Here is a 55,624-nt window from a genome sequence, read left to right as displayed (position 1 = left end):
GCAACCCGACCTGGAAATCGTTGAAGTCCGCGGTGACGAATCGTTCACCTGCTGGGCGCACGGCTACCCGTACCGCACGGTGCGCTGGCACTTCCATCCCGAGTACGAGATCCAGCTGATCGTCGAGACCCAGGGCGTGTATTTCGTGGGCGACCACGTCGGCCATTTCGAGCCGGGCAACCTCGTGCTGATGGGCCCCGACCTGCCGCACAACTGGATCAGCGACGTGCCCGCAGGCCAGAGCGTCGAGCGGCGCGGCATCGTGATCCAGTTCCCGGCCGGGCTGATGCAGAACATGGCCGGCACCTTTCCCGAGTTCGAGCGCATCACGCCGCTGCTGGCCGAATCGGGCTCGGGCCTGCTGTTCTCGGTGGAGACCGCCGCCGCGGCCAAGCCGATCATGGAATCGCTGCTGCAGGCGCGCGGCCTGCGCCGCGTGATCCTGCTGCTGTCGCTGCTCGAACTGCTGGCCGACGGCAACGACCGCCAGCGCCTGGCCAGCCCCGCGTTCAAGCCCGACCCCAAGGCTTTCATGTCGCACGCAATCAACAACGTGCTGGCGCACATCGCGGCCAACCTCGGCGACGACCTGCGCGAGCCGATGCTGGCCGAGCTGGTAGGCCAGAGCCCGAGCGCGTTTTCGCGATCCTTCCGCAAGCACACGGGCCAATCGTTCGTGCGCTACGTGAACCGGCTGCGCATCAGCCGCGCCTGCGAGCTTCTCACCAACAGCGAGAAGCCGGTGCTCGACGTCTGCATGGACGTGGGCTTCAACAACGTGTCGAACTTCAACCGGCAGTTCCTGCTGCACAAGCGCATGCCGCCGACCAAGTTCCGCAATTTCCATCGCATGCAGGCCGCGGCCTCGCGTGCCGTCAACCCGCCGTAGCCGGGCTTCCGGGTTCCCCGTGTCGTCACCGACGCGGCCCTTCGGGCACCGCGTGGGGCGAGCCTTTGTCCGCGTTTTTCGACAGTCACAAACCCAAGGAGACAGCCACCATGAAGAGCATCCTCAAAGCCACCGCCCTTACTGCCGCACTGGTCTGCGGCGCATCCGCCGCGCAGGCGCAGGCCCCGAAGCAGCCGCTGCGCATCGGCATGACCTTCCAGGAGCTCAACAACCCCTACTTCGTGACGATGAAGCAGGCACTCGAAGAGGCCGCTGCCAGCATCGGCGCGACCGTGGTCACCACGGACGCGCGGCACGACGTGGCCAAGCAGATCGGCGACGTGGAAGACATGATCCAGAAGAAGGTCGACATCCTGCTGCTGAACCCGACCGACTCCACCGGCGTGCAGTCGGCCGTGCGCTCGGCCAAGAAGGCGGGCCTCGTGGTGGTGGCGGTGGACGCCAACGCGCAGGGCCCGGTCGATTCCTTCGTCGGCTCGAAGAACACCGACGCCGGACGCCTTGCCTGCGAATACCTGGCAAAGAGCATCGGCGAGAAAGGCGACGTGGCCATCCTCGACGGCATTCCCGTGGTGCCGATTCTGGAGCGCGTGAAGGGCTGCCGCGAAGCACTCGCCAAGTACCCGGGCATCAAGGTGGTGAGCACGCAGAACGGCAAGCAGGAGCGCGCCACCGCGCTCACCGTGACCGAGAACATCCTGCAGGCCAACAAGGACCTGAAGGGCGTTTTCAGCGTGAACGACGGCGGCTCGATGGGCGCGCTCGCGGCCATCGAAGCCAGCGGCAAGGACGTGAAGCTCACCAGCGTGGACGGCGCACCCGAGGCCATCAAGGCCATGCAGAAGCCCGGCTCGAAGTTCATCGCCACCACCGCGCAGTACCCGCGCGACCAGATCCGCCTGGCCATCGGCATCGCGCTGGCCAAGAAGTGGGGTGCCAACGTGCCCGCCGCGGTGCCGGTCGACGTGAAGCTGATCGACGCCGAAGGCGCGAAGACCTTCACCTGGTAACCGACGCCTGAAGCAGCGCACGGCCATGAACGACACCGCCGAAATGCTGAGGCTCGAAGGCGTCTCGAAGAGCTTTCCGGGCGTGAAGGCGCTCGCGGGCATCGACCTCTCGATCCGCAAGGGCGAAGTGCATGCGCTGCTCGGCGAGAACGGCGCGGGCAAGTCGACGCTGATGAAGATTCTCGGCGGCATCTACCAGGCCGACGAGGGGCGCATCTTCATCGAAGGCCGCGAGCGAAAGTTCGCGGGCTACAACGATGCCATCGCAGCGGGCATCGGCATCATCTTCCAGGAGTTCAGCCTCATCCCGTACCTGAACGCGGTGGAGAACATCTTTCTCGGTCGCTACCTGAAGAACCGTTTCGGGCTGATGGACAAGGCGGCGATGAAGCGCTCTGCGCAGGCGCTGTTCGACGAACTGGGCGTGCAGATCGACCTCGGCGTGCCGATCTGCCGGCTCTCGGTGGCGCAGCAGCAGTTCGTGGAAATCGGCAAGGCGCTGTCGCTGAAGGCGCGCCTGCTGGTGCTCGATGAGCCGACCGCCACGCTCACACCGAACGAGGCCGGCCACCTGTTCAAGATCATGCGGGAGCTGCGCGCCAAGGGCGTGGCGATGATCTTCATCTCGCATCACCTCGACGAAATTTTCGAGGTATGCGACCGCATCAGCGTGCTGCGCGATGGTGCCAATGCGGGGCATGCCGAGGTGGGCGCGACCGGTGTGGATGCGCTGGTCGAAATGATGGTGGGCCGCCGCATCGAACACAACTTTCCGCCGAAGCCGGTGCCCGCGCCGCGCGGGCGCAAGGTGCTCGAAGTGCCGCACATCCAGCTAGCGAAGGGCGGCCCCATCAACGCCTTCGATCTGCATGAAGGTGAGATCCTCGGCTTTGCGGGGCTGGTCGGTTCGGGCCGCACCGAGTTGGCGCTGGGCATGATGGGCGCCGACCGCGTGCACCGCAAGACAGTGCTGCGCAACGGCAAGCCCGTGCGCCTGGACGACCCGACGCGAGCGCTGGAAAACGGCATCGGCCTGCTGCCCGAAAGCCGCAAGGTCGAAGGGCTGATCACCGACTTCACGATCCGCTTCAACATCTCGCTGAACAACCTCGGCAGGCACCGCAGCGCGGGGCTGGTGAGCCAGGCGTCGGAGAAGCAGGCGGCCGGTGAACTCTCGCGCCGCGTCGGCGTGAAGGCGCCGAACATCGAGACGCGCGTGGCCACGCTGTCAGGCGGCAACCAGCAGAAGGTGGTGATCGCGCGCTGGCTCGGCCACGACTGCGAAGTGCTGATCTTCGACGAGCCCACGCGCGGCATCGACATAGGTGCCAAGGCCGAGATCTACAGCCTGATGCGCGAGCTCACGCAGCAGGGCAAATCGATCGTGATGATTTCGAGCGAGCTGCCCGAGATTGTTGGCATGTGCGACCGTGTTGCCGTGTTCTCGGGCGGGGCCATCGTGGCCACCTTGGAGGGCGACTCCATCAACTCGGGCGACATCATGCGCTACGCCACTTCGTCGGGAGGCGCTCAATGACGGCGACAGAGATTTGTTCGAGGCGCGATCACGCCGACGGCGCCCACTGTGCACAGGGCATCGGGTGCTCCCCGCAGCGAAATAAAGAAGGAGGCCGAAGGCCGGGGGACATTCGCGCAGGGGAGTACCCGGTGTCCTGTGCACGCACCCCGAACAACCGCGCCCCGTTTTCACGCACCCCTCAGTGGAGCACCTGAAATGAACGCAACAACAGCCACCCACCCCACCCCGCCGACACCCACCGGTGGCTTCTTCACCCAACTGCGCCGCTCCACAGCCTTTCTCCCACTGGTAGGCCTGGTCGCGATCTCGGTCTTCATGATCGTAGCGACCGACAACTTTCTCTCCTGGGGCAACCTGCAGAACATCGCGCTGCAGTCGTCGATCAACGCGATCATCGCGGTGGGCATGACGGCCGCGATCCTCACCGGCGGCATCGATCTTTCGGTGGGTGCGGTGGTGGCGCTGTCGGGCACGCTGGCCTCGGGAATGATGGTGCAGTTCGGGCTGCCGCCGATGCTGGCGGTGCCGCTCGGCCTGGCCGTGGGCGTGGTGATCGGCCTGTTCAACGGCTACTGCGTAGCCTACCTGCGCATGCCGCCGATCATCGTGACGCTGGCCACCATGGGCATTGCGCGCGGCATTGCGCTGATCTACACGGGCGGCTATCCCATCGACGGGCTGCCCGATTCTTTCGCCTTTCTCGGCGGCGGCGTGCTGGCCGGCCTCAAGGTACCGATCCTCATCATGCTGGCGACCTACCTGGTGGCCTACGTGCTGCTGAACATGGCGCCGTTCGGCCGCTACGTGTATGCCATCGGCGGCAATGAGGAAGCCACTCGACTCTCGGGCGTGCGCGTGTCGCGCTACAAGCTGCTCGTGTATGCGCTGAGCGGGCTGACCGCCGCCATCGCCGGCATCGTGCAGGCAGCGCGCGTGACCAGCGGACAGCCCGGCGTGGGCGTGGGCTTCGAGCTCGACGCCATCGCAGCCGTGGTGATGGGCGGTACATCGATTGCCGGCGGGCGCGGCGCCATCGTCGGCACGCTGGTCGGTGCGCTGCTGCTGGGCGTGCTGAACAACGGCCTCAACATGATCGGCGTGTCGCCGTACCTGCAATTGATCATCAAGGGCGGGATCGTCCTGCTCGCCATCTTCATCAGCCGCGAAGCCAAGCGCTGACTTCGCAACAGACACATTCCCCCACTCCCCCAACCTCATGTCTTATCAAAAGCTCCAACCCGGTACGTCCGGTGCCATCGCACAACTCGCTTCAATGCAGGCCGTCGTCTGCCATGGCCCCAAGGACTATCGCCTCGAAACCGTCGACATGCCGGCCATCGGCCCGAACGAGTTGCTGATCTCCATCGCCGCCTGCGGCATCTGCGCCTCCGACTGCAAATGCCACTCGGGCGCGAAGATGTTCTGGGGCGGCGATGGCCAGCCCTCATGGGTCAAGGCGCCGGTCATCCCCGGCCATGAATTCTTCGGCTACGTCGAAGCCCTGGGCGAAGGCGCGGGCGAGCACTTTGGCGTGGAGAAAGGCGACCGCGTGATCGCCGAGCAGATCGTGCCCTGCGGCAAGTGCCGCTTCTGCACTTCAGGCAAGTACTGGATGTGCGAAGTGCACAACATCTTCGGCTTCCAGCGCATCGTGGCCGATGGCGGCATGGCCGACTACATGCGCCTGCCGCCGACCTCGCGCGTGCACAAGATCCCCGACGGCATTTCGCTGGAAGACGCGGCCATCATCGAGCCGCTGTCCTGCGCGATCCACACGGTGAACCGCGGCGACATACAGCTCGACGACGTGGTGGTCATCGCCGGCGCCGGCCCGCTGGGGCTGATGATGGTGCAGGTCGCGGCGCTGAAGACGCCGAAGAAACTCATCGTGATCGACCTCGTGCCGGAACGCCTGGCGCTCGCCAAGCAATACGGCGCCGACGTCGTCATCAACCCCAAGACCGAGAACGCAGATGCCATCGTCAAGGGCTTGACCGAAGGCTACGGCTGCGACGTGTACATCGAGACCACCGGCGCCCCCATCGGCGTGACGCAGGGGCTGGACATGATCCGCAAGCTCGGCCGCTTCGTCGAGTTCAGCGTGTTCGGCTCGGAAACGAGCGCCGACTGGTCGATCATCGGCGACCGCAAGGAGCTCGACGTGCGCGGTGCGCACCTGGGGCCCTACTGCTACCCCGTTGCCATCGACCTGCTGGCGCGCGGCTTGGTCACCTCGCAGGGCATCGTCACGCACGGCTTTCCGCTGACCGAATGGGAGCGCGCTTTCGCGCTGGCAAACTCGCTGGATTCCATCAAGGTGCTGCTCACGCCGCAGCCCCGATCCTGAGAGACAACACACCATGAAATACGTGATCGGCGTCGACATCGGCACGCAGAGCACCAAGTGCCTGCTGGTCGGCATCGACGGCAAGGTGCATGCGCAGGCGAGCGTGGCCTACCAGCCCGAGACGCCGAAGCCGCTGTGGGCGCAGCAGGACTGCGCCGTGTGGTTCGACGCGGTGTGCGAGAGCGTGCGCACCTGTGTGGCCGGCAGCGGCGTCGCGCCGTCGGACATCGCAGCGATGTGCGTGAGCAGCCTGTACGGCGGCGCGGGCATTCCGGTCGACGGGCAGATGCAGCCGCTGCACCCTTGCCTGATCTGGATGGACCGCCGCGCCACCGCCGAGGTCGCATGGGTGAACGCGAACGTGGAAGTGCCACGCCTCGAAGCCATCACCGGCAACGGCGTCGACAGCTACTACGGCTTCACCAAGATCCTGTGGGTGCGCGAGCACCTGCCCGATGTGTGGGCGAAGACGCGCCATTTCCTGCCACCCAACAGCTATATCAATTGGCGGCTCACGGGCGAGCTGGCCGTCGATCACAGCTGCGCCGGCAACATCGGCGGCGTGTACGACGCGGCGCGCCGGCAGTGGTCCGAAGAGGCGATGCAGATGCTCGGCATTCCATCGCGCATGATGCCGCCGCGCCTGGTCGAGTCGAGCGAGGTGGTCGGCGGCCTGAGCGCCGAATGGGCCGCGAAGCTCGGCCTTGTCGAAGGCATGCCGCTGATGGCGGGCGGCGTCGATGCAGCGGTGGCCACCTTCTGCGCGGGTGTCACCGGCAGCGGCGACCACGTGGCGATGATCGGCACCAGCATGTGCTGGGGCTTCGTGAGCCCCACGGTCGATGCACGGCACAAACTCATAACGATGCCGCACGTGTACAGCGGTGCGGACCGCAGCTATGTATTCGGCGGCGCGATCACGGCGGGTGCAGCCATCACGTGGTTCCGCGAAGCCTTCTGCCAGGCCGAAGTGGCCGAGGCGGCGCGCACCGGCGAAGATGCGCACGCACTGATCGAGCGCAAGGCCGTCGACGTGCCACCCGGTGCGGAAGGCCTCGTGTTCCTGCCCTACCTCATGGGCGAGCGCAGCCCGATCTGGGACGCGCAGGCCAAGGGCGCCTTCATTGGCCTCTCGCTCGCGCACAGCCGGGCGCACCTGTACCGCGCGGTGCTCGAAGGCGTGAGCTTCGCACTGCAGCACAACATCGAGGCGGGACGCCAGAGCGGGCAGCCGCTGGACGACCGGCTGATCGTGGTCGGTGGCGCGGCGCACTCGGACCTGTGGATGCAGATCGTGGCGGACATCACGGGCTACCCGGTGTTCACCATCGAGCAAGAGGTCGAGGCCGCGCTCGGTGCGGCAATGCTCGCGGCATTGGGTGCGGGGCTGGTCGATGCGGCGACGGCCGAGCGCGGCTGGGTCACGCTGGTGGAGCGGGCGCGGCCCGAACCCGCGGCACAGGCTGTGTATCGCGAGCGCTTCGAAATCTACAAATCGCTTTATCCAGCGTTGAGTGATGCGATGCATCGGCTGAAATGACTGCTCGATGCGATCCGGAGCGAAATAAAGGAGGAAGCCGCAGGCCGAGGGTCATTCGCGAAGAGGAGTACCCGGTGTCATTCGCACCCACCCCGAACGAACACTGAAGCCACTGACATGACAACCTCTTTCAACTTCTCCGGCCAACGCGCACTGGTGACCGGCGCGAGCAGCGGCATCGGCCGAGCAGTGGCAATGCGACTCGCGCAGTCCGGCGCAAAGGTCACAGCCGTGGGACGCAACGCCACGGCCCTGGAAACGTTGCACGCCGAGGCCAGCTGCACGCCACTCGTGCTCGACGTGGCCGACGCTCCCGCACTCGAACATGCGCTCGCTGCGTTGCAAGCATTCGACCTCGTAGTGAACTGCGCCGGCATCGCACTGCTTGAATCGGCCGTCGATCTGCAAGCCGGCAACTTCGACGCAGTGATGGCCGTCAACGCACGTGCCGCAGCACTCGTGGCCTCACGCTGCGGCAAGGCCATGATCGCAGCCGGCATACGCGGCAGCATCGTCAACGTGTCGAGCCAGGCCTCGCTGGTCGCACTCGACGCGCACCTCTGCTACTGCGCCTCGAAGGCCGCGATGGATGCCATCACGCGCTCGCTGTGCCTGGAGTTCGGGCCGCACGGCATCCGCGTGAACAGCGTGAACCCGACCGTCACGCTCACGCCCATGGCCGAACAGGCCTGGGCCGACGCGGACAAGCGCGCTGCCGCCCTCAGGAACATTCCGCTGGGCCGCTTTGCGCAAGTGGAGGAAGTGGTGGCGCCGATCCTCTTTCTGCTGAGCGATGGCGCGTCGATGGTGAACGGCGTGGCGCTGCCGGTGGACGGCGGCTACACCATCGTCTGAAGCCGAAGTCTCTCAGGCGAGACGAGTGCCGCCACCCCGGGGGGATTCGAGCAACGCGTCGAGGTTGCGCGTGATCTTCTGCTCGATCATTTCGCTGAAGCTGCTGAACAGGAAGCCCAGCGTCGCGTCGAGCGTGAAGGTGCTGGCCGTGACCTCGACGGTGCCGTCGATGCCCGCACGCGTGAAGGTTGCCACGTCGCGGTCTTCGCCCTTGGTGTAGACGCATTCGAGGCCGAACTCCTGTTCGGCCTGCTTGATCCACTGGCGTGCGGCGACGCGCGCCCCGGCAATGCCCAGCGTGTGGTTGCGTTCGATATGGATGTCAGGCACCGTGATCTCCGTTTTTTTGTTCCGGGCTGGAATGGGTTTGCATGATGCCGGTCGCCGCCTGCAAGGCATTGCGGCGTTCTTCCGTGGTCGGCAGCGCGGCGATGCGCCGGACCTCAGTGTAAAAGCGCGGCCAGTCGTGGCCTTCGCGCTCGAAGAGTTTCTCGAAGCTGGGCACGAGATCGTCGTAGGCGCCCTGCGCGCCGAAGGCCGCGTTGTTGGCGCGCGCCACCCAGGCGTCGTAGGCGTTGCGGCGGGGGCCCGTCCAGCCCTCCTTCAGCTTCGCGTAGCGCTCGCGGAAATCGGTCATGGCCGCCTGCTTCATGACCTCGACCTTGGCCCAGTCCTTGGCCTTGGCTTCGGGCGATTCGTAGACCTGCGTCAGCGCGCGGCGGGTGTTGAGCGCCAGTGCGCGGAAGTCCTGGCGCTGCCCATCGAACTGCGCGTACTCGCGGCGGGCCTGCTCGCCGGCTTCGCGCTGCAGCCACATCGCCCCGCCGATGCGCTCGACGGCCGTGGCGTACGACTCGTTGAACACCGTGTCGCCGGCCACGTAGAGCACCTGGTGCGCCAGTTCGTGGAACACGATGCGCGCGAGCTCGCCCTCGGGGTAGCCGATGAAGGTGGACAGCAGCGGATCGCCGCCGGCCCAGTTCATCCAGCCCAGCGTGGAGTACGCGGGCACGGGGTACACGGCCACTTCCAGATCCTGCTTCTTCTGCGCCTCGGCTTCGACCTTGGCCGCGTCCTCGCTGTAGTAGCCGCGGTAGCCCACGCAGCCCGCCACCGGGAAGCACCAGCTCTTGAGCGTGAGCGAGTACGGCGGCGCGGCCACCACGTTCCACACGGCGGCGGGGCGGTGCAGGTCGGCGTACGACTTGTAGCTGGCGTTGTCGGGCAGGCCGAGCTCGGCGGAAGCGAAGCGGCGGATGCGCTGCGTGAGTTCGAGCTTGGCCTTCAGCGGTGCGGACACGGCCGGATCGGCCAACCACTCGGGCACCGGCTTGGCGGCCCGCATGATGCCGATGTGGCCGCTGGCGGATTGCCAGTAGTAGCCGAGGTCGGCACAGCCGGTGAGCAACAGCGCGCCGGCCAGCGCAAGCGCGGGGAGAGGCCTCACGCCTTCTCGACCTCGACGAGGCAGTCGTAGAACGTGGGGCCGCGGCCGATGTCGGTCAGGCGCTGGCTGGTCAGCTCGTTGACGTTGGTGCCGTCCATGCCGAGCTTGCGCCACCAGATGCCCATGCCGTGCACCACGCCCTGCCGCGCACGGCGCGAGACCTCGGCGCGGCAGCGGTGCTCGCCGCGCTTGTTGAACACGCGCACCATCGCGCCGTCCTCGATGCCGCGCGCGGCGGCGTCGGCCTCGTGGATCTCGAGCAGCGGCTCGACCTCGATGGCGCGCAGGCTCGTCACGTTGACGAAGGTCGAATTGAGGAAATTGCGCGCCGGCGGCGAGATCATGGCCAGCGGGAATTCGGTCGAGCTGCCGGCCGGCTCCCAGTTGGGCACATGGTCGGGCAGGCCGCTCATGCCCATGGCTTCGAGGCGCGCGCTGAAGAATTCGCAGCGGCCCGAAGGCGTGGGAAAGCTGCCTTCGGCAAACGGCGCCTCGGGCAGCTTCACGCTGGTGAAGCCCTGCGCCAGCAGCTCGGGGAAGTCGATGGCGTTGTCGGCAAAGGCGGTGCGGCACAGCGTCTCGTCGGAATCCGAGAAGCAGGGCTCGCCAAAGCCCATGCGGCGCGCCAGCTCGCGGAACACCCAGGCGTTGCTGCGGGCCTCGCCGCGCGGCGCCACGGCCGGGCGGTTCAGCAGCACGTCGGTGTGGCCGTAACTGCAGTGGATGTCCCAGTGCTCCAGCTGCGTGGTGGCGGGCAGCAGGTAGTCGGCGTAGTCGGCTGTGTCGGTGCGGAACTGCTCCAGCACCACGGTGAACAGGTCTTCGCGCGCGAAGCCCGCCGCCACCTTGGCCGACTCGGGCGCCACCGCCACGGGGTTGCTGTTGTAGACCACGATGGCCTTCACCGGGTTGGCGGTGTCCAGCAGCGCGTCGCCGATGGTGCTCATGTTGATGGTGCGCGGCTTGCGCCCGGCCAGCAGGTCGGGGCGCTGCAGCGCGGCGCGATCGACCGGGTAATGACCCGAGCTGCTCAGCAGCAGGCCGCCCGCGCGGTTGCGCCAGGCGCCCACCAGCGCCGGCAGGCAGGCGATGGCGCGGGCGGCGTTGCCGCCGCCGCGCACGCGCTGCATGCCGTAGTTCAGGCGGATCGCAGCCGGCTTGGTGGTGCCGTAGGCCCTGGCCAGCGACACGATCTGTTCTTCGGGAATGCCGCAGACTTCGGCCGCGCGCGACGGCGGCCATTGCAACGCGCGCTCGCGCAGCTGCTCCCAGCCCAGCGTGTGGTTGGCGATGTAGTCGTGGTCGAGCCAGTCGTGCACGATCAGCTCGTGCATCAGGGCCAGCGCCAGCGCGGCGTCGGTGCCGGGCAGCAACGCGATGTGCTCGTCGCACTTGTCGGCGGTTTCTGTCTTGCGCGGGTCGATGCACACCAGCCGCGCGCCGGCGCGCTTGGCGGCCTGGGCGTGGCGCCAGAAATGCAGGTTGCTGGCGATGGAATTGCTGCCCCAGATCAGGATCAGCCTGGCTTCGGCGAAGAATTCGATGCGCATGCCGACCTTGGCGCCCAGCGTGTAGACCATGGCTTCGCCGCCGGCCATCGAGCAGATCGTGCGGTCCAGCAGGGTGGCGCCCAGCTTATGAAAAAAGCGCCGGTCCATCGACTCGCCCTGCACCAGCCCCATGGTGCCCGCATAACTGTAGGGGACAATAGCTTCGGGTTTTCCCTGTAATACTCGAAGATGCGCGGCGATGTCGTCCAATGCGGCTTCCCAAGACACCGGCTCGAACTGGCCGCTGCCCTTGGGGCCGACACGTTTCAGGGGCTGCACCAGCCGTTCGGCATGGTCGTTGCGTTCGATGTAGCGTGACACCTTGGTGCACAGCACGCCACCGGTGTGCGAATGGGCGGCATTGCCCTGCAGCTTGACGGCCACGCCGTCCTTGACGGTGGTAACGAGCGCGCAGGTGTCCGGACAGTCGTGGGGACAGGCGCCCAGCACGGTGGTCGTTACGGGCTGGGGAGGCGCTTCTTCGAGCAAGGTATCCGGTGCGTGGGCCATCGGGCGAGTCTAATTTGTGCGCGAGTCAGAGCGCGGGAGTGGGTTTTCATCATGTTGAATCGACGTCATTTTTCTTTGGCCGCAGGCGCGGCCGCCACGCTGGGGGGTTTCGGCATCGCGCGGGCACAGGGCGACACGCCGCTGGTGCTGGGCCAGTCGGCAGCGTTCACCGGTCCGGCGGCGCAGTTGGGCATCCAGTTTCACCAGGGCGCCAAGGTGTTCCTGGACCAGTACAACGCCCAGTCGGGGCACCGCGACGTGGTCATCAAGAACCTCGACGACGGCTACGAGCCCGACCGCTGCGCGGCCAACACGCAGAAGCTGATCTCGGAAGACGTGTTCGCGCTCTTCGGCTACATCGGCACGCCGACCAGCCTGGCAGCGCTGCCGCTGGCGGTGAAGGACAAGGTGCCGTTCGTGGCCCCCTTCACCGGCGCGATGTCGCTGCGCGAGCCCTTCCAGAAGAATGTGTTCCACCTGCGCGCCTCGTACAACGACGAGACGGCGCTGATGGTGAAGCAGCTCACCCACCTGGGCCTGAAGAAGATCGCGGTCTTCTATCAGAACGACGCCTACGGCAAGGCCGGGCTCGACGGGGTGACGCTGGCGCTCGGCGAGCAGCAGCTCAAGCCGGTGGCGCTGGCCACGGTGGAGCGCAATTCGTCCGACGTGGCGCAGGCGGTGAAGACCATCGTGGCGGCGCGGCCCGACGCGGTAGTGCAGGTGGGCGCATACAAGGCCTGCGCGGCCTTCATCCGCGAGGCGCGCAAGGCAGGCTACGGCGGCACTTTCTTCAACATGTCTTTCGTCGGCACGCAGGCGCTGGCGGACGAACTGGGCAAGGATGCGGCCGGCGTGATGGTGACGCAGGTGGTGCCCTCGCCCTACAACCAGGCCAATGCGCTGGCGCGCGAGTTCACCGAGGCGGTACGCAAGGCCGGCGGCGGCGCGAGTGCCAATTTTTCGAGCATGGAGGGCTACCTGGCCGCCAAGGTGCTGACCGAGGGCCTGCGCAAGGCGCCGGGCAAGCCCACGCGCGAGAGCCTGATCGCGGGGCTGGAGAGCATCGACCGCCAGCAGTTTGGTGGGTTCGAGGTGTCGTTCTCTGCCAAGAACCACGTGGCATCGAAGTTCGTCGAGCTTTCGATGCTGACTGGGGATGGGCGGGTCAGGACTTGAGAGATCAGGTCAGCCGCTGAGACCATCCACAGCCTGGAACATCGCCTGCCGCGCCTGGCTGACGATCTGCCCGCGCCAGGCATCGGTGTCCGTATAGAACGCTTCCAGCATCCGTGCCCGGATACCGTCGGCCAGGTCGGCCGGCGCCTGGGGGTGCTTGTGCAGCCAGTGGTCGGCACGCAGCGCGCCGGTCACTTCGAGGATCGGCAGCGTGCCGTATTCGAGCGCGATGCCGGTGTATTCCGCCTGCGGGCACTCCTCGTAGACGGAGTCCCACATCAGCCCACGCAGCAGCGCCGAGGTCGAGGAGCCGTCGTAGATCGAGGTGACGGGCGCGGCGGGCGTGCCCCACCATGCATTGGCGCGCGCATAGGCGACCTTGTCGTCGCGGCAGGCAAAGATGCGTTCGCCCAGACCGTTCGGGCCCAGCCCCGTGTGCAGGTCGATCCAGGCAATGCGCTTCGCGTTGCCCGCGCGGCGCTTGAGCACGCCGCGGATGGTCTTGTTGCTCCAGGTCGGCGCCTTGCCGCCGAAGAACAGGCCATCGTCGAACTGGTATTGCCCGCTGGTCACGGCCGCCTGGTAGGCAGTGGCGCCGTGCTTTGCGATCCACTTGTCCACCGCCGCCTGGTTCTCGGGCGTGGGCGGCCAGGTGGCGGGCAGCAGCAGGTCGTGCAGCTTGGCATACGGCTCGTTGACCGGCACCGGCTTGGAGAAGTCGATGAAGTTGCGGTTCAGGTCGACGTTCTCGTGTGTCACGCGCCGGCCGTAGGAAAAACCGTGCGGGTTGAGCGCATGCACGTACAGCACCGCCACGCCCTGTGCCTTGGCCTTCTCGCGCCATTCGGCATCGTGCAGCGCGAACACCTGCACGCCGCTGCCGCAGTGGCCCTCGGCGCCATGGCAGGCGCTGCTGACGATCAGCAGGTTCTGCGCATTCGCGTCGCCGTCGAGCACGACGTCCATCGACAGGTCTTCGCCGTCGCGCCCCTTGAGCGGGTGCGCATGCGGCTCGACCGTGAGGCCGGCGCTCACGCAGCCTTGCAGGAACTTCTGGCGCGCCTGGGCGTAGCGCGGCGAAAAGGCCTCTGCGATGCCGATCATGTCGCTGCGCCGCCGGGCTTGAGGAACTGCTCGGCGATCTGCACCCAGCAGGTGGCGCCCAGCGGGATGAGGTCGTCGTTGAAGTCGTAGCTGGCGTTGTGCAGCGTGCACGGGCCTTCGCCGTGGTGCACGTCGCGGTGCGTGCCGTCGCCGTTGCCGATGAAGGCATAGGCGCCGGGCTTGGCCTGCAGCATGAAGGCGAAATCTTCGGAAGTCATGGCGGCCTCCTGCTTCAGCACGTTCTCGGGGCCGACGATGCCGCCCATCACGCGGCGCGCGAAGTCGGCTTCGGCCTCGGTGTTGATGGTGGGCGGGTAGTAGCGCTCGAAGCGGAAGTCGCAGGTGGCGTCGTGCGCCGCACAGATGTGGTCGCAGACCTGCTTCATCTTCGCCTCGATCAGGTCGAGCACCTCCAGCGAGAAAGTGCGCACCGTGCCCGACAGCTCGCAGTTGTCGGGAATCACGTTGTTGGTTTCGCCGGCATGGATGGTGGTGACCGAGATCACGGCCGAATCGGTCGGCTTCATCTTGCGCGTGAGAATGGTCTGGAAGGCCTGCACGATCTCGCAGGCGACAGGCACCGGGTCGATGCCCGTATGCGGCAGCGCGGCGTGGCCGCCCTTGCCGATCACGTTGACGTGGAACTTGTTGCCCGAGGCCATCACCGGCCCGGGGCTCACGGCGAACTGGCCCGCCTTCATGCCGGGCCAGTTGTGCATGCCGAACACGGCATCCATGGGGAACTGCTCGAACAGCCCCTCCTTGATCATCTCGCGGGCGCCGCCGCCGCCCTCTTCCGCCGGCTGGAAGATCAGGTAGACGGTGCCGTCGAAGTTACGGTTCTTCGCCAGGTGCTGGGCGGCTGCGAGCAGCATGGCCGTGTGGCCGTCGTGGCCGCAGGCGTGCATCTTGCCGTGGTGCTTGCTGGCGTGGGCGAAGGTGTTGAGCTCGGTGACGGGCAGCGCGTCCATGTCGGCGCGAAGACCGACTGCGCGGCTGCTGGAGCCATTCTTGACGATACCGACCACGCCTGTGGTGCCCAGGCCGCGATGAATGGGAATGCCCCATTCGGTGAGCTTGCCTGCCACCACGTCGGCGGTGCGGACTTCCTGGAAACAGAGTTCGGGGTGGGCGTGGAGGTCACGTCGGACGGCGGCGATGCCAGCCGCCTGCGTGACGAGCGAGTCGATGAGTTTCATGGCGTGGACGTCTCAAAATGCCAGTCTATCCACTCTGGCGTTTCGAGGCACCACCCAAAATGCGCACCCCGCGTGCGCACCCGGGGTTCAGTGCCCGGCGGTCCAGAAGCCGACGTGCGGCGCGGAGGCTTCCTCTTCGAGCAGCGGCCCCACCACCTCCACGCGCCGCTGCCCGCGCGCAAAGACCTCGCGGCAGGGGAGCGAAAAGGTCGGGTTTTCGGGGTGGTCGCCGGTCAGGCCGAGCAGCGCGTGCTCGGACAGCGCGTAGACCACGCGGCCGATGTTCGTCCAGTAGATGGCGCCCGCGCACATGCAGCAGGGCTCGGCGCTGGTGAACAGCGTGCAGCGCGCGAGCTGCTCGGGCGTGAGCAGGCGCGCGGCCTGCGCAGCAGCCGCCAGCTCGGCGTGCTGCGTGGGGTCGCCCTCTGGCGGCATCGAGTTGTTGCCCGCAGTGACGACGACCTCGCCATGCTCGTTCGCCACCAGCGCGGCAAAGGGATGGCGCCCACGCGCCTTCGACTCATCCGACAGGCGGATGGCCATGCGCAGCAGTTCGAGGTCGCGCGGCGACAGGTCGGTGGTCATGCCTGGACGATGCCTCCGCTCAGCGGCCGATGCTCTTCAGGTAGTCGGCGCGTGCGGCCAATGCGGTGTCGGTGAAGTCGGTGAACACGCCATCCACGCCGAGCTTGTAGTACACGCCGTATTCGTTCTGACCGCTCTTGTTGTAGTCGGACGCCAGGCGGCGCGACTCGTTGCGGAAGGTGAAGGGGTGCACGAACAGGCCGGCCTTGTGCGCGTCGGCAATCAGCGAGGTGGGCGCTGTGGAGGTGGCGTCGGCGTCGTTGATCTTGCCGTCCTTGTTGACGTCCACCGGCTTGCCGTCGGCGCCGATGGTGCCCTTGATGCTCACGATGTAGCGCTTCCACGGGCCGATGCCGTCGGCGTAGGTCTTGATCTCGGCCAGGCCTGCGGGCGTGACCATGGCGTCGAAGTTGCGCTTGTCGCCAGCCTTGGTCCAATCGTAGGGGCGGTCGCTGGGCACGGCGAAGGTCACGGCGCCGGTCTTCAGGTCGACGCTGTCGCCGTCGATCAGCTGGATGAGCCGGGTGTTCAGGCCCTTGCTCTTCATGTACTTCAGGCTGCCTGGCTCGAAGGACTGCACGTAGATGGGCGCCGTCTTGCTGTTCCAGCCGGCTGCGTTGATGGCGGCGATGACCTTGTCTTCCATCGGCAGGCCGAGCTCGCGAAAGTAGGTCGGGTTCTTGGTCTCGGGGTAGATGGCGATGGTGCGGCCGGTTTCCTTCGACTTGGCCTTGGCGAAGTCGATGATTTCCTGGAAGGTCGGCACCTTGTACTTGCCGTTGAATTCCTGCGGACGCTCGGCGTCAGTGGAAATGGCGCCCAGGGTCTTGATCTCGGCCAGCGTGAAGTCGTTGCTGAACCAGCCGGTCTGGGTTTCGCCGTCGACCTTGATGGTCTTCTTGCGCGAGGCGAAGCGGGGATGCTTGGCCACGTCGGTGCTGATGGCGAGGTTGGGGTCGTGGCGGGCGATGAGCACGCCGTCCTTGGTGGAGATCAGGTCCATCTCGATCACGTCGGCGCCGAGCTCGATGGCGCGCGCATAGGCTTCGAGCGTTTCTTCCGGCAGGTAGCCGGATGCACCGCGGTGGGCGATGACCAGCGGCGGGTTGCCGTCGAGCGTCAGCAGCTTGTTGCGGGAAGGTCCGGTGGTGCCGCAGGCGGCCACGCAGAGGGCGGCGGTGGCGGTCAAGGCGATCTGAAGGGTGCGCATGGTCCTGGTTTCTCCGTCCAAAAGAAGAGGGGCAGCGTACCCGCTTCGCGTGAAGGCTTCGACATCCACGCACGCGCGGCGCCAACTTCCGGGAGAATGTGTTGCATGCTCCACACGCTTTCCCCCCAAAGCCTGCTGCTGGCCCAGACCCTGGTGCGCATGAACACCATCAGCGCCAACAGCAACCTCGAACTGATCGACTTCGCGCAGAGCCACCTCGCGGCCCTGGGCGTCAAAAGCCGCATCACCTACAACGCCGAACGCACCAAAGCGAACCTGTTCGCCACGCTGGGCGAAGGCAAGCCAGCCGGCGTGATCGTCTCCGGCCACACCGATACGGTGCCCTGGGACGGACAGGACTGGAGCGTCGACCCGCTCTCCGCCGTGGTGCAGAACGAGCGCCTCTACGGGCGCGGCTCGGCCGACATGAAGAGCTTCATTGCCATCGCGCTGGCCAATGCCCATCGCTTCCTCGAGAGCGACTCGCCTTTCGCGGTGCACTTCGCCTTCAGCTACGAGGAAGAGATCGGCTGTTTCGGCGTGAAGGAACTGATCGCCGACATGCGCGACGCCAACATCAAGCCTATCGCCTGCATCGTGGGCGAGCCCACCAGCATGGTGCCCGCCATCGCGCACAAGGGCGTGTACCGCTACAAGTGCTGCGTGCGCGGCAAGGAAGCGCATTCCTCGCTCACGCCGAAGTCGGTCAACGCCATCGAAATGGCGGCCCGAGTGATCGGCAAGGTGCGCGACATGGCAGAAGACTTCGAGCGCAACGAGCCCCGCTACGAGGGCTTCGACGTGCCTTTCAGCACCGCGAGCGTGGGCCAGTTCCATGGCGGCATTGCCGACAACGTGGTGCCGCGCGACGCCGAGTTCCGCTATGAATTCCGCGACCTGCCGACCGCCGACGCCAAGCGCATGCAGGCCGACGTGGTGGCCTACGCGGGCAGCATCGAACCGGCGATGAAGAAGGTCGCGCCCGACGCGGGCTTCAGCTTCGAGACCATCTGCGAGATTCCGAGCTTCCTTGGCGCGGCCGACAACCCGATCACCAAACTGGCGCAGCGCCTGGCGGGCGAAGAACGCACCACGCTGGTGGCCTTCGGCACCGAAGCGGGTCTGTTCAAGAACGCTGGCATCCCCACCGTGGTGTGCGGACCCGGCAGCATCGAGCAGGCGCACCAGCCCGACGAATTCGTGAGCCTCGAACAACTCGCGCGCTGCGAACTGTTCATGGAACGTCTCGCGTCCACGCCCGCCATTGGCTGAACCCGCAGAAAACAGCGGCGATGCGCTGGGGCGCATGAAGCGCGTCGCGCTCGGCCTGCTGTGCGGCGCGGCGTTGCTCTACGCAGTGGCGAGCGCGCTTCATGCGCAGCACCCGGCCTGGGGCTACGTAGCCGCCTTTGCCGAAGCCGCGATGGTCGGCGCCATTGCCGACTGGTTCGCGGTGGTGGCGCTGTTTCGCCATCCGCTGGGCCTGCCGATTCCGCACACCGCGATCATCCCGAGCAACAAGGATCGCATCGGCGCCAAGCTCGCGGGCTTCATCTGCGACAACTTCCTGAGCACCGAACAGGTGCTCGGCAAGCTGCGGCAGTTCGATGCGGCCGGGCGCATCGCCGACTGGCTGGCACGCCCCGCCAGCGGCGAGAAGCTCGGCGAATGGGGCGTGGCCGCCACGCGCTACGGGCTTTCGGCCTTCGACGACGAACGGGTGCGCGACTTCATGGGGCGCGCCGCCGCGGCCGGCCTCGAAAAAATAGACCTCTCGCGCCTGACCGGCCAGGCGCTCGACGCGCTCACCGCCGGCGGGCGCCACCAGGCCCTGCTCGACGACGTGCTGCAGCAGGTGGCCGGCCTGCTCGAAGGCGACGAGGTGCAGGCGCACATCACCGAGGCCATTGCGCGCGAGATCAAGACGCTGCGCTACGTGGGGCTCGACCAGGTGGCGGCCAAGCTGGCCACGCGCAAGATCGTCGCGGCCGTGGCGCGCACCATCGGCGAGCTGGCGGCCGAACCCGACCATCCGATGCGCAGGCGCTTCGATCACTTCGTCGACGACTTCGTGGTGCGCCTGAAGCTCGACCCCGAGTTCCAGCAGCGCGGCGAGCAGATCCGCGCCGAGCTCATCGCGCACCCCGCCCTCGGCGACTACCTGCACGGGCTGTGGGGCGAGCTGCTGGCGTGGCTGCACGACGACCTGGGCCGCGACAACTCGGCCATCCGCCAGCGCATCGCCTCGATGGCCGGCGCGCTGGGCACGCGGCTGCAGGGCGACGAAGCCATCCGCCGCTGGATCAACGAGCAGATCGAGGCCGCCGCGCCGCTGGCCATCGAGCGCTACCGCGAGGACATCCGCCGCTACATCGAGGAACGCGTCGGCGAGTGGAACGCGCAAGAGATGACGCTCGAGCTGGAACGCCACATCGGGCGCGACCTGCAGTTCATCCGCATCAACGGCACACTGGTGGGTGGGCTGGTCGGGTTGCTGATCCACACGGTGACGCAGCTGCTGCGCGGCTGAACGGGCTCGGGTAATCCACAGCGGACGAAAGTCCGCATCGTGTCTCCGGAGAGACTTTGCGGCCCCTTTCGCCTCCTAGACTGCTTCGCGCATCAACAAGAGGAGAAAACGCCATGCCCTGTCGAAGCAGCCTGCGCGCAGTCGCGCTGACCGCCACCCTCGCCCTGATGGGCGCCTGCAGCACGGTCGCGCCGCCATCGCCTGCCACGCGGCCCGCATCGTGGGGTGCTCCTGAGGCGCTGGTCGCCCCTTCATCCTTCTCGGGGGTGCACGGGCTGGCCATCGACGCGAAGGGCCGGCTGCTCGCGGGTTCGGTCGTCGGCAACACGCTGTGGGAGGTCGACCGAAACACCGGCGCGGCCAAGGTGCTCATCGACGCGCCCGAAGGCCAGGCCGACGACATCGCCGTGGGGCCGAAGGGCGAGCTGGCCTGGACCAACTACCTCATGGGCATGCTGCGCTACCGCGAGAGCGACACCGCCCCGCTGCGCGTGCTGGCCAAGGACCTGCCCGGCCTCAACTCGCTCGACTTCGACCGCCGCAACGGCAAGCTCTACGCCTCGCAGGTGTTCCTGGGCGACGCGCTGTGGGAAATCGACCGCGAAGGCCAGAAACCGCCGCGGCTCATCAAGAAGGACATGGGCGGCTTCAACGGCTTCGAGGCCGGCCCCGACGGCATGCTCTACGGGCCGCTGTGGTTCAAGGGACAGGTCGTGAAGATCGACCCGGCGAACGGCAACATGACCGTGATCGCCGACGGCTTCAAGATCCCGGCCGCCGCCAATCTCGACGGCAGGGGCAATCTCTGGGTGGTCGACGCGCGCAGCGGCGAGCTGGTGAAAGTAGACCTCGCCACCGGGCGCAAGACGGTCGCGAAGCAGCTGCGGGCCTCGCTCGACAACCTGGCCATCGCGCCGGACGGCACGATCTACGTGTCGAACATGGCCAACAACGAGGTGCAGGCCTTCAACCCCGCCACCGGCGAACTTCGCGCGCTCACCAGCGGCAAGGTGGCGGTGCCGGCCGGCATGAAGATCGACGGCAACGACCTGTGGGTGGCCGACGTCTTCGGCTTCCGCCAGGTCGACGTGCGCACGGGCGAGGTGCGCGACGTGTTCCGCATGCAGCGCGAGCCCGATCTCGACTACCCGTTCGCAGTGGGGCTGTCGCCAAAACTCTTTGCGCTGAGTTCGTGGTTCACGGGCACGGTGCAGCTGGTCGACCGGCAGACGCGGAAGACCGTCGAAACCATCCACGGGCTGAAGGCGCCGTTCGACGCCATCCCCATGCCCGACGGCAGCGTGATCTACGCCGAAATAGCTACCGGCAGCATCACCCGCGCCAGCGGGCCGAAGTTCACTGAAAAGTCAGTGCTTGCTAGCGGCCTGAACGGTCCGGTGCAGATGATCGTCGGCCAGGACGGCGCGCTCTACGTGACCGAGGCGGCCGGCAAGCTGCTGCGCATTCCGCTGGACGCCAGCGCGCCGCTGCGCACCGTGGCCGACGGACTGGCGCTGCCCGAGGGTGTGGGGCAAACGCCGTGGGGCAGCTTCATCGTGGCCGAGAGCGCGGCGCGGCGGCTGGTGGAAATCGCCCCCGACGGCACGCGCCGCACGGTCGCCGAGAACCTGCCGATCGGCCTCGCGCCCGGGCCCGGGCTGCCCCCGCCCTACGTGGTCACGGGCGTCGCCGTGGGACGCGACGGCACGATCTACATGTCGGCCGATCGCAACAATGCGATATATCGAATTCGCCCCGTAAGGTAGCGTAACAATAAGTGTAAATTGGAGTTTACTTTTAAAAACAAATATTACAGACTGCGCGGGACGTCTTGTGGCGTCCCGATTGCATCCGGTAGTCGGGAGGTCTGCGAGGCGCTCTTTTCCTGAACTTGAAAGGACATCGCATGACTCCGCTCGTCGTAGGCCAACTCCTGTCGCCCGAGTACTCCCTGGGCATGGTGGCGCTCTCCTTCCTGATCTCATTCGCGGGCTCGCTGGTGGCCCTCATCTGCGCCGGCCGCATGGTCGGCGCCGACGGCAAGCCCAACCTCGCCGTCGTGGCCTGCGCCGCGGTGGCGCTGGGCGGCATCGGCATCTGGTCCATGCACTTCATCGGTATGCTGGCGTACCGCCTGCCGGTGGCCATCTCGTACAACATGCCGCTCACGGTGGTGTCGCTGGTGGCGGCCATCCTGATCTCCGGCATTGCGCTGTACATGGCCGGTGGACGGCGCAAGTTCAGCAAATCGGGCTGGCTCGCCGGCAGCCTGCTGGCCGGCATCGGCGTCTGCGTGATGCACTACATGGGCATGTTCGCGATGAGCATGCGCGCCTCGATGAATTTCGACCTGGCGGTGGTCGGGCTGTCGGTGCTGATCGCCGTCACCGCCGCCGCGGCGGCCCTGTGGCTGGCGTTCAACCTGCGCAAGTTCTCGCACAAGGTCGCGGCCGCTGCCGTGATGGGCGTGGCGGTCTGCACCATGCACTACGTGGGCATGAGCGCGGCCAGCATGGTCTGCATCGCAGCCGCGCCCGCCGACGCGCTGGCCATCGGCGGCAGCTACATGGGTCTCACGGTGTTCGGCACGGCCGGCGCGGTGCTGATCTTCATCTACTGGGTGGTCACGGGCAGCAGCCTCGATGGCCCTGTTGCCGCACCACGCGCGCGCGCCAGCTGATGACCGGCTGACGACCAGCTAGTAGGCGCAAGCGGGCGCGGCGCCCGCCCCCTAGAGTCTGTGCAGAGCGAAAACAAGCGACCTGCACAGACTCTTCCCATGCCCGTCATCGAATCCCGACTGCAAGCGGCCAGCGACACCTTCCAGGCCAACCGCACCGGCATGCTCGCGCTGCTCGACCAGGTGCGCGCACACGAGGCCCGCGCCGTCGCGGCCTCCGGCGCCTCGGCCGAGCGTTTTGCCAAGCGCGGGCAGCTGCTGCCGCGCGAACGCATCGCGCTGCTGCTCGACACCGGCGCGCCCTTTCTGCCGCTGGCCTCGCTCGCGGGGCTGGGGCAGGACCACCCCGATCTGGCCAAGAGCGTGCCCGGCGGGGGCCTGATCTCCGGCATCGGCCAGGTGTCGGGCGTGCGCTGCATGGTCAGCGCCTCCGATTCGGGCATCGACGCCGGCGCGCTGCAGCCCATGGGCCTCGACAAGCAGCTGCGCGTGCAGGAGATCGCGCTCGAAAACAAGCTGCCCTACGTGCAGCTGGTGGAAAGCGCTGGCGCCAACCTCATGCACTACCGCGTGCAGGACTTCGTGCGCGGCGGCAACATCTTCCGCAACCTCGCGCGGCTGTCGGCCGCGGGGCTGCCAGTGGTGACGGTGACGCACGGCTCCTCGACCGCGGGCGGCGCCTACCAGACGGGCCTGTCCGACTACATCGTGATGGTGCGCGACCGCACGCGGGCCTTTCTCGCGGGGCCGCCGCTGCTGAAGGCCGCCACCGGCGAGATCGCGACCGAAGAAGAACTGGGCGGCGCGGTGATGCACACGCACATCTCGGGCCTCGGCGACTACCTGGCCGAAGACGACCGCGACGCCATCCGCATCGCGCGCTCGATCCTCGGCGGCATCGACTGGGCACGCAACGAAGCACCGCGCCAGTTCATCCCGCCGCGCTACGACGCCGAAGACCTGCTCGGCATCATGCCCAGCGACGGACGGCGGCCGGTGGACATGCGCGAAGTCATCGCGCGCATTGCCGACGGCTCCGAGTTCCTGGAGTTCAGCGAGCACTACGGCAGCGCCACCGTCTGCGGCCACATCCGGCTCGAAGGGCATGCCGTGGGCATCGTCACCAACAACGGCCCTATCGATTCCGACGGCGCGACCAAGGCCACGCACTTCATCCAGGCCTGCTGCCAGACGCGCACGCCCATCGTCTACCTGCAGAACATCACGGGCTACATGGTGGGCCGGGCGCACGAGGAGGCCGGCATCATCAAGCACGGAGCGAAGATGATCCAGGCCGTGACCAACGCCAGCGTGCCGCAGATCACGCTGCACTGCGGCGCCTCTTATGGCGCGGGCAACTACGGCATGTGCGGGCGGGGCTTCGCACCTCGCTTCTGCTTCTCGTGGCCCAACGCGCGCACAGCCGTCATGGGCGGCGAGCAGGCGGCGAAGACCATGGCCATCGTCATGGAGGCGGGCATGGCACGCAAGGGTGCGGTCGACCACGCGAAGATCGATGCGATGCAGCAGCAGATCGTCGAGCGCTTCGATCGGCAGATGAGCGTGTTCACCACCAGCGCGCTGCTGCTCGACGACGGCGTGATCGACCCGCGCGACACGCGTGCGGTGCTGGCGGAAGTTCTTTCCGTGTGCCGCGATGCCGATGCGCGCGTGCCGCAACCCATGCAGTTTTCGGTGGCGCGGCCATGAACAGTGCATTCCACAAGATCCTGATCGCGAACCGCGGCGAGATCGCGGTGCGCGTGATGCGCACGGCGCGCGCGATGGGCTACCGCACGGTGGCCGTGTACTCCAGCGCCGACGCGGATGCCGAGCATGTACGACAGGCCGACCAGGCCGCGTGGATCGGCGAATCTCTGCCCGCGCAGAGCTACCTGAACGTCGCCGCAATCATCGAGGCCGCGCGCACCAGCGGTGCGGATGCGGTGCATCCGGGCTATGGCTTTCTCGCAGAGAACGCAGCGTTCGCACAGGCCTGCCGAGACGCGGGGCTGGTCTTCATCGGACCGTCGCCGGAAGCCGTTCGCGCGATGGGCGACAAGGCCGGCGCCAAGCGGCTGATGCAGGCGGCGGGCGTGCCGTGCATTCCGGGCTACCAGGGCGAAGACCAGGGCACGGAGAAACTGGCGGCCGAGGCGGCGCGCATAGGCTGGCCCGTGATGATCAAGGCGACTGCGGGCGGCGGCGGGCGCGGCATGCGGCTCGTGACATCGGCCGACGACTTCACCGGACAACTGCACAGCGCGCAGTCCGAAGCGCTCAACGCGTTCGGCGATGCCACCGTGATCCTGGAGCGCGCCATCGTCGCGCCGCGCCACGTCGAAGTCCAGGTGTTCGCCGACCGGCATGGCAACGCCATCCACCTTGGCGAGCGCGACTGTTCGGTGCAGCGGCGGCACCAGAAGGTTGTCGAGGAAGCGCCCTCGCCGGCGGTGTCCGACGCACTGCGCGAACGCATGGGCGCCACCGCCGTCGCCGCGGCGAAAGCCATCGCCTACGAAGGCGCGGGCACGCTCGAATTCCTGCTCGACGCCGAAGGCCAGTACTGGTTCATGGAAATGAACACGCGCCTGCAGGTGGAGCACCCGGTGACCGAAGCGGTGACGGGCCTCGACCTCGTCGAACTGCAACTGCGCGTCGCAGCCGGCCAGCCCTTGCCGCTCGCGCAGCAGGACGTGCGCATCACAGGTCATGCGATCGAAGTGCGCCTGTGCGCCGAAGATCCGCAGCAGGGCTTCATGCCGCAGAGCGGTACGCTCGCGGCATGGCGGCCCTCTGCCGCGTTGCGCACCGAACACGCCTTGCGTGACGGCGCCGCCGTGCCACCCTTCTACGACTCGATGATCGCCAAGCTCGTGGCGCATGGCCGCACGCGCGAGGAAGCCCGGCACCGGCTGATCGCGGGCCTGCAGGACACGGTGACGCTCGGCATCTCGACCAACCAGCAATTGCTGCAGCGTGTGTTGTCGCATGACGTGTTCGCAAGCGGTGCGGCCACGACCGCCTTCATCGGCGATCACCTCGACGCTCTGCTCGCCACCGATGCGGCGAACGACGCCCGCGCCGCATTGCTCGCTGCTCTGCTGCTCCAGTTGGGCGAGCGTGGCTGGCCCTCGCCGCTCGCACACACGCTGCCCAACGCCCTTCGCTTCGCGCTCGACGGCACGGTACACGCGGCCCGCGTGACGCCATGCGGCGCCGGCCGGTTCGACATCGCACTGGACAACGACGCGCCCGTGCAGCTCGCATTGCTCGCACTGCCCGGCGACGGCAGCCTCCGCTTCTCGTGCGGCGGACTGTCCGAGCAGGCCTTCGTCGTGCGCCAGCCCGACCGCGTGGATTTCCACTTCCGCGGCCAGTCGTTCCAGCTGGAGAACCTCACGCACGTCGCAGTGCCCCGCTCCAACGGCGCCAGCGGCGACGGCCTGCTGCGCGCATCCATGAACGGCCGCGTGATCGCCCTGCTGGTGGCCGAAGGCGACGCGGTCGCCGCAGGCCAGCCGCTCGTCACGCTCGAAGCGATGAAGATGGAGCACGTGCACTGCGCGCCGCGTGCCGGTCGTGTCGCGCTGCATGTCGCGGTGGGCGCGCAGGTGGCCGCGCGCCATGTGGTCGCGCAGGTCGCCGACGCGTGACGCTCTTCAAGACAAGTTTTCGAAAGTCTTCCGCATGAATGCATCCTCCGGCTACCGCTCCGTCTTCGCACCCGGCCTGTTCGGCGGACAGGTCATCGTCGTCACCGGCGGCGGCTCCGGCATCGGCCGCTGCACAGCGCACGAACTCGCGGCGCTCGGCGCGCAGGTGGTGCTGGTCGGCCGCAAGCCCGAGAAGCTCGACAAGGTGCGCGCCGAGATCGAAGCCAGCGGCGGCAAGGCCAGCACGCAGGCCTTCGACATCCGCCAGGAAGAAGCGGTGCGCGCGGCCATCGCCGCCATCGTCGCAGCGCACGGCCGCATCGACGGGCTCGTCAACAACGCTGGCGGCCAGTACATCACGCCGCTCGCCGCCATCTCGGCCAAGGGCTGGGAGGCGGTGATCCATACCAACCTCACGGGCGGCTTCCTGGTCGCGCGCGAGTGCTATGTGCAGAGCATGCAGGCCAACGGCGGTGCCATCGTCAACATCGTGGCCGACATCTGGGGCTCCATGCCCAACATGGGCCACAGCGGCGCGGCGCGCGCCGGCATGGTGAGCTTCACCGAAACGGCGGCCGCCGAATGGGCCGTGAGCGGCGTGCGCGTGAACGCGGTGGCGCCGGGCTACATCGCATCGAGCGGCATGGACCACTACCCGCCCGAAGCCGGCAACATGCTGCGCGCCATGCGCAACACGGTGCCCGCGGGCCGCTTCGGCAACGAGGCCGAAACCTCCGCCGCCATCGCCTTCCTGCTGAGCCCCGCGGCCAGCTTCATCAGCGGCAGCGTGCTGCGCGTGGACGGCGCACGGCCGCAGGTGCGCATGGGCTGGCCGATGGAGATTCCCGATGCGCAGACGCAGCAGCGCGCGGCGGTGCGGCCTTTCGATGGCTTTCACCTCGCACAGACGCCGCGCGTGTTCCAGGACAAGTAAAGAACGACCGGAGACAAGACACCATGCAGTACACCCACGAACACCTCGAGATCCAGAAGACGCTGCGCCGCTTCATCGACGACGAGATCAACCCGCACGTGGACGAATGGGAAGCCGCCGAGATATTCCCCGCGCACGAGGTCTTCAAGAAGCTCGGCAATCTCGGCATGCTGGGCCTGAACAAGCCCGAGTCCTTCGGCGGCGCCGGGCTCGACTACTCGTACGCGATGGCGATGGCCGAGGCACTGGGCCACATCAGCTGCGGCGGCGTGCCGATGGCGATTGGCGTGCAGACCGACATGTGCACGCCGGCGCTCGCGCGCTTCGGCAGCGACGAACTGCGCCGCGAGTTCCTGGCCCCCGCCATCGCCGGCGACAGGGTCGGCTGCATCGGCGTGAGCGAGCCCGGCGCGGGCAGCGACGTGGCGGGCCTGAAGAGCCATGCGCGCAAGGACGGCGACGACTACCTCATCAGCGGCCAGAAGATGTGGATCACCAACAGCCTGCAGGCCGACTGGATGTGCATGCTGGTCAACACCAGCGACGGCCCCGTGCACCGCAACAAGTCGCTCGTGATGGTGCCGATGGACAGCCCTGGCATCGAGAAGGCGAAGAAGATCCGCAAGATCGGCATGAATTCGAGCGACACCGGGCTCATCTACTTCGACAACGTGCGCGTGCCGCAGCGCTACCGCGTCGGCGAGGAAGGCCAGGGCTTCGTCTACCAGATGCAGCAGTTCCAGGAAGAGCGCCTGTGGGCCGCCGCAAGTTCGCTCGAACCGATGGAAGACTGCATCGCGCAGACCATCGAATGGGCGCAGCAGCGGCAGATGTTCGGCGCCACGCTGGCCGACCAGCAGTGGGTGCAGTTCAAGCTGGCCGAACTCAAGACCGAGGTCGAGGCGCTGCGCGCCCTCACGTACCGCGCCTGCGACCTGCATGTGCAGGGCGAGGACGTGCTCGAACTGGCCTCGATGGCCAAGCTCAAGACCGGCCGCCTCACGCGGCAGGTGTCCGATACCTGCCTGCAGTTCTGGGGCGGCATGGGCTTCACGCTGGAAAACCGCGTGTCGCGGCTGTACCGCGACGGCCGGCTGGGCTCCATCGGCGGCGGTGCCGACGAAGTGATGCTGGGCATCCTTGCGAAGACCATGGGCATCGCCAAGCGGCCGCCGCGCGGTTGAACACGGCATGGACGCCGAACTGCAAGCCGACCGCGCCGCGCTCGCCGACACGGTGCGGCGCTTTGCCGAAAGCGAGATCGCGCCGCATGTGCAGGCGTGGGACGACGCGGGCGAATTTCCACGCGCGCTCTACGCGCGGGCCGCCGAACTTGGCCTGCTGGGCCTGGGCTATCCGGAAGAACTCGGCGGCACGCCGGCCTCGTATTCGCTGAAGCTGCCGGCGTGGGTCGCGCTCGCGCGCCACGGCAAGAGCGGCGGCGTGCTCGCGAGCCTGTTCTCGCACAACATCGGCCTGCCGCCCGTGGTGCTGCATGCAAGCGACGCGGTGCGCCAAGAGGTCGTGCCGCCGGTGCTGCGCGGCGAGAAGATCGCAGCGCTTGCCATCACCGAGCCTGGTGGCGGCTCCGACGTGGCCGCGCTGCGCACCACGGCAAAGCGAGAAACAGACGGCGACGGCGACCACTACGTGGTCAATGGCGAGAAGACCTTCATCACCTCGGGCATGCGCGCCGACTGGATCACGGTGGCCGCGCGCACCGGCGAAGGACGCGGCGCGGGTGGCATCTCGATGCTGCTGGTGCCGGGCGATACGCCGGGTCTTTCGCGCACGCGCCTGTCGAAGATGGGCTGGCTGTGCTCCGACACCGCAACGCTGCACTTCGACAACGTGCGCGTGCCGGCGCGCTACCTTCTCGGGAACGAGGGCGAAGGCTTCCGCATGGTCATGGGCAACTTCAACGGTGAACGCATCGGCATCGCGGCGGGCACGCTGGGTTTCTCGCAGGCCTGCCTCGATGAGGCGCTGGCCTGGGCGCGCGAGCGCAAGACCTTCGGCGCTGCGCTCATCCAACACCAGGCGGTGCGCCACAAGCTGGTCGACATGCAGATGCGCATCGCCTCCACCGAGGCCTGGATCGAGGCGGTGTCGGCCGAAGGCGACACGCTCGAAGCGGCGGGGCGCTTCAATGCACCCGAATGGGTCGCGCAGATCTGCATGCTGAAGAACCACGCGACGCAGACCATGCAGTTCTGCGCCGACCAGGCGGTGCAGATCCTCGGCGGCATGGGCTTCATGCGCGGCACGGTGAGCGAGCGCATCTACCGCGAGGTGAAGGTGATGATGATCGGCGGCGGGGCCGAAGAGATCATGAAGGAGCTGGCGGCCAAGCAGATGGGCTGGTAGTCACCTTTCTTTGCCGGCCTTTCTTTCTTCGTGCTGCGAGGAACGCCGCCGCGCGCCGGGTGTCCAACCATCCAGCGCTTTCGCTGGGTCGCAGGAGACCAACATGCTCTCTCTCACCTCCGGCATCGGCGCCGTCATCATTGTTCTGCTGGCGGTGCTGCTGTTTTCAGCGGTATGGATCTTCCGGGAGTACGAACGCGGCATCGTGTTCACCCTCGGGCGCTTCTCGAAGGTTTCGGGGCCGGGTCTGGTGCTCGTGATACCGGCCATCCAGCAGGTGGTGCGCGTCGACCTGCGCACCGTGGTGCTCGAAGTGCCGACGCAGGACGTGATCTCGCGCGACAACGTGTCGGTGAAGGTCAGCGCGGTCGTCTACTTCCGCATCGTCGATGCCGAGAAGGCCATCATCCAGGTGAAGGACTTCTTCAACGCCACGAGCCAGCTGGCCCAGACCACCCTGCGCTCGGTGCTCGGCAAGCACCAGCTCGACGACATGCTGGCCGAGCGCGAGAAGCTCAACCTCGACGTGCGCGAGTCGCTGGACGTGCAGACGGCGTCGTGGGGCATCAAGGTGTCGAACGTGGAGATCAAGCAGATCGACCTGACCGAATCGATGGTGCGCGCCATCGCGCGGCAGGCCGAGGCGGAACGCGAACGCCGTGCCAAGGTGATCCACGCGGAGGGCGAGCTGCAGGCTTCCGAGAAGCTGTTCCAGGCCGCGCGCGTGCTGGCGCAGGAGCCGCAGGCCATTCAGCTGCGCTACCTGGAAACGCTCACGGTGATCGGTGCCGACAAGAACACGACCATCGTGTTCCCGTTGCCGATGGATCTGATCTCGAGCTTCCTCGGCAAGCAGCACGCATAGCGGCGCGCAACGCGCGGAAGCGGAAAACTGTTCTTCACGCGCGAAGGCCTGCAACGCATGGTCTTTCGCGAGGCGCCTGCTTACCATCGTGCGCATGTTCAAGCACATCGTGATGTGGGACCTGCGTGGCGACACGCCGGAAGAAAAGACGCAGGCCCGCCAACTGCTCAAGCACAAGTTCGAATCGCTGCGCGGCCAGATCCCGGGCCTGCTGCACATCGAAGTGGGCGTTGATTCGAGCCGCGCAAGTTATGCCTGCGACGCGGTGCTCTACAGCGAGTTCGACAGCCAGGCCTCGCTCGACGGCTACGCCACGCACCCTGCACACCTGCGCATTCGCGAAGAGCTGGGCGACCTTCGCGTCGCGCGGCACCAGGTCGATTACGCGGCAGACTGATCGGCGCTGGTCAGTCGTTCTTCTCGGGAGCATCCCCCCGGGCCGCGGCAAGCGCAGCAGCCGCACGCAGCTTGTCTTTCTTGCTCGGCCGCTTGCCCTTGATGCCCCCGGTGCCCGACGCATCGACCACCGGCACCGCCACTTCCGTCGGCTCGAAGCCTTCGACGCGCTCACGCGGCAGGCTCAGCCCCTGGCGCTTCTCGATCAGCCGGAAATGCGCCTCGGTCGACGCGCTCACGAAGCTGATCGCCAGGCCGCTCTCTCCCGCGCGCCCCGTGCGGCCGATGCGGTGGATGTAGTCGGTCGGCGAGCGCGGCAGGTCGTAGTTGATGACCACGGGCAGCTGCGCGATGTCGATGCCGCGCGCCGCGAGGTCGGTGGCGATCACCACGTCCCAGCGGCTCTGCTTGAACTGCGAAAGGATATCGGTGCGCGTGCCCTGCGCAATGTCGCCGTGGAAGGGCACGGCGTAGATGCCGTTCTTGTAGAGCTTCTCGGCCACGATCTGCGCGGCGTGCTGCGTGGCGACGAAGACAAGCACGCGGTCCCATTCGTTCTCGTGCTGCTTCAGCAGATGGCGCAGCAGCTGCGTGCGACGGGCGGCGTCGACCTCGATCACGCGCTGCACGATGTTCGGCTCGGTGCCCGGCTCGCCCTGCACGTCGACGACGGACGGGTCGCGCAGCATGCCATCTGCCAGCGCCTGGATGGCGCTCGGGAAGGTGGCGGAGAACAGCAGGTTCTGGCGCTGCTTGGGCAGCAGCGCGAGGATGCGGCCGAGTTCTTCGGCAAAGCCGAGGTCGAACAGGCGGTCGGCCTCGTCGAGCACGAGCATCGACACGGCATCGAGCTTCAGCGCGTTGTGCTCGACCAGGTCGAGCAGACGGCCGGGAGTGGCAACGACGATGTCGGCGCCGCCGCGCAGGCCCATCATCTGCGGGTTGATCGACACGCCGCCGAATGCGACGACGATCTTCAGGCGCTCGGGCAGGTGCTGCGCCAGGCTGCGCATGGTTTCGCCGACCTGGGCCGCGAGTTCGCGGGTGGGCACGAGCACCAGGGCACGCACGCGGCGCGACGAGCCCTGCGCGCGTTCAGCGCCCAGGCGCTGCAGCAGGGGCAGGGAAAATGCGGCGGTCTTGCCGGAGCCGGTCTGCGCCGAGCCCCGTACGTCGCGACCTTGCAGAATCGCGGGGATGGCCGCGGCCTGGATGGCGGTCGGCGCGGCGTAGCCGCTTTGGGCGGCAGCCTGCACGAGCGCGGGGATCAGGCCCAGTGAGTCGAATGGCATGTAAGCAGACAGAGAGAGAAGAGACGAATCGAATGTCGACGATGAAACAGCAGCGCAATCAGTCCGGCAGCGCCCTGGTGTACTCCACCGAGGCGGGCGGGCGCATGTGCCCCGACTGCGGGGAGCCGGTGGCCCAGTGCCGCTGCAAGGAACTCAAGGCGCGCGTACCGGCCACCGACGGCATTGTGCGTGTATCGCACGAGACCAAGGGGCGCAAAGGCAAGGGCGTGACGGTGGTCAAGGGCGTCGCGCTCGATGCGGCGGCGCTCACGGCACTCGGCAAGCAGCTGAAAACGGCCTGCGGCTCGGGCGGCACGGTAAAGGACGGCGTGATCGAAATCCAGGGCGACCACCGCGAAACGGTGATCGCCGCACTCGTGAAGCAGGGCCACACGGTCAAGCGGGCGGGAGGCTGAGCACGCGATGAAACCCGAAGACCTGCAGCGGCTGGTGACGCTCGAAATGCCTTTTGGCAAGCACAAAGGCACGCTGATTGCCGATTTGCCCGGAAATTACCTGACGTGGTTTGCACGCGAGGGTTTTCCCTCGGGAGAAATAGGCCGGCTACTCCATTTGATGCATGAAATAGACCACAACGGGCTCTCGGACCTGCTGAAACCGTTGCGAAACCGCCCGTCGCGCCGGGATGTTTCTCAATAACACACGATTTCGCCACGTTTTTTGCAATTAGGGCTGGATAATCCAGCCTACGTGTCTGTGAGCTTTGTCTCCCGTGCACGTAATTCGGTGATCGGTCAGTTTCGCGCCACAGCGCATTTTGTTTGTTGTGATTCTGGGACTCCATCGCTTTGTCTTGTTGGTTTGAATTAGGAGTCCCTCAATGGGCAAGAAACTCTACGTAGGCAACCTCGCCTACTCCGTGCGTGACAACGACCTGGAACAAGCCTTTGGCGAGTTCGGCGCAATCGTCAGCGCCAAGGTCATGATGGAACGTGACACCGGCCGTTCGAAGGGCTTCGGCTTTGTCGAAATGGGTTCGGATGCTGAAGCACTCGCAGCCATCGAAGCCATGAACGGCCACTCGCTGCAGGGCCGCGCCCTGACGGTGAATGAAGCCCGTCCGATGGAAGCTCGTCCCCCCCGTACCGGTGGTGGCGGCGGCTACGGCGGCGGTGGTGGTGGCGGCTACGGTGGTGGTGGCGGCGGCGGCGGTTACGGCGGCGGCGGCGGTGGCCGCAGCGGTGGTGGCGGCGGTTACGGCGGCGGCGGCGGCGGTCGCGGCGGCTACTAAGCCCTTCCCTCCAGAGCCTTCGGGCTTCTGAATGAAAAGCTCCTTCGGGAGCTTTTTTCGTTTGTGGCCCTCTGTGGCGCAGGGGACGTCGAGGGAGAACCCTAGCCCTGCGGTAAGCATTTGTCCGTACCGGGCAGGTCAGCCAACGGTCAGGCCCGCAGAACGACCCTCACCCCTCCATACAAGAGGGGCGAGACGACATGCGCATCAAGAGTCAGGCTGACTTCTTTTCGGGAGTCATGTTCACCACCGTGGGGGGCGCCTTTGCGATAGGCGCGACCACCTACACCATCGGCGACGGCGCCCGCATGGGGCCGGGCTACTTCCCGCTCATGCTGGGCATCCTGCTGGCCATCCTCGGGGCCATCATCATGTTCCAGGCACTGGTGGTCGAAACCACCGACGGCCACCCGATCGGCAAATGGGCCTGGAAGCCGCTGGCCTTCGTGCTCGGCGCCAACCTGGCCTTCGGCGTGCTGCTGGGCGGCCTGCCCAGCATCGGGCTGCCGGCCATGGGGATGATCATCGCGATCTACGCGCTCACGATCATCTCGAGCATGGCGGGCGAGCACTTCAAGCTGCGCGACGTGCTGATCCTCTCGACCATCCTGGCGGCTGGCAGCTACGTGGCCTTCATCTGGGCGCTCAAGCTCCAGATCCAGGTCTGGCCCACTTTCATTTCGGGCTGAGGAGCGCACACCATGGACCTGATCCACAACCTTTCCATCGGTTTCGGCGTTGCCTTCACCTTCACCAACCTGCTGTACTGCCTGCTGGGTTGCATCCTGGGCACGCTGATCGGCGTGCTCCCGGGCATCGGCCCGGTCGCAACCATCGCGATGCTGCTGCCCGCCACGTACGCATTGCCGCCCGTGTCGGCGCTGATCATGCTGGCCGGCATCTACTACGGCGCGCAGTACGGCGGCTCGACCACGGCCATTCTGGTGAACCTGCCCGGGGAGTCGTCCTCGGTGGTCACCTGTATCGACGGCTACCAGATGGCAAGGCAGGGCCGCGCAGGCCCGGCGCTCGCCGCGGCCGGCCTCGGCTCGTTCTTCGCGGGTTGCGTCGGCACGCTGATCCTGGCCGCCTTCGCGCCGCCGCTGACCGAACTGGCCTTCAAGTTCGGCCCCGCCGAGTACTTCTCGCTGATGACGCTGGGCCTGATCGGCGCGGTGGTGCTGGCTTCGGGCTCGCTGCTGAAGGCAGTGGCGATGATCGTGCTCGGCCTGCTGCTGGGCATCGTGGGCACCGACGTCAACTCGGGTGTCGCGCGCTACAGCTTCGACATTCCGGAACTCACCGACGGCATCGGCTTCGTGGTGATCGCCATGGGCGTGTTCGGTTACGGCGAAATCATCGGCAACCTCTCGCAGCCCGACGACGAGCGCGAAGTGTTCACGCACAAGGTCAAGGGCCTGTGGCCCACCAAGGACGACTTCAAGCGCATGCTGCCCGCGGTGCTGCGCGGCACGGCCCTGGGTTCTGCACTGGGCATCCTGCCCGGCGGCGGCGCGCTGCTGGCCTCGTTCGCCTCGTATGCGCTGGAGAAGAAGATCCGCATGCGCCCCGGCGAAGTGCCCTTCGGCAAGGGCAACATCCGCGGCGTGGCATCGCCCGAGTCGGCCAACAACGCCGGTGCACAGACTTCCTTCATCCCGCTGCTGACGCTGGGCATTCCGCCCAACGCGGTGATGGCGCTGATGGTGGGCGCAATGACGATCCACAACATCCAGCCGGGCCCGCAGGTCATGACCAGCAACCCCGAGCTGTTCTGGGGCCTGATCGCCTCGATGTGGATCGGCAACGCGATGCTGATCATCCTGAACCTGCCGCTGATCGGCATGTGGATCAAGCTGCTGACGGTGCCCTACAAGTTCCTGTTCCCCGCCATCGTGCTGTTCTGCGCGATCGGCGTGTACTCGACCAACAACAACACCTTCGACGTGTGGATGGTGGCGGCCTTCGGCTTCATCGGCTACCTGTTCATCAAGCTGCGCACGGAGCCTGCGCCGCTGCTGCTGGGCTTCATCCTGGGGCCGATGATGGAGGAGAACCTGCGGCGCGCGCTGCTGCTGTCGCGCGGTGCGTGGAGCGTATTCGTCACCCGGCCGCTGTCGGCGGGGCTGTTGGTGGCGGCTGCGCTGCTGCTGGGCATCGTGCTGCTGCCCGCAATCAAGGCCAAGCGCGAGGAAGCCTTCGTCGAGGAGTGAGCGCTCCGGTCTCTGCAAGAAGCCCCCGCTCCGGGGGCTTTTTTCATTTGGGGCCTTTGCTCGGGGTGCCCCAAATAGACGCGCTCTTGTTGGTGCCCGGCAGGGTCGCCAGCGGTGCGCCCGGAAACACGGCGAACAGCGAGGCGCCCGTTACCACCAGCATCTCCATAGGGGGAGGATTGTCTCGCCCGTGGCGCTATCAAAAAAGGAGCTGAAGATGCAGGTGCATCAAGTCATGCAGGCATAAAAAAGGCGCCGACCAGCGGCGCCTTTCAAAGTCAAACACGGCATCTCGTACGGAGCCTTTGAAGCATTTTTATTGTTGCTTGGGGATTGTCTCCTCGGACCCTCGGCAGCACGAGCAGGGCCCGTTCGCGAGTGGGCAGACTTTAGGGTGCGCACCGCGTCAGTGCATTGGGAATTACCCGCTTTGCCTTACCGAGAAAGCCCGATTTGCGAACCAAAGTGTTTCTGATAGTTAACGATGTGGCACGACTTGTGCACGCAGCACCAAGGTCCATCACTTCAAGAAGAAGAAACGGTCATGGCCCTGGCTCCGCACGCCTCCATCAACGCGGCAGACACCGCATGGATGATGACTTCGACCGCGCTGGTGCTGCTGATGACGCTGCCCGGCATCGCACTCTTCTATGCGGGCATGGTGCGCCGCAAGAACGTGCTGGCCACCATGGCGGGGGTGGTGGCGATAGCCGCGGCGGTCTCGCTGACCTGGTTCGCGGTGGGCTATTCACTGGCCTTTACCGAGGGCTGGCCCTGGCTGGGAGGCACCGGGCGCTTCTGGTTCTCGGGCTTCGAGTACCTGAAGGAGGCCGGGCAGGTGGCGGTGAGCCACGTCGCGCCCAACGTGCCTGAGTCGGTCTACGCGATGTTCCAGCTGACCTTCGCGGTCATCACCACCGCACTGGTGCTTGGCGCTTTTGTCGAGCGCATGCGCTTCTCGGCGATCCTGTGGTTCGCGCTGTTCTGGAGCGTGCTGGTGTACGCACCTGTCGCGCACTGGGTGTGGGAGCCGGGCGGCTGGCTCGCGCAGATGGGCGCGCTCGACTTCGCCGGCGGCTCGGTGGTGCACGTCAACGCGGGCATCGCGGGGCTGGTGTGCGCCTACGCGCTCGGGCCGCGCAAGGGCTACGGGCGCGAGGCCTTCGAGCCCTACAGCCTGGCGATGACGATGACGGGCGCGGGCCTGCTGTGGGTGGGCTGGTTCGGCTTCAATGCGGGCTCGGCGGTGGCGGCCGACGGGCGCGCGGGCCTGGCGATGCTGGTGACGCACATCGCGGCGGCGGCCGGCGCCATGAGCTGGATGCTCGGCGAATGGATCGTGCGGCGCAGGCCTTCGCTGCTGGGCCTGTGCTCGGGCCTGGTGGCGGGGCTGGTGGCCATCACGCCGGCAGCCGGCTTCGTCACGCCGCTGTCCGCGCTGGCCATCGGCGCGATCGCGGGGCTGGCCTGCTACTGGGGCGCCACCGGGCTCAAGCACCTGCTTGGCGCGGACGACTCGCTCGACGTGTTCGGCGTGCACGGCATCGGTGGCATCGTGGGCGCGCTGCTGACGGGCGTGTTCGCCGATGCGCGCATCTCGGGCGCCACGGGCGACGTGCTGACGCAGGCGATCGCCGTCGGCAGCGTGGCTATCTACAGCGCAACGGGGACGGCGGTGGTGCTGTTTCTGGTGCACATCATGGTCGGGTTGCGCGTCGATGCCGACAGCGAGGTGCTGGGCCTCGATCTTGCACAGCACAGAGAACATCTCGGGAGTAGTTGACCCACCGACGGAGGAACCATGCCATCCATGTCCGAAAGCGAACGCATCGCCCTTGCTGCCCGCCTTCACGTGGCGCTGCGGCGAAAGCATGGGCGCGTGACCGACACCGAGTGGATGGCGACCAATGCCGAGTACGCGGCCGAGATCGTGCGCATGACGCGCGCGCACGCTGCTGACACCAAGGACGAGGAGCTTTACCAGTTGGCGACACGGCTGGAGCAGGCGATGGAGCCGCTGGCTCGCGCTGCGCGGTTGGCGGCGCGGCAGCCCGATGGGACGCCGCCTACGCCGCCGCCTCGCTATGTGGGTGGGTTGCGCTGAGTCTTTTCGGGGTGCGTGCGAATGACACCGGGTGCTCAGCTTGCAGCCAGCGCTGCCTTGCGAATCGACTGCAGCGTGCTTCCCGGGGTGATCGCTTCCGGGTCCAGCAGGCAATGCAGGATGGCTGGCTTGCCGCTCTCTCTCGCGCGCGCCAGTGCGGGGCCGAATTCTTCGGTGCTGGTCACGCGTTCGCCGTGGCCGCCGAACACTTCGGCATAGCCGCGAAAGTCCGGGTTCTTCAACTGCGTGGCGCTGATGCGGCCGGGGTAGTGCTTTTCCTGGTGCATGCGGATCGTGCCGTACATGGCGTTGTCGAGCAGCACCACGATGATCGGCAGGCCGTACTGCACGGCCGTCGCGAATTCCTGGCCGTGCATCATGAAGTCGCCATCGCCCGCGAACACGACCACTTCGCGCTGCGGCCACAGCCGCTTGGCGCCGACGCCGGCCGGCAGGCCGTAGCCCATCGAGCCGCTGGTGGGCGCAAGCTGGCTCGCGTAGGAGCGGAACGGCCAGAAGCGGTGCACCCAGGTGGCGAAGTTGCCTGCACCGTTGCAGAAGATGGTGTCGGCCGGCAGCACTTCGCGCAGGTGCTGCATGACCTCGCCCATCTGCAGCGGGCCGGGAATGCGGATGGGAGCCGGGTCGCTCCAGCGCAGGAAGTCTTCGCGGGCTGTCTCCGTTTCCGCCTGCCAGGCCGGCGTTTGCGCGGGGCGCAGCGTGGACATGGCTTCCGCGAAAGCCTGCGGCGTGGCGTGGATGCCCTGCGCCGGACGATAGAGCTTGCCGAGCTCGTCGGCGTCGGCGTGCACATGCACCAGCGCCTGCTTCGGCTGCGGAATCGCCAGCAGCTCGTAGCCCTGCGACGGTACTTCAGACAAGCGCCCGCCGACCAGCAGCACGAGGTCGGCGTTGCGGATGCGCTCCAGCATGCGCGGATTGGCGCCAAGGCCCAGGTCGCCCGCATAGCAGGGGTGCTCGGCCGACATCAGCATCTGGCGACGGAACGAGCAGTACACGGGCAGCGAGAACGCGGCCGCGAAATCCGCGAACTGCTGCGTGGCCTTCTTCGACCAGCGGCTGCCGCCCAGGATGACCACCGGGCGCTGCGCCTGCGACAGTCGCTGCTGCAGCTCTGCGAGTTGCGCTGCACCGGGATGGGTTTCGGTCACCGCGTAAGGCTGCGCGTCGGCCACCGTCGCAGCCTCGGTCAGCATGTCTTCGGGCAGCGCGATCACCACCGGCCCGGGCCGGCCCGAGGTTGCGACATGGAAGGCACGCGACACCAGCTCAGGCACCCGCGCCGGATCGTCGATCTGCACCACCCACTTGGCCATGGTGCCGAACACCGCGCCGTAGTCCAGTTCCTGGAAGGCCTCACGGCCCAGCGCATCGCGCGCGACCTGGCCGACGAACAGCAGCAGCGGCGTCGAATCCTGGTGCGCGATGTGCACGCCGGCGGCCGCGTTGGTGGCGCCCGGGCCGCGCGTGACGAAGCACACGCCCGGCTTGCCGGTGAGCTTGCCCTGCGCCTCGGCCATCATCGTCGCGCCGCCTTCCTGGCGGCACACGGTCACGTCGATGGATGCGTCATGCAGGGCGTCGAGCACGGCGAGAAAGCTTTCGCCGGGCACGCAGAACAGTTGCTTGACGCCGTGGGTGATGAGCTGGTCGACCAGGATCTGGCCGCCGGTGCGGGGTGAGGTCATGCGTTTTCCAATGAAATGAAGGAGGTCATTCGAGCGCGGCGCAGGCAGCGATGATGCGCGCGCACGCCTCTTCCAGCTGCGCCATCGACGTCGCATACGAAATGCGGAAGTACGGCGCCAGCCCGAACACGCTGCCCGGCACCACCGCCACCTCGAAGTCCTGCAGCAGGTAGCGGCAGAAGTCGCTGTCGGTCTGCAGCAGCGCGCCGCCGCGGGTGCGCTTGCCGAGCACGCCGACGCAGCTCGCGAAGGTATAGAACGCGCCTTCCGGCACGCGGCAGTGCAGTCCCGGCGCGCGGTTCAGCGCGGCGACCACGAAGTCGCGCCGCGCCTGGAAGTCGGCGCAGCGCTCGGCCACGATGTCCTGCGGCCCGGTCAGCGCCTCGATGGCAGCGGCCTGGCTGATCGACGAGGGGCACGAGGTCGTCTGGCTCTGCACCACGGCCATGGCCGCGATCAGCGCGCGCGGCCCGGCGCCGTAGCCCACGCGCCAGCCGGTCATCGCGTAGGCCTTCGACACGCCGTTGATGGTCAGCGTACGTTCGCGCAGGCGCGGCTCCACGGCCACCGGCGTGGCAAACGCCAGCCCGTCGTAGAGGATGTGCTCGTAGATGTCGTCCGCCAGCGCCCAGACTTGCGGATGGCGCAGCAGCACCTCGCACAGGGGCTTCAGCTGCGCTGCGCTGTAGGCCGCGCCGGTCGGATTCGACGGCGAATTGATGAACAGCCAGCGCGTGCGCGGCGTGATGGCCGCCTCGAGCTGCGTGGCATCGAGCCGGAAACCGTTCTCCCCGGTGCACGCCACCGGCACCGGCACGCCGCCGCAGATCTGCACGATGTCGGCGTATGAAGTCCAGTACGGCGCGGGCAGGATGACCTCGTCGCCGGGGTTCAGGCTGGCCATCAGTGCGTTGAAGATCACCTGTTTGGCGCCTGCGCTCACGCTGATTTCGTCCAGGGCGAAGTCGAGCGCGTTGTCGCGCTTGAACTTGAGCTGCACCGCCGCCTTCATCGCCGGGCTGCCGTCGAGCACCGTGTAGCGCGTGTCGCCGCGCCCGATGGCGCGCACCGCGGCCTCGCGCACGTTCTGCGGCGTGTCGAAGTCGGGCTCGCCCGCGCCCAGCACGATCACCGGACGGCCCGCGCGCTTGAGCGCGTTGGCGTTGTCGGTGATGCGAAGGATCTCCGAGACGCCGATGGCGCGCACGCGCTGCGCCGGCTGAAAAGCGAGAGGGGCAACGGTATCTGCTGTCACTTGGCGTAGGCCTCCAGTGGCTTGTCGTTGGGTTCGAGCATCAGCTGCTTCAGCGCCGCGCTCATCGGCAGGTTCAGGCTCGTGTTCTTCGGCGGAATGGCGGCCACGAACCACTTGGTGTATATCTTTTCGAGGTCGCCGCTCTTCATCATTCGGCGCAGCGAATCGTCCACCGCGGTCTTGAAGGCCGGGTCATCCTTGCGGAACAGCAGCGCGATCGGCTCCGAGCCCAGCGCGTCGCCCACGATGCGGTAGGCCGCGGGGTTCTTCGAGTTCGCGATGATCCCGGCCAGCAGGTTGTCGTCGAGCACGAAGGCATCGGCGCGGCCCGACTCCATCAGCAGGAAGCTTTCGAGGTGGTCCTTGCCGAGCATGGTGTTGTACGAGACGTTCTGCGCGCGCTCGCGCTTGCGCAGCAGCTGCACCGCAGTGGTGCCGGTCGATGCCGACACGTTGCGGCCCGCGAGCTGGTCGAGCGTGGTGATGCCCGAATCGACCTTGGTGGCCATGCGCACTTCGCTCACGTAGGTGGTGAGCGCGAAGGCCACCTGCTGCTGGCGCGCGGTGTTGTTGGTGGTGGGGCCGCAGCCGATGTCGAGCGTGCCGTTCTGCACCAGCGGGATGGTGTTCTGCGCGGTCACGGCCATGTATTCGAGCCTGGCCGTGGGCGCGATGTCTTTCAGCACGCGCTCGCACAGCTCGACGTGATAGCCCACGTACTTGTCGCCCGCGCCGAGCATGTAGGCCATGGGCGGCGAGGCTTCGCGCACGCCGAGCACGACCTTGCCGCTGGTCTTGATCTTGTCGAGGGTGCCGGTGGCGGGGGTCTGCGCGCTGGCACCGAATGCGAAGGCAAGCAGCGTGGCGGCCGCGATTCTCTTGAAGGGAATGCTCATGTTCTCTGTCTCCTGGTTATGGTTTTTGGTGAATGCATGCGGCCGCCCGCCTGCCGCCGCAGCCAAACGCTGCGCGGCAAGCTCGAACGAACCGGGAGGCGATCAGTCGCCGATGTCGAAGGTCACGCCTTGCGCGAGTGGCAAGGCGGTGGAGTAGTTGATGGTGTTGGTGGCACGGCGCATGTACGCCTTCCAGCTGTCGGAGCCGGCTTCGCGCCCGCCGCCCGTTTCCTTCTCGCCGCCGAAGGCGCCGCCGATCTCCGCGCCGCTCGGACCGATGTTGACGTTGGCGATGCCGCAGTCCGAACCCGCGCTCGACATGAAGCGCTCGGCCTCGCGCATGTTCAGCGTGAAGATCGACGACGACAGGCCCGCGCCCACTGCGTTGTGCAGCTCGATGGCTTCGTCGAGCGTGCTGTAGCGCACCACGTACAGGATGGGCGCGAAGGTCTCGCGCAACACGGGGCCCTCATGCGACTTCAGCTCGACCAGCGCGGGGCGCACGTAGTAGGCGTCCTTCGTGCCGATGCCTTCGACGCGCTGGCCGCCGTGCACCTTGGCGCCGATCTCGCGGCATTCACCGAGCGCCTTTTGCATGCCGTCGAAGGCCGCGCGGTCGATCAGCGGGCCGACCAGCGTGCCGGCCTCGCGCGGGTCGCCCACCTGCACGTTGCCGTAGACCTTCGCGAGCTTGGGCACCAGCTGTTCGTACACGCTCTCGTGCACGAACAGGCGGCGCAGCGTGGTGCAGCGCTGGCCGGCCGTGCCCATCGCCGCGAAGGCGATGCCGCGCAGCGCGAGGTCGAGGTCGGCCGAGGGCGTGACGATGGCAGCGTTGTTGCCGCCGAGTTCGAGAATGGCGCGGGCAAAGCGTGCGGCCAGCTTCGGCCCCACTTGCCGGCCCATGGCGGTCGAGCCGGTGGCCGAGAGAATCGGCACACGGTGGTCGTCGACCAGCACCTCGCCGATGTCGCGCTGGCCCAGCAGCAGGCCGAGCAGGCCTTCGGGCGCATCGCCGAAGCGTTCGATGGCGCGCTGCGCGATGGCGTGCACGGCCAGCGCGGTCAGCGGCGTTTTTTCAGACGGTTTCCACACCACCGAGTCGCCGCACACCAGCGCCAGCGCCGCGTTCCACGACCACACGGCCACCGGAAAGTTGAAGGCCGAGATCACGCCGCACACACCCAGCGGGTGCCAGGTTTCCATCATGCGGTGCTCGGCGCGCTCGGTGGCCAGCGTGAGGCCGTAGAGCTGGCGCGAGAGGCCGACCGCGAAGTCGCAGATGTCGATCATTTCCTGCACCTCGCCCGCGCCCTCGGACGGGACCTTGCCGGCCTCCAGCGTGACGAGCAGGCCCAGGTCGCGCTTGGCGGCGCGCAGTTCTTCGCCCAGCAGCCGCACCAGCTCGCCGCGGCGCGGCGCCGGCACGTTGCGCCAGGCCTTGAAAGCCTCGTGCGCACGGCCGATGGCAGCGGTGGCCTCGACCGGCGAGGTCTGCGGCACCTGCGCAATCACCTCGCCGCTGACGGGCGAACGCACCGTCAGCTCGCCGCCGGTGTGGGCCTCGGGGGGCACGCCCAGGCGCTGCAGCAGCTGCTCGACTTCGGTGGCGACGGAGGGGGAGGTGTTGGCTTCGGACATGGACGCGCTCCGGGAAGGAGGAGAAAGGAGGACCCGGTCAATATCTGCGAATCCCGCGCGCTTGCCTAGTGAAAATATGGAAGGACCTGATGCGTTTCAGGAATGAACTCGCACGGCTCATGTGCGCCTAGCGCACCAACCGGGTGGCTGCCATCACCCACAGCACCACCAGCACGCCGTTGCTCGCGGCGAACAGCACCAGCCGGTGGATCACGTGGTTGTAGGTCAGGTGCACCACGCTGTGCAGCGCGCGCAGGCCGACGTACACCCAGGCCAGCCAGATCGCCGCGGGCGTGGGAAGCGCCGCCACGTAGAAGAGCAGGCACACCACATAGAACAGCACCGGCAGCTCCAGCAGGTTCATGTAGTTGCGGTTCGGGATGCGCACGGCGTCGGGCACCGCCGCCGATTCGCCCAGCTTGAAATCGATGCCCCGGACCTCGCGGCGCCGCACGGCGCGGATGCGCACGATGGGGATGAGCAGCAGCACCAGGCCGGTGAGGCCGGCGAGGGCGAATACGGGGTAGAGGATCGAGGGGTTGTTCATGGGTGGGGCTCCTCGCGCGCATTGTCGTGTCAGGCGGAAGAGCCGAACTGGCCTGTTCGGCGACTGAAGGCGTAGTCGAAATTGCAAGGGCGGACATGGATCCGCCGCTGCCGAATCAGGCAACATCAGGCATGCACTCGGAATTCGAACAAGAAATCGTGATCCTGACGGAGGCCGAAGTGGTGCGCCGCCGCACCGGCATGTACTTCGATGTCCATGATCGCGATGTCGCTGCGACGCTTGCCCTGCAGGCCCTCTGCCATGCCATCGACGATGCGATCGACGGTCGGTGCACACAGATTTTTCTGAAGATCGACGGCGCGGCAATCGACGTGCGCTACGACAGCGGCATGCCTCTCGAGCCCGACGCGCAGCATCCGAACTGGACGGTGGCGCAGATATTTCTCACGGTCCATGCCGCCTGCCATTCGCGCAAACGTCATCTGAAGGTGGGTTCGGAGTTCTGCCGGATTGGGATCGCGGTACTGAACGCTGTCTGCAGCGAACTCACGGCGGAGATCAGGAACGGTGGAAAGCAATTGCGGCTGCGCTTCGAGCAAGGAGAGTTGCGGGAAGAGGCCCCGATTTCGGCCACCCAGGAAGCCGACGAAACGCGGCTGCATTTCGTGCTCGATCCATCAATACTTCCGGACAACCGGCCCGGCGAAGACGCATTGCGCCGTGCCCTGCACGATCTGCACTCCCGATTTCCGGGCCTGAAGATCGAGATGGAATACGCATCCGCAAGCGATTGAAGCGAATCGCTCAGCCCGGCCCGGGCGCCTCGGGCAACGAAATCTTCTGGCTCGCCGGCGACCCCGCCAGGCTCTGCGCCGGCCTCCTCAACGTCGCATCGAACGGATTGATCTTCGGCCCGATGGCCGCCGCCTCGCGTTTGAGCAGTTCGACCACCGTCGGCATGCGGTCTGCATTGAGCCGGTCGGCAATCGTGCCCACGCTCAGCGCCGCCACGGCACGCCCCTCGCGGTCGAGGATCGGCACGGCCACGCCCGCCATGCCTTCGAGCAGGCCCGTGTTGCGCCCCGCATAGCCCGCCTGCCGCACGCGCTCGATCTCGGTGCGCAGATACACCTCGTCGTACACGCCGTACTCGCGCACGCGTGAGAGGTTGAAGCGGATCACCTCTTCGCGCTCGGCCTCGGGCAGGAAGGCCAGGATCGCCAGCGCGCCCTGCCCCACGCCCAGCGCGATGCGCCCGCCGATGTCGCCGGTGAACGAGCGAATCGGGAACGGCCCTTCGCTGCGGTCCAGGCACACCGCGTCGAAGCCGCTGCGCGCCAATAGAAAGATGCTGTCGCCCAGGCTCGCGCACAGCCGCAAGAGCACCGGCCGGCAAATGGAACGCAGGTCGCCCGGGTTGCCAGCGCTCGCGGCGAGCGCGAAGAAATCGATGCTCAGCCGGTAGAGCTTGCTGCGCTCGTCCTGCTCGACCATGCCTTCGGCCATGAGCGATTGCAGCAAACGGTGCGTGGTGGCCTGCGTGAGGCCCACGGAACGTGCGATCTGGGTCACGCGGCCGCCTTCGGCCTGCACCGCGCCGAGCGCGCGGATCACCGAAAAGACGCGCGGCACGCCGCCGCTGGCCGCTGGCGACGCCGAAGAGGTCTCCATACCTTGCTCCTGTGGAATCCGATGTATCAATCGCAGCCATCATATTCCATTGACCGGAATAAATTGAAGAAAGATTCTGATTAATGGAATACCCGAGGCGATCTGGCGCAATCGTTGCAATAGAGTGAATTAAGAGCAGCAAGCTGTCCATGGCCCGCACCAAGGTGAAACAAGGTGCCTGAAGCCATCTTTTCGCCCCCGAAGAAAGGCCCGTTCCATGTCATTCCTCCGGCTTACCGACGTGACCAAGTTCTATGGCGCCACCCGTGCGGTGTCGGCCATGAGCCTCACTGTGGAAAAGGGCGAGTTCGTCTCGCTGCTCGGCCCCTCGGGCTGCGGCAAGACCACCACGCTGCAGATGATTGCGGGCTTCGAGGCCGTGAGCAGCGGCCGCATCGAGCTCGCGGGCAAGGACATCACGCATGCCAAGGCCAACACGCGCGGGCTGGGCATCGTGTTCCAGACCTACGCCCTGTTCCCGCACATGACGGTGGCCGACAACGTGAGCTTCGGCCTCGAGATGCGCAAGATGCCCAGGGCCGAGCGCATCGAGCGCGTGAAGCAGGCGCTGGCGCTGGTGCACCTCGAAGCGCATGCCGCGCGCTACCCGCGCGAGCTTTCGGGCGGCCAGCGGCAGCGCGTGGCGCTGGCGCGCGCGCTGGTGATCGAGCCACCGGTGCTGCTGCTCGACGAGCCGCTGTCCAACCTCGACGCCAAGCTGCGCGAGGAAATGCAGTTCGAGCTGCGCCAGATCCAGCGCAAAGTCGGCACCACCACGGTGATGGTCACGCACGACCAGAGCGAGGCCATGTCGATCAGCGACCGCGTGGTGGTGATGGAAGGCGGCTGCGCCACGCAGATCGACCATCCGCAGCGCGTGTACGAACACCCGAGCACGCGCTTCATTTCCACCTTCGTGGGCAAGGCCAACCTGCTCGACTGCCGCGTGTCGAACAGCGGCGCCACGCGCACCTGCGTCGAGGTCGGTGCGCTCTCGCTCGACGTGGACGACACGGGTTTCAGCGTCGACGCCGCCGCGCTGCTGAGCGTGCGGCCCGAAAAACTGCAGCTGGTGCCGCCGGGCCAGGGCCGCCTCGACGGCGAAGTGCAGGAGCGCTTCTTCCTCGGCAGCCAGTGGCTCTACCGCGTGGCCACGCCCGTCGGCGACCTCACGGTGCTGAGCCCCAACGACGGGCGCGAAGCACTGGAAGAAGGCAGCCGCACGGGCCTCGACTGGCCGGCGCACTGCATGCGGCTGCTGCCAGCGGAAGAAAAGGCTGTCGCGGCATGAGCACGTTGAAGAGCAAGGCCACCCCGTGGTGGCTCTCCGGCCCCGCGCTGCTGCTGTTCACCGCGCTGCTGCTGGTGCCGCTCGCGCTCACGGCCGTGCTGTCGTTCAACGTGTACGACCCGGCCACCGGACCGAAGTCCGGCGAGTTCACGCTCGCGCACTACGCGCTGGTGTTCTCCGACTCGTACTACCTCGGCATCTTCTGGCGCACCTTCTGGGTCTCGGCCCTTGTCACGCTGATCTGCGTGCTGGTCGGCGCGCCCGAGGCCTATGTGCTGAGCCGCATGCGCAACCCGTGGCGCTCGGTGCTGCTGCTGGTGGTGCTGGCGCCGCTGCTGGTGTCTGTGGTGGTGCGCGCCTTCGGCTGGAGCATGCTGCTGGGCCCCGAGGGCGCGGTGAACGGGCTGCTGGGCCTGCTCGGCATCGGCCCGGTGAAGATCCTCTACACCAGCACGGCCGTGGTCGTCGCGCTGGTGCACGTGATGCTGCCCTTCATGGTGATCCCGGTGTGGACATCGCTGCAGAAGCTCGACCCGGGTGTCGAGAACGCGGCCCTCTCGCTCAACGCCACGCCCTTCACCACGCTGCGGCGCATCGTGCTGCCGCAGGTGATGCCGGGCATTCTCTCGGGCAGCCTGATCGTGTTCGGTCTTGCTGCGAGTTCGTTCGCCATTCCGGGGCTGCTGGGCGGGCGGCGCCTGAAGATGGTGGCCACCATCGTCTACGACGAATACCTCAGCGAGCTCAACTGGCCGCTCGGCGCAGCCGTGGCACTCGTGCTGCTGGTGGCCAATCTTGTCGTGATGCTGAGCTACAACCGCCTGGTAGAAGGCCGCTACAAGAAAGCGCTGGGCTGAAGCGATGAACAAGAACGGCCCCATCGCCCTCGCGTTCAACGCGCTCGTCATCGTCTTCATGCTGGCGCCGCTGGTGGTGGTGTGCATCGTGGCGTTCACGCCCGAGAACACGCTGACCATTCCGACCACGCACTTCTCGCTGCGCTGGTTCAAGGCGGTGTTCGCGCACCCCGACTTCATGCAGTCGTTCTGGAACAGCCTGTGGCTCGCGCTGAGCTCGGCCACCATCGCCACGCTGCTCGCGGTGCCAGCCGGCATGGCGATCACGCGCTATGAGTTTCCGGGACGCAACTTTCTCAACGGCCTGTTCCTCTCGCCATTGATCGTGCCGCACCTGGTGCTGGGCGTGGCGCTGCTGCGGCTGTTCGCGCTGGTCGGCGGCACGGGCAGCTTCGGCTGGCTGGTGATGGCGCATGCGCTCATCGTCACGCCCTACACGCTGCGGCTGGTGGTGGCGGCGCTGGTGGGCTTCGACCGCAGTGCCGAGCAGGCCGCGCTGTCGCTGGGCGCGAACCAGGCCACGGTGTTCCGCCGCATCACGCTGCCGATGATCCTGCCGGGCGTGACGGGCGGCTGGATGCTGTCGTTCATCAACAGCTTCGACGAAGTGACGATGTCGATCTTCGTCACCGCGCCGAGCACGGTGACGCTGCCGGTGCGCATGTACATGTATGCGACCGAGTCGATCGACCCGCTGATGGCAGCGGTGTCGGCGCTGATGGTGGCGATCACGGCCTTCGCGATGGTGCTGCTCGACCGCGTGTACGGACTCGACCGCGTGCTGGTGGGGCGCAGATAAGCAATGACGACAACGACAACTTCGAACGCCCTGCTTCACCGCGTGGCCGAGACCACCGGGCGCGAGACCGTGCCCTTCACCCTCGACGGCGCACCCGCGAGCGCACTGGCCGGCGACACCGTGCTCACGGCCGTGCTCATGCAATGCGCCCAGCTGCGCCGCAACGAATTCAGCAACCTGCCGCGCGCCGGCTTCTGCATGATGGGCGCCTGCCAGGACTGCTGGATCTCCACCGGCGAAGGCGAACGGCTGCGCGCCTGCTCGACCTTCATCGCGCCCGGCATGGCGCTGGTCACGGGAAGGAATGGCGCATGACGACGGCAAGCGAAATCCGCCCCGCGATCGTCGGCGCCGGCCCGGCCGGCGCGCGCGCGGCGCAGACGCTGGTGGCGCATGGCCTGCGGCCTGTGGTGATCGACGAGGCGTCGCGCGCCGGCGGGCAGATCTATCGCCGTCCGCCCGCCAGCCTCGCGCAACGCACCGCGCGAACGCTCTACGGCTTCGAGTCGAAGCGCGCCGATGCCGTGCACTCGGCCTTCGATGCACTGCAGGGCCGCATTGACCACCACCCCGACAGCCTCGCGTGGAACGCACAGGACCACAAGCTCGACGTGATGCACAACCCGACGTGCAGCACCCGTCGCGTGCCCTACAGCCACCTGATCGTTGCGACCGGCGCCACCGACCGCGTGCTGCCGGTGCCGGGCTGGACGCTGCCCGGCGTCTACACGCTCGGCGGCGCGCAGGTCGCGCTCAAGTTCCAGGGCTGCGCCATCGGGCGCCGCGTGGTGTTCATGGGCACCGGGCCGCTGCTGTACCTGGTGGCGTACCAGTACGCCAAAGCCGGCGTGGAAGTGGCTGCGGTGCTCGACACCGCGCGCCTGGCCGACCAGATCGCCGCCACGCCCGCGATGCTGACGCAACCCGCCGTGTTCGCGAAGGGCGTGTACTACGTGGGCTGGCTGCGCGCCCACGGCGTGGCGCTGCACAGCGGCGTGCGGCCGCTGCGCGTGCTCGGCGACGAGGCGCAGGGCCGCGTCACCGGCGTGGCATGGCAAGACGGCAACGAAGAATGCACACTGGCCTGCGATGCCATCGGCTTCGGCTACGCGCTGCGCTCCGAAACGCAGCTCGCCGACCTGCTCGGCTGCCGATTCGACTACGCGCCAATGCACCGCGCCCACCTGCCGGTGCGCGATGCGGCCGGGCGCTCCAGCGTCGAGGGCGTGTATCTCGCGGGCGACGGCGCCGGCATCATGGGCGCGGACGCGGCCGAGTGGGCCGGTGAACGCGCAGCACTGGCGCTGCTGGCCGACAGCGGCGTAGCGGTCGACACAGCACGCGCCGCCGAACTCGAACGCAAGCTCGGCAAGCTCGCCGGATTCCGCCAGGGCCTCGAACGCGCCTTCCCCGTGCCGCAGGACTGGGCCGCGCACGCGAGCGACGATCTCGTGATCTGCCGCTGCGAAAACATCACGGCCGGCACGCTGCGCCGGACTGTCGCCACCAACGGCGCCGACGAGATGAACCGCCTGAAGGCGCTGTCGCGCGTCGGCATGGGCCGCTGCCAGGGGCGCATGTGCGGCGTGGCGGCGGCGGAGATCCTCGCGCATGCCACGGGCCTGCCGCTGCAGCAGGTCGGGCGGCTGCGCGGGCAGGCGCCGATCAAGCCGATTCCGATCATGCTCGTGCCCGCGGAAGGAGCTGGCGCATGAGCACGATCAAGAAGCTGCAGACCGACGTCGCCATCATCGGCGGCGGCATCGTCGGCTCTTCGGCCGCGCTGGCCTTGCGCCGCATGGGCCTGGGCGTGGTGCTGCTGGAGCGCGACCTCTGCGGCTCGCGCTCCAGCGGCGTGAACTTCGGCGGCGTGCGCCGGCAGGGCCGGTCATTGAGCCAGCTGCCGCTGACGCAGCGCGCGCACCGTATCTGGGGCCAGCTGCCCGAGCTGCTGGGCACCGACGGCGAATACATCCGCTCGGGCCATTTCAAGATCGCGCGCAGCGAATCGGACATGGCCTCGCTCGAACGCTACCGCGCGCTGAGCAGCGACTTCGACCTGGGCCTCGAGCTGATCTCCGGCGCGCGCCTGCGCGAGCAGTGCCCCTGGCTCGGCACGCGCGCCGTGGGCGGCTCGCTGTGCGCGGAAGACGGGCAGGCCAATCCGCGCCTGGTGTCGCCGGCCTTCGCGCTCGCGGCGCAGCGCGCGGGCGCGCAGATCTTCGAGCGCCACAAGGTCGACGAGGTCGCGCACGACGGCGCCATGTTCATGGTGCGCAGCGGCAACGCGCTCGAGGTGCAGGCGCCCGTGCTGCTCAACTGCGCGGGCGCCTGGGCCGGCGCCATCGCCAGCCAGTTCGGCGAGACGCCGCCGCTGCGCGCGCGCAGCCCCGTGATGGCGGTGACCGAGCCGGTGCCGCACTTCATGCAATGGAGCCTTGGCGTGGAAGGCGGCGGCATCTACTGCCGGCAGGTGGCGCGCGGCAATCTCGTGCTCGGCGGCGGCACGGGCATCACGCTCGACGCCGAACGCGCGCGCGCCGAGCGCGACGCCATCGCCACGCTCGCGATGCAGGCCGTGGAGCTGTTGCCCGTGCTGCGCCATGCGCACATCATCCGCACATGGGGCGGCACCGAAGGCTACCTGCCCGACCGCGAACCGGTGCTCGGGCCCAGCCGCACCACGCCCGGCCTGTTCCACGGCTTCGGCTTCTCGGGCGCGGGCTTCCAGATCGGCCCGGCCGCCGGCGAAGTGCTGGCCGAGCTGGCGCGCGACGGGCGCACCGAGACGCCCATCGACGCCTTCGCCATCGAGCGCTTCGACGAACAACCCCTTACCGTTTCCCCCACCTGAACCTGAACCTGATTGGAGAGCATCGCCATGTACCGCATCGCCAAGTCCCCCCGCTTTCTCCTCCTTGCCGCGCTGCTCGCAGCCGCCGGCAGCGCCAGCGCGCAGACCAAGACCATCTACATCGGCATGAACGGCGGCACCATGGAGAAGGCGTACACGCAGTACGTCTTCCCGGCCTTCGAGAAGGCCTACGGTGCCAAGGTGGTGGTGGTGCCCGGCACCTCGTCCGACATCCTCGCGAAGGCGCAGGCCAACAAGGACAAGCCGCAGATGCACGTGATGTTCCTGGACGACGGCGTGATGGTGCGCGCCATCGGCATGGGCCTGTGCCAGAAGCAGAAGCCCAGCCAGTCGCTCAGCGAGATCTACCCGGCCGCGCGCTTCAAGGACGACATGGCCAGCGGCGTGAGCCTGGGCATGACGGGCCTTGCCTACAACGCCAAGATGTTCAAGGAAAAGGGCTGGGCCGCGCCCACCTCGTGGATGGACCTGGCCGACCCCAAGTACAAGGGCAAGGTGGTGTTCCAGTCGATGTCGTCCTCGTCCTTCGGGCTGCACGGCTTCCTGATGTTCAACCGCATCCAGGGCGGCAACGACAAGAACGTTGAGCCGGGCTTCAAGGCCTGGCCCACCACCATCGGGCCGAACGTGCTGGAGTACATCCCGAGTTCGGCCAAGCTCTCTGAGATGGTTCAGACCGGCGAGGCGGCGATCTTCCCGCTGACGCCCACGGCCGTGGCCGCACTCAAGACCAAGGGCATTCCGGTCGAGTACGCACCGCCCAAGGAAGGCGCGGTGGTGCTCATGGTCGGCCAGTGCGTGATCGCCAACAACAGCGAGCCCGAGCTGTCGCAAAAGCTCGCCGAGTTCCTGCTCAGCCCGGTGGCCCAGGCCAACGTGCTGCAGTACGGCGCGCAGATCCCGACCAACCCCAAGGCCCCGGCCGTGGGCGAAGGCGCGGCGCAGGTGGCGGACATCAACAAGTGGATGAAGACGGCCGTCACCATCGACTGGGAAAGCATCAACGCCAATCGCCCGGCGTGGAACGCGCGCTGGAACAAGACGATCGAGAAGTGATTCGTCAGCCCTGCGCGGCGGCTTTCCCGGTCCTGCGCAGCAGCACCGGCAGGCACAGCAGGTAGAGCGACGCCCCCGCCAGCCACACGATGCCCGGAAAGCGCGTGCGGAACGCGAAGTAGAGCGGGCTGATGAACAGCGGGCCGAACACCGCGGCCAGGCTGGTGATGCTCGCGAGCACGCCCTGCAGCCGCCCCTGCTGCGCCTCGCCCACGCGCGCCGAGAGCGTCGCCTGCAGCGCGGGCGCGCAGACGCCGCCCGTGCACAGCAGCGGCAGCAGTGCGATCACCATCCAGCCCTGCGTGGCGAAGGCGATCAGCGCATAGCCCGTGCCGTCGGCGATGGTGCCGATGGCGATGGCTGTGCGTTCGCCCCAGCGCTCGACCAGCGGGCCCGCCACGAAGCCCTGCACCAGCGCATGGAGCAGGCCGAAGACCGCGAGCGAGAGGCCGACCATGGTGCCGTTCCAGGCATAGCGGTCCTGGCCGTAGAGCACCCAGGTCGTGCCGGCGACTTCGCCCACGAGCACGAGCAGCAGGAACACGCCGAGCAAGGGCAGCAGCGCGGGAAAGCTCGTGGCCCAACGCAGCGGCGCGAGCGGATGCAGCACGCCGCGGTCGAAGGGCCGCGACGCGAGTGCCGGCGGGCGCGACTCGCGCAACACCAGCAGACCCACGAGAAAGGTCACGCCATTGAGCAGTGCGGCCGCGATGAACGGCAGCCGCACGCCGTGGTCGCCGAGCACGCCGCCGATCGCCGGCCCGGCGATGAAGCCCAGGCCGAAGCAGGCGCCCATGCGGCCGAACCAGCGCGCGCGCTGGTGCTCGGGCGTGAGGTCGGCGATGGCGGCGGAGGCCACGGCGGTGCTCGCGCCCGTCATGCCCGCGATCGCGCGGCCCACGAACAGCATCCACAGCGAGGGCGCGAAGGCCATGAAGAGCGCGTCGACAGCCGCGCCCAGCACAGAAGCCAGCAGCACCGGCCGGCGGCCGAAGCGATCGCTCAGTGCGCCGAGCACGGGCGCGCAGAGGAACTGCATCAGCGCATAGAGCGAGAGAAAGGCGCCGAAGTGCCAGCCTAGGTTGCCGGTGTGGCCGACCTCGCGCAGCAGGCTCGGCACGATCGGCATGACCAGGCTGATGCCGATGGCGTCGAGCGTGACGATCGCGAGGATCACGAACTGCGCGTGGCGGCCGTTCGTCGCGAAAGAAGCTGAAGAACTGCTGGAATTTATCATCGATAAGGAATTATCAGCGATAAATTCCAGGCTGTGAAGTACCCGCACGAACTGGCATCGACATCGACATGAAACTGGACCGCGAAGTGATCCTCGAGGCAGCGCTCGCGCTGCTCGACGAGGTCGGCATGGACAAGCTCAGCACCCGGCTGCTGGCCGAGCGGCTCGGCGTGCAGCAGCCCGCGCTGTACTGGCATTTCAAGAACAAGCGGGCGCTGCTCGACGCGATGAACAGCGAGATCCTGCACCGCGCCCACGAGCGCAAGCTGCCGCTGCCTGGCGAGACCTGGGACGGGTTCCTGCGCGAGAACGCGCACAGCTTCCGCCGCGCGCTGCTGGCGCGGCGAGACGGCGCGCGGCTGCATGCCGGCTCCGAACCCGATCCGGGCGACCTCGACATGGTCGAGGCCCAGCTCGCGGCCGTGGTCAACCTGGGCGTGCCGGCGACGCAGGCGATGACGCTGCTGATCGCGCTGGGCCGCTACACCGTGGGCTGCGTGCTGGAGGAACAGGCGGCGCCGCCCGACGCGGAGATGCGCCAGCAGGCGCTCGACGCCGCCGCGGCCTCGCGTCCGCTGCTGGCCGAGGCGTTCGCCCACTACCGCCGGGCCGGGCCCGACGCGCTGTTCGAGAGCGGTGTCGACCTGATGCTCGAAGGCGCGAAGGCGCGCCTCGCGGGCAAGGGCCAGGCCGCCGAGGCTAGCCCCCGGCCCCGCCGAGAATCCAGCCGGCGGCCTTCTCCGCCATCATCAGCGTAGGGCTGTTGGTGTTGCCGCTGGTGATGGTCGGCATCGCGCCCGCATCCACCACGCGCAGGCCCTGAATCCCACGCACCCGCAGTTGCGAATCGAGCACGGCCATCGGGTCGCTCCCGGCACCCATCTTCGTGGTGCCCACCGGATGAAAGATGGTCGTGGCGATGTCGCCCGCCAGGCGCGCCAGGTCTTCGTCGGTCTGGTACTGCACGCCGGGCTTCCATTCCTGCGGCTTGTACTTGGCAAGCGCAGGCTGCTCGGCGATGCGGCGCGTGACGCGCAGCGAATCGGCCGCCACCTTGCGGTCTTCGTCGGTGCTCAGGTAGTTGGGCGCGATGGCCGGCGCGTCTTCGAAGCGCTTGCTCTTGATGCGCACCGAGCCCCGGCTCGTGGGGTTGAGGTTGCACACGCTCGCGGTGAAGGCCGGAAAGCTGTGCAGCGGATCGCCGAAGGCGTCGAGCGACAGCGGCTGCACGTGGTACTGCAGATTGGGCCATTCGCGATCGGGCGAGCTGCGCGTGAAGGCGCCGAGCTGCGACGGCGCCATGCTCATCGGGCCGCTGCGCTTGAGCAGATATTCGAGGCCGATCTTCGCCTTGCCGACCATCGACGAAGCCATCACGTTGAGCGTGGGCGCGCCCTCGATCTTGTAGACCGCGCGGATCTGCAGATGGTCTTGCAGGTTGGCGCCGACACCTGGCGCGTCGAGCACCACGTCGATGCCGTGCTGGCGCAGCAGATCGGCCGGGCCGATGCCCGAGAGCTGCAGGATCTGCGGCGAGCCGATGGCACCCGCGCTCAGGATCACTTCGCGCGTGGCGTGCGCAGTGGTCATCTCGCTGCCGTTCCACACCTCGGCGCCGGTGCAGCGGCGCGTGCCGTCGGGCAGCGTCTCGAACAGCAGGCGCGACACCTGCGCGCCGGTCCAGAGCTCGAAGTTGGGCCTGCCGTAGCAGGTCGGGCGCAGGAAGGCCTTGGCGGTGTTCCAGCGCCAGCCGTTCTTCTGGTTGATCTGGAAGTAGCCCACGCCTTCGTTGTTGCCGCGGTTGAAGTCGGCGGTGTGCGGCACGCCGGCCTGCGAAGCGGCTTCGGCAAAGGCGTCGAGGATGTCCCAGCGCAGGCGTTGTTTCTCGATGCGCCATTCGCCGCCGGCGCCATGCATTTCGTCGGCGCCCAGGTAGAAGTCCTCGTGCTTCTTGAAGGCTGGCAGCACGTTCTGCCAGCGCCAGTCGTCGTCGCCGGTGAGATCGGCCCAGTGCTCGTAGTCGCGCGACTGGCCGCGCATGTAGATCATGCCGTTGATGCTCGACGAGCCTCCGAGCGTCTTGCCGCGCGGGTAGCGCAGCACGCGGCCGTTGAGGCCGGCGTCGGGCTCGGTGCTGTAGAGCCAGTCGGTGCGCGGGTTGCCGATGCAGTACAGGTAGCCCACCGGAATGTGGATCCAGTGGTAGTCGTCCTTGCGGCCCGCTTCGATGAGCAGCACGCGCTTGCTCTTGTCGGCACTGAGCCGGTTCGCCATGAGCGAGCCGGCGGTGCCCGCGCCGATGATGATGTAGTCGAAGGTGTTGTCGTTGTCTCTCATCTTTTTTCTCAGGGTTTCACGGTCATGGTCTGGGCGGTGCCCTCGCCGAAAACTTCGGGTGCGTACATGGCCTCCACGCGCACCGGCGGCAGCTTGAAGTCGCCCGCGTTGTTCAGCCGCACGGTGTATTCCACGCGCCAGTTGCCGCGCGGCACGTAGCGAAAGTACGCACGGTAACTGTCGGTGGCGCGTTCGATGTAGCTGGGCCAGGCCCAGC

Annotated in this window: 52 protein-coding genes and 1 pseudogene (2 of these 53 running past the window's edge); 35 read left to right on the top strand and 18 right to left on the bottom strand. The window is 67.3% G+C overall.

Features of this window, described 5'->3' with window-relative positions; all coding sequences use genetic code 11:
• The 7 genes from ACTG4X_RS03110 to ACTG4X_RS03080 form a co-directional block, all read left to right on the top strand.
• Window positions 1-889 carry the 3' portion of a helix-turn-helix domain-containing protein gene (locus tag ACTG4X_RS03110; protein WP_440533193.1) on the top strand. It extends 2 nt beyond the left edge of the window, so only the last 889 of its 891 coding nucleotides appear in the window; only part of the start codon is in view: it crosses the left edge, with 1 base visible at window position 1; it ends in the stop codon at window positions 887-889.
• Between the two features lie 110 nt (window positions 890-999).
• The gene (locus ACTG4X_RS03105) at window positions 1,000-1,920 is read left to right on the top strand and encodes an ABC transporter substrate-binding protein (RefSeq protein WP_097200549.1); all 921 of its coding nucleotides are present in this window, start codon (window positions 1,000-1,002) and stop codon (window positions 1,918-1,920) included.
• A gap of 25 nt (window positions 1,921-1,945) precedes the next feature.
• Window positions 1,946-3,457 (top strand): sugar ABC transporter ATP-binding protein, encoded by a 1,512-nt coding sequence (locus ACTG4X_RS03100; protein WP_440533192.1) that lies wholly within the window; start codon window positions 1,946-1,948, stop codon window positions 3,455-3,457.
• A gap of 198 nt (window positions 3,458-3,655) precedes the next feature.
• Window positions 3,656-4,639, top strand: a complete 984-nt coding sequence (locus tag ACTG4X_RS03095) for an ABC transporter permease (RefSeq protein WP_097200551.1) — start codon at window positions 3,656-3,658, stop codon at window positions 4,637-4,639.
• 37 nt (window positions 4,640-4,676) lie between these two features.
• Window positions 4,677-5,807 (top strand): alcohol dehydrogenase catalytic domain-containing protein, encoded by a 1,131-nt coding sequence (locus tag ACTG4X_RS03090; protein WP_093053714.1) that lies wholly within the window; start codon window positions 4,677-4,679, stop codon window positions 5,805-5,807.
• 13 nt (window positions 5,808-5,820) lie between these two features.
• Window positions 5,821-7,347, top strand: a complete 1,527-nt coding sequence (locus ACTG4X_RS03085) for an FGGY-family carbohydrate kinase (protein WP_097200552.1) — start codon at window positions 5,821-5,823, stop codon at window positions 7,345-7,347.
• 117 nt (window positions 7,348-7,464) lie between these two features.
• On the top strand, window positions 7,465-8,202 hold the full coding sequence (locus ACTG4X_RS03080; protein ID WP_097200553.1) for an SDR family oxidoreductase: 738 nt from the start codon (window positions 7,465-7,467) through the stop codon (window positions 8,200-8,202).
• 12 nt (window positions 8,203-8,214) lie between these two features.
• Here the strand turns inward: ACTG4X_RS03080 and ACTG4X_RS03075 are convergent, their stop codons facing one another.
• From ACTG4X_RS03075 to ACTG4X_RS03065, 3 genes are read right to left on the bottom strand one after another with little or no spacing between them, the layout of a single operon-like run.
• Complete coding sequence (locus ACTG4X_RS03075; protein ID WP_093053707.1) at window positions 8,215-8,532, bottom strand: polyhydroxyalkanoic acid system family protein; 318 nt, start codon at window positions 8,530-8,532, stop codon at window positions 8,215-8,217.
• Window positions 8,525-9,649, bottom strand: a complete 1,125-nt coding sequence (locus ACTG4X_RS03070; protein ID WP_097200554.1) for an aminopeptidase — start codon at window positions 9,647-9,649, stop codon at window positions 8,525-8,527. Before ACTG4X_RS03070 ends, ACTG4X_RS03075 begins: the two co-directional genes overlap by 8 nt.
• Window positions 9,646-11,709 carry a molybdopterin-containing oxidoreductase family protein gene (locus ACTG4X_RS03065; RefSeq protein ID WP_097200555.1) on the bottom strand — a complete coding sequence of 688 codons (2,064 nt, stop codon included), beginning with the start codon at window positions 11,707-11,709 and terminating at the stop codon, window positions 9,646-9,648. The genes ACTG4X_RS03070 and ACTG4X_RS03065 overlap by 4 nt, the downstream gene beginning before the upstream one ends.
• Before the next feature lie 51 nt (window positions 11,710-11,760).
• Between ACTG4X_RS03065 and ACTG4X_RS03060 the strand changes: the two genes are divergently transcribed.
• Complete coding sequence (locus tag ACTG4X_RS03060; RefSeq protein WP_097200556.1) at window positions 11,761-12,888, top strand: ABC transporter substrate-binding protein; 1,128 nt, start codon at window positions 11,761-11,763, stop codon at window positions 12,886-12,888.
• 9 nt (window positions 12,889-12,897) lie between these two features.
• Here ACTG4X_RS03060 and ACTG4X_RS03055 read toward each other — a convergent pair whose 3' ends face one another.
• The 4 genes from ACTG4X_RS03055 to ACTG4X_RS03040 form a co-directional block, all read right to left on the bottom strand.
• On the bottom strand, window positions 12,898-13,992 hold the full coding sequence (locus ACTG4X_RS03055) for a M14 family metallopeptidase (RefSeq protein WP_097200557.1): 1,095 nt from the start codon (window positions 13,990-13,992) through the stop codon (window positions 12,898-12,900).
• Window positions 13,989-15,191, bottom strand: coding sequence for a M20 aminoacylase family protein (locus ACTG4X_RS03050; protein ID WP_440533191.1), 1,203 nt, complete (start codon window positions 15,189-15,191; stop codon window positions 13,989-13,991). Before ACTG4X_RS03050 ends, ACTG4X_RS03055 begins: the two co-directional genes overlap by 4 nt.
• A gap of 87 nt (window positions 15,192-15,278) precedes the next feature.
• Window positions 15,279-15,776: a nucleoside deaminase gene (locus tag ACTG4X_RS03045; RefSeq protein WP_097200559.1), complete on the bottom strand. Its 498-nt coding sequence runs from the start codon at window positions 15,774-15,776 to the stop codon at window positions 15,279-15,281.
• Window positions 15,777-15,795: 19 nt separating this feature from the next.
• Window positions 15,796-16,986 (bottom strand): glycerophosphodiester phosphodiesterase, encoded by a 1,191-nt coding sequence (locus ACTG4X_RS03040; RefSeq protein ID WP_097200560.1) that lies wholly within the window; start codon window positions 16,984-16,986, stop codon window positions 15,796-15,798.
• Between the two features lie 105 nt (window positions 16,987-17,091).
• On the opposite strand from ACTG4X_RS03040, the gene argE reads away from it, so the two are divergent.
• From argE to ACTG4X_RS02985, 11 genes are all read left to right on the top strand, one after another.
• The gene (argE, locus tag ACTG4X_RS03035; RefSeq protein WP_097200561.1) at window positions 17,092-18,258 is read left to right on the top strand and encodes an acetylornithine deacetylase; all 1,167 of its coding nucleotides are present in this window, start codon (window positions 17,092-17,094) and stop codon (window positions 18,256-18,258) included.
• Window positions 18,251-19,516: a DUF445 domain-containing protein gene (locus ACTG4X_RS03030; RefSeq protein ID WP_440533190.1), complete on the top strand. Its 1,266-nt coding sequence runs from the start codon at window positions 18,251-18,253 to the stop codon at window positions 19,514-19,516. The genes argE and ACTG4X_RS03030 overlap by 8 nt, the downstream gene beginning before the upstream one ends.
• 113 nt (window positions 19,517-19,629) lie before the next feature.
• Window positions 19,630-21,282, top strand: coding sequence for a PQQ-binding-like beta-propeller repeat protein (locus tag ACTG4X_RS03025; protein WP_097200562.1), 1,653 nt, complete (start codon window positions 19,630-19,632; stop codon window positions 21,280-21,282).
• 140 nt (window positions 21,283-21,422) lie between these two features.
• On the top strand, window positions 21,423-22,196 hold the full coding sequence (locus ACTG4X_RS03020) for an MHYT domain-containing protein (protein WP_097200563.1): 774 nt from the start codon (window positions 21,423-21,425) through the stop codon (window positions 22,194-22,196).
• Between the two features lie 99 nt (window positions 22,197-22,295).
• Entirely contained in the window at window positions 22,296-23,906 is a 1,611-nt protein-coding gene (locus tag ACTG4X_RS03015; protein ID WP_097200564.1) for an acyl-CoA carboxylase subunit beta, read from the top strand.
• Window positions 23,903-25,852 (top strand): acetyl/propionyl/methylcrotonyl-CoA carboxylase subunit alpha, encoded by a 1,950-nt coding sequence (locus ACTG4X_RS03010; RefSeq protein ID WP_440533189.1) that lies wholly within the window; start codon window positions 23,903-23,905, stop codon window positions 25,850-25,852. The genes ACTG4X_RS03015 and ACTG4X_RS03010 overlap by 4 nt, the downstream gene beginning before the upstream one ends.
• A gap of 34 nt (window positions 25,853-25,886) precedes the next feature.
• Window positions 25,887-26,786: an SDR family oxidoreductase gene (locus ACTG4X_RS03005; protein WP_440533188.1), complete on the top strand. Its 900-nt coding sequence runs from the start codon at window positions 25,887-25,889 to the stop codon at window positions 26,784-26,786.
• A 23-nt stretch (window positions 26,787-26,809) separates the two neighbouring features.
• Window positions 26,810-27,970 carry an acyl-CoA dehydrogenase family protein gene (locus tag ACTG4X_RS03000; RefSeq protein WP_440533187.1) on the top strand — a complete coding sequence of 387 codons (1,161 nt, stop codon included), beginning with the start codon at window positions 26,810-26,812 and terminating at the stop codon, window positions 27,968-27,970.
• A gap of 7 nt (window positions 27,971-27,977) precedes the next feature.
• Window positions 27,978-29,153, top strand: a complete 1,176-nt coding sequence (locus tag ACTG4X_RS02995) for an acyl-CoA dehydrogenase family protein (protein ID WP_440533186.1) — start codon at window positions 27,978-27,980, stop codon at window positions 29,151-29,153.
• A 103-nt stretch (window positions 29,154-29,256) separates the two neighbouring features.
• Complete coding sequence (locus ACTG4X_RS02990) at window positions 29,257-30,018, top strand: slipin family protein (RefSeq protein ID WP_093054241.1); 762 nt, start codon at window positions 29,257-29,259, stop codon at window positions 30,016-30,018.
• A gap of 94 nt (window positions 30,019-30,112) precedes the next feature.
• Window positions 30,113-30,415: a Dabb family protein gene (locus tag ACTG4X_RS02985; RefSeq protein WP_097200568.1), complete on the top strand. Its 303-nt coding sequence runs from the start codon at window positions 30,113-30,115 to the stop codon at window positions 30,413-30,415.
• A gap of 10 nt (window positions 30,416-30,425) precedes the next feature.
• On the opposite strand, the gene ACTG4X_RS02980 is transcribed toward ACTG4X_RS02985, so the two are convergent.
• A complete protein-coding gene (locus tag ACTG4X_RS02980) occupies window positions 30,426-31,706 on the bottom strand; it encodes a DEAD/DEAH box helicase (protein ID WP_097200569.1) in 1,281 nt (426 codons plus the stop codon).
• Between the two features lie 41 nt (window positions 31,707-31,747).
• Between ACTG4X_RS02980 and ACTG4X_RS02975 the strand changes: the two genes are divergently transcribed.
• The 5 genes from ACTG4X_RS02975 (at window position 31,748) to ACTG4X_RS02955 (ending at window position 35,171) form a co-directional block, all read left to right on the top strand.
• On the top strand, window positions 31,748-32,122 hold the full coding sequence (locus tag ACTG4X_RS02975; RefSeq protein ID WP_371127361.1) for a translation initiation factor Sui1: 375 nt from the start codon (window positions 31,748-31,750) through the stop codon (window positions 32,120-32,122).
• A 7-nt stretch (window positions 32,123-32,129) separates the two neighbouring features.
• Complete coding sequence (locus tag ACTG4X_RS02970; protein WP_093053658.1) at window positions 32,130-32,366, top strand: DUF3820 family protein; 237 nt, start codon at window positions 32,130-32,132, stop codon at window positions 32,364-32,366.
• 181 nt (window positions 32,367-32,547) lie between these two features.
• Window positions 32,548-32,958, top strand: a complete 411-nt coding sequence (locus ACTG4X_RS02965) for an RNA recognition motif domain-containing protein (RefSeq protein ID WP_093053653.1) — start codon at window positions 32,548-32,550, stop codon at window positions 32,956-32,958.
• A 200-nt stretch (window positions 32,959-33,158) separates the two neighbouring features.
• Window positions 33,159-33,647, top strand: coding sequence for a tripartite tricarboxylate transporter TctB family protein (locus ACTG4X_RS02960; protein ID WP_093053650.1), 489 nt, complete (start codon window positions 33,159-33,161; stop codon window positions 33,645-33,647).
• 12 nt (window positions 33,648-33,659) lie between these two features.
• Window positions 33,660-35,171: a tripartite tricarboxylate transporter permease gene (locus tag ACTG4X_RS02955; RefSeq protein WP_093053647.1), complete on the top strand. Its 1,512-nt coding sequence runs from the start codon at window positions 33,660-33,662 to the stop codon at window positions 35,169-35,171.
• Window positions 35,172-35,235: 64 nt separating this feature from the next.
• Here ACTG4X_RS02955 and ACTG4X_RS02950 read toward each other — a convergent pair.
• Window positions 35,236-35,340, bottom strand: a pseudogene (locus ACTG4X_RS02950) (sulfite exporter TauE/SafE family protein); the annotation flags it as partial.
• Between the two features lie 375 nt (window positions 35,341-35,715).
• Between ACTG4X_RS02950 and ACTG4X_RS02945 the strand changes: the two are divergent.
• Window positions 35,716-36,954, top strand: a complete 1,239-nt coding sequence (locus ACTG4X_RS02945) for an ammonium transporter (protein WP_097200571.1) — start codon at window positions 35,716-35,718, stop codon at window positions 36,952-36,954.
• A gap of 18 nt (window positions 36,955-36,972) precedes the next feature.
• Window positions 36,973-37,275, top strand: a complete 303-nt coding sequence (locus tag ACTG4X_RS02940; RefSeq protein ID WP_093053641.1) for a hypothetical protein — start codon at window positions 36,973-36,975, stop codon at window positions 37,273-37,275.
• A 35-nt stretch (window positions 37,276-37,310) separates the two neighbouring features.
• Here the strand turns inward: ACTG4X_RS02940 and ACTG4X_RS02935 are convergent, their stop codons facing one another.
• The 5 genes from ACTG4X_RS02935 to ACTG4X_RS02915 all read right to left on the bottom strand — a co-directional run bounded on the left by ACTG4X_RS02935 (window position 37,311) and on the right by ACTG4X_RS02915 (window position 43,323).
• Window positions 37,311-38,984, bottom strand: coding sequence for a thiamine pyrophosphate-binding protein (locus tag ACTG4X_RS02935; protein WP_440533185.1), 1,674 nt, complete (start codon window positions 38,982-38,984; stop codon window positions 37,311-37,313).
• 25 nt (window positions 38,985-39,009) lie between these two features.
• Window positions 39,010-40,239 (bottom strand): pyridoxal phosphate-dependent aminotransferase, encoded by a 1,230-nt coding sequence (locus ACTG4X_RS02930; protein WP_440533184.1) that lies wholly within the window; start codon window positions 40,237-40,239, stop codon window positions 39,010-39,012.
• Complete coding sequence (locus ACTG4X_RS02925) at window positions 40,236-41,135, bottom strand: amino acid ABC transporter substrate-binding protein (protein WP_097200574.1); 900 nt, start codon at window positions 41,133-41,135, stop codon at window positions 40,236-40,238. The genes ACTG4X_RS02930 and ACTG4X_RS02925 overlap by 4 nt, the downstream gene beginning before the upstream one ends.
• Window positions 41,136-41,237: 102 nt before the next feature.
• On the bottom strand, window positions 41,238-42,776 hold the full coding sequence (amaB, locus tag ACTG4X_RS02920) for an L-piperidine-6-carboxylate dehydrogenase (RefSeq protein WP_440533183.1): 1,539 nt from the start codon (window positions 42,774-42,776) through the stop codon (window positions 41,238-41,240).
• Between the two features lie 127 nt (window positions 42,777-42,903).
• Window positions 42,904-43,323 (bottom strand): MAPEG family protein, encoded by a 420-nt coding sequence (locus tag ACTG4X_RS02915; RefSeq protein ID WP_097200576.1) that lies wholly within the window; start codon window positions 43,321-43,323, stop codon window positions 42,904-42,906.
• Between the two features lie 95 nt (window positions 43,324-43,418).
• Between ACTG4X_RS02915 and ACTG4X_RS02910 the strand changes: the two genes are divergently transcribed.
• Window positions 43,419-44,078, top strand: a complete 660-nt coding sequence (locus ACTG4X_RS02910; protein WP_097200577.1) for a hypothetical protein — start codon at window positions 43,419-43,421, stop codon at window positions 44,076-44,078.
• 10 nt (window positions 44,079-44,088) lie between these two features.
• On the opposite strand, the gene ACTG4X_RS02905 is transcribed toward ACTG4X_RS02910, so the two are convergent.
• On the bottom strand, window positions 44,089-44,955 hold the full coding sequence (locus ACTG4X_RS02905) for an IclR family transcriptional regulator (RefSeq protein ID WP_093053620.1): 867 nt from the start codon (window positions 44,953-44,955) through the stop codon (window positions 44,089-44,091).
• A 217-nt stretch (window positions 44,956-45,172) separates the two neighbouring features.
• On the opposite strand from ACTG4X_RS02905, the gene ACTG4X_RS02900 reads away from it, so the two are divergent.
• Genes ACTG4X_RS02900 through ACTG4X_RS02870 form a run of 7 tightly spaced genes read left to right on the top strand, consistent with a single transcriptional unit; the run spans window position 45,173 to window position 51,833 of the window.
• The gene (locus ACTG4X_RS02900) at window positions 45,173-46,246 is read left to right on the top strand and encodes an ABC transporter ATP-binding protein (protein ID WP_097200578.1); all 1,074 of its coding nucleotides are present in this window, start codon (window positions 45,173-45,175) and stop codon (window positions 46,244-46,246) included.
• Window positions 46,243-47,103, top strand: coding sequence for an ABC transporter permease (locus ACTG4X_RS02895; RefSeq protein WP_097200579.1), 861 nt, complete (start codon window positions 46,243-46,245; stop codon window positions 47,101-47,103). Before ACTG4X_RS02900 ends, ACTG4X_RS02895 begins: the two co-directional genes overlap by 4 nt.
• Window positions 47,104-47,107: 4 nt before the next feature.
• Window positions 47,108-47,902 (top strand): ABC transporter permease, encoded by a 795-nt coding sequence (locus ACTG4X_RS02890; protein ID WP_097200580.1) that lies wholly within the window; start codon window positions 47,108-47,110, stop codon window positions 47,900-47,902.
• A gap of 3 nt (window positions 47,903-47,905) precedes the next feature.
• Window positions 47,906-48,217 (top strand): (2Fe-2S)-binding protein, encoded by a 312-nt coding sequence (locus ACTG4X_RS02885; protein WP_097200581.1) that lies wholly within the window; start codon window positions 47,906-47,908, stop codon window positions 48,215-48,217.
• A complete protein-coding gene (locus ACTG4X_RS02880) occupies window positions 48,214-49,617 on the top strand; it encodes an NAD(P)/FAD-dependent oxidoreductase (RefSeq protein WP_440533182.1) in 1,404 nt (467 codons plus the stop codon). Before ACTG4X_RS02885 ends, ACTG4X_RS02880 begins: the two co-directional genes overlap by 4 nt.
• A complete protein-coding gene (locus ACTG4X_RS02875; protein WP_097200583.1) occupies window positions 49,614-50,756 on the top strand; it encodes an NAD(P)/FAD-dependent oxidoreductase in 1,143 nt (380 codons plus the stop codon). Before ACTG4X_RS02880 ends, ACTG4X_RS02875 begins: the two co-directional genes overlap by 4 nt.
• A gap of 27 nt (window positions 50,757-50,783) precedes the next feature.
• A complete protein-coding gene (locus ACTG4X_RS02870; protein WP_093077163.1) occupies window positions 50,784-51,833 on the top strand; it encodes an ABC transporter substrate-binding protein in 1,050 nt (349 codons plus the stop codon).
• Window positions 51,834-51,837: 4 nt separating this feature from the next.
• Here the strand turns inward: ACTG4X_RS02870 and tet are convergent, their stop codons facing one another.
• Window positions 51,838-53,070: a Tet(A)/Tet(B)/Tet(C) family tetracycline efflux MFS transporter gene (gene tet / locus ACTG4X_RS02865; RefSeq protein WP_097200584.1), complete on the bottom strand. Its 1,233-nt coding sequence runs from the start codon at window positions 53,068-53,070 to the stop codon at window positions 51,838-51,840.
• Between the two features lie 68 nt (window positions 53,071-53,138).
• On the opposite strand from tet, the gene tetR reads away from it, so the two are divergent.
• Entirely contained in the window at window positions 53,139-53,828 is a 690-nt protein-coding gene (gene tetR / locus ACTG4X_RS02860) for a tetracycline resistance transcriptional repressor TetR (RefSeq protein ID WP_097200585.1), read from the top strand.
• Here the strand turns inward: tetR and ACTG4X_RS02855 are convergent.
• Window positions 53,770-55,407 carry a GMC family oxidoreductase gene (locus tag ACTG4X_RS02855; RefSeq protein WP_440533181.1) on the bottom strand — a complete coding sequence of 546 codons (1,638 nt, stop codon included), beginning with the start codon at window positions 55,405-55,407 and terminating at the stop codon, window positions 53,770-53,772. The genes tetR and ACTG4X_RS02855 overlap by 59 nt on opposite strands.
• Before the next feature lie 8 nt (window positions 55,408-55,415).
• Window positions 55,416-55,624, bottom strand: partial view of an MG2 domain-containing protein gene (locus tag ACTG4X_RS02850; RefSeq protein WP_440533180.1) — the 3' portion only. It continues 5,494 nt past the right edge of the window; the window shows 209 of its 5,703 coding nt (coding positions 5,495-5,703); the start codon falls outside the window, past its right edge; it ends in the stop codon at window positions 55,416-55,418.

Source organism: Variovorax sp. YR566 (genome assembly GCF_051992195.1).
Classification (GTDB): Bacteria; Pseudomonadota; Gammaproteobacteria; order Burkholderiales; family Burkholderiaceae_C; genus Variovorax.
The sequence above is the reverse complement of the archived record's forward strand: the minus strand, read 5'-3'. Positions and strand labels throughout refer to the sequence as shown.

Coding starts and splice junctions, on each gene's coding strand:
- ACTG4X_RS02980 (WP_097200569.1), bottom strand. CDS start 31,706: ATGCCATTCGACTCACTGGGCCTGATCCCCGCGCTCGTGCAGGCTGCC.
- ACTG4X_RS02870 (WP_093077163.1), top strand. CDS start 50,784: ATGTACCGCATCGCCAAGTCCCCCCGCTTTCTCCTCCTTGCCGCGCTG.
- ACTG4X_RS03100 (WP_440533192.1), top strand. CDS start 1,946: ATGAACGACACCGCCGAAATGCTGAGGCTCGAAGGCGTCTCGAAGAGC.
- ACTG4X_RS03065 (WP_097200555.1), bottom strand. CDS start 11,709: ATGGCCCACGCACCGGATACCTTGCTCGAAGAAGCGCCTCCCCAGCCC.
- ACTG4X_RS02890 (WP_097200580.1), top strand. CDS start 47,108: ATGAACAAGAACGGCCCCATCGCCCTCGCGTTCAACGCGCTCGTCATC.
- ACTG4X_RS03080 (WP_097200553.1), top strand. CDS start 7,465: ATGACAACCTCTTTCAACTTCTCCGGCCAACGCGCACTGGTGACCGGC.
- ACTG4X_RS03010 (WP_440533189.1), top strand. CDS start 23,903: ATGAACAGTGCATTCCACAAGATCCTGATCGCGAACCGCGGCGAGATC.
- ACTG4X_RS02855 (WP_440533181.1), bottom strand. CDS start 55,407: ATGAGAGACAACGACAACACCTTCGACTACATCATCATCGGCGCGGGC.
- ACTG4X_RS02880 (WP_440533182.1), top strand. CDS start 48,214: ATGACGACGGCAAGCGAAATCCGCCCCGCGATCGTCGGCGCCGGCCCG.
- ACTG4X_RS03025 (WP_097200562.1), top strand. CDS start 19,630: ATGCCCTGTCGAAGCAGCCTGCGCGCAGTCGCGCTGACCGCCACCCTC.
- ACTG4X_RS03000 (WP_440533187.1), top strand. CDS start 26,810: ATGCAGTACACCCACGAACACCTCGAGATCCAGAAGACGCTGCGCCGC.
- ACTG4X_RS02995 (WP_440533186.1), top strand. CDS start 27,978: ATGGACGCCGAACTGCAAGCCGACCGCGCCGCGCTCGCCGACACGGTG.
- ACTG4X_RS02900 (WP_097200578.1), top strand. CDS start 45,173: ATGTCATTCCTCCGGCTTACCGACGTGACCAAGTTCTATGGCGCCACC.
- ACTG4X_RS02915 (WP_097200576.1), bottom strand. CDS start 43,323: ATGAACAACCCCTCGATCCTCTACCCCGTATTCGCCCTCGCCGGCCTC.
- ACTG4X_RS03060 (WP_097200556.1), top strand. CDS start 11,761: ATGTTGAATCGACGTCATTTTTCTTTGGCCGCAGGCGCGGCCGCCACG.
- ACTG4X_RS03005 (WP_440533188.1), top strand. CDS start 25,887: ATGAATGCATCCTCCGGCTACCGCTCCGTCTTCGCACCCGGCCTGTTC.
- ACTG4X_RS03045 (WP_097200559.1), bottom strand. CDS start 15,776: ATGACCACCGACCTGTCGCCGCGCGACCTCGAACTGCTGCGCATGGCC.
- ACTG4X_RS02935 (WP_440533185.1), bottom strand. CDS start 38,984: ATGACCTCACCCCGCACCGGCGGCCAGATCCTGGTCGACCAGCTCATC.
- ACTG4X_RS02990 (WP_093054241.1), top strand. CDS start 29,257: ATGCTCTCTCTCACCTCCGGCATCGGCGCCGTCATCATTGTTCTGCTG.
- tet (WP_097200584.1), bottom strand. CDS start 53,070: ATGATAAATTCCAGCAGTTCTTCAGCTTCTTTCGCGACGAACGGCCGC.
- ACTG4X_RS02975 (WP_371127361.1), top strand. CDS start 31,748: ATGAAACAGCAGCGCAATCAGTCCGGCAGCGCCCTGGTGTACTCCACC.
- ACTG4X_RS03095 (WP_097200551.1), top strand. CDS start 3,656: ATGAACGCAACAACAGCCACCCACCCCACCCCGCCGACACCCACCGGT.
- ACTG4X_RS02945 (WP_097200571.1), top strand. CDS start 35,716: ATGGCCCTGGCTCCGCACGCCTCCATCAACGCGGCAGACACCGCATGG.
- argE (WP_097200561.1), top strand. CDS start 17,092: ATGCTCCACACGCTTTCCCCCCAAAGCCTGCTGCTGGCCCAGACCCTG.
- ACTG4X_RS02955 (WP_093053647.1), top strand. CDS start 33,660: ATGGACCTGATCCACAACCTTTCCATCGGTTTCGGCGTTGCCTTCACC.
- ACTG4X_RS02885 (WP_097200581.1), top strand. CDS start 47,906: ATGACGACAACGACAACTTCGAACGCCCTGCTTCACCGCGTGGCCGAG.
- ACTG4X_RS03020 (WP_097200563.1), top strand. CDS start 21,423: ATGACTCCGCTCGTCGTAGGCCAACTCCTGTCGCCCGAGTACTCCCTG.
- ACTG4X_RS02985 (WP_097200568.1), top strand. CDS start 30,113: ATGTTCAAGCACATCGTGATGTGGGACCTGCGTGGCGACACGCCGGAA.
- ACTG4X_RS03055 (WP_097200557.1), bottom strand. CDS start 13,992: ATGATCGGCATCGCAGAGGCCTTTTCGCCGCGCTACGCCCAGGCGCGC.
- ACTG4X_RS02895 (WP_097200579.1), top strand. CDS start 46,243: ATGAGCACGTTGAAGAGCAAGGCCACCCCGTGGTGGCTCTCCGGCCCC.
- ACTG4X_RS02925 (WP_097200574.1), bottom strand. CDS start 41,135: ATGAGCATTCCCTTCAAGAGAATCGCGGCCGCCACGCTGCTTGCCTTC.
- ACTG4X_RS02965 (WP_093053653.1), top strand. CDS start 32,548: ATGGGCAAGAAACTCTACGTAGGCAACCTCGCCTACTCCGTGCGTGAC.
- ACTG4X_RS03090 (WP_093053714.1), top strand. CDS start 4,677: ATGTCTTATCAAAAGCTCCAACCCGGTACGTCCGGTGCCATCGCACAA.
- amaB (WP_440533183.1), bottom strand. CDS start 42,776: ATGTCCGAAGCCAACACCTCCCCCTCCGTCGCCACCGAAGTCGAGCAG.
- ACTG4X_RS03015 (WP_097200564.1), top strand. CDS start 22,296: ATGCCCGTCATCGAATCCCGACTGCAAGCGGCCAGCGACACCTTCCAG.
- ACTG4X_RS02960 (WP_093053650.1), top strand. CDS start 33,159: ATGCGCATCAAGAGTCAGGCTGACTTCTTTTCGGGAGTCATGTTCACC.
- ACTG4X_RS03050 (WP_440533191.1), bottom strand. CDS start 15,191: ATGAAACTCATCGACTCGCTCGTCACGCAGGCGGCTGGCATCGCCGCC.
- ACTG4X_RS03040 (WP_097200560.1), bottom strand. CDS start 16,986: ATGCGCACCCTTCAGATCGCCTTGACCGCCACCGCCGCCCTCTGCGTG.
- ACTG4X_RS02875 (WP_097200583.1), top strand. CDS start 49,614: ATGAGCACGATCAAGAAGCTGCAGACCGACGTCGCCATCATCGGCGGC.
- tetR (WP_097200585.1), top strand. CDS start 53,139: ATGAAACTGGACCGCGAAGTGATCCTCGAGGCAGCGCTCGCGCTGCTC.
- ACTG4X_RS03105 (WP_097200549.1), top strand. CDS start 1,000: ATGAAGAGCATCCTCAAAGCCACCGCCCTTACTGCCGCACTGGTCTGC.
- ACTG4X_RS02910 (WP_097200577.1), top strand. CDS start 43,419: ATGGATCCGCCGCTGCCGAATCAGGCAACATCAGGCATGCACTCGGAA.
- ACTG4X_RS02970 (WP_093053658.1), top strand. CDS start 32,130: ATGAAACCCGAAGACCTGCAGCGGCTGGTGACGCTCGAAATGCCTTTT.
- ACTG4X_RS03085 (WP_097200552.1), top strand. CDS start 5,821: ATGAAATACGTGATCGGCGTCGACATCGGCACGCAGAGCACCAAGTGC.
- ACTG4X_RS02940 (WP_093053641.1), top strand. CDS start 36,973: ATGCCATCCATGTCCGAAAGCGAACGCATCGCCCTTGCTGCCCGCCTT.
- ACTG4X_RS02905 (WP_093053620.1), bottom strand. CDS start 44,955: ATGGAGACCTCTTCGGCGTCGCCAGCGGCCAGCGGCGGCGTGCCGCGC.